This window comes from Tritonibacter multivorans (genome assembly GCF_001458415.1).
GTDB lineage: Bacteria > Pseudomonadota > Alphaproteobacteria > Rhodobacterales > Rhodobacteraceae > Epibacterium > Epibacterium multivorans.
This window is the reverse complement of sequence record NZ_CYSD01000020.1, coordinates 52,502-109,460: the sequence shown is the minus strand read 5'-3', so window position 1 is coordinate 109,460 and position 56,959 is coordinate 52,502. Positions and strand designations below refer to the sequence as shown.

The following is a 56,959-nucleotide window of genomic DNA, read 5'->3' as shown; positions in this document are numbered from 1 at the left end:
GCGCCAATGGCAATATAGCCAATCGCCAAGTAAAGCCATTGCGCCTGCAAAAGCGCGGCTGCCATCTCTGCTATCATCGGGGTGTCCTGTCCTGATGCCTGTCTTCGGTCGGGCCTTTGGCCGCTTCTGTTTCTTACCGCTCCGGCCTGCATCACGTCTTGGCCGGTGCGGCGCGCCCAGCGGCCCCAAAAGGCCACTTGGGGAGGAAAGCGATTATTCCGCGATCTTGGCTTTTACATCGGCATCAATTGCAGCGAGCGCCTCGTCCAGCGACACTTCGCCATTGATCGCCTTGGTCAGGTAATCGGGCACCACGCCATAGATGACAAAGTTCTTGGGATAGCCCTGGAAGGCAAAGGCCTGCGGGGTGGTGGTTGCCGCCTTCAGCGCATTGTCGGCAAAGACATTCAGCGCATCTGCCACACGGGCCGAAGCCCCCTGATACTCAATCCCTGTCTGTTGCAGACCCGCATGCGCCGGGATCGACTGGGTCTTGGCGTGGTATTCCGCGCCAATGTCTTCGCGCGCCATGAAGTCGATGAACTTGGCCACGGCTTCGGGGTGATCGGTGGATTTGAACCCCGCAACAGCCGGGCCGCCGACCATGGCACCACAGCCGCCTTCGCCACAGGGCACCGGCACGGCTTTCCAGTCAAAGTCGGTGATATTGCTGTCGTAGGAATTGATCAGCCAGGAGCCGCCAAAATGCATCGCCACCTGACCGTTCAGGAACAAGGGCGCTGCATTGCGGAAGCTGGTACCCGCCCCCGCAGGCCAGCCCTCGACCGGCATGAAGCCCGACTTGTGCCAGTCAATGAACAGTTCTGCAATGGTGCGGAAGCCGTCGTCCACAAGGATCGGCTCGCCCGTGTCATCCATGAACTTAGCGCCAAAGGAAAACGCCGGCCCCGCCCAGCGATGCGCGGTGCGGTCCAATGCAAAGGCCGCGTCCAGCCCCAGCGTGTCCTTCACCTCGGTCAGGGCTGTGACCCAGTCATCCCATGTCGCGCCTGCTTCGGGCACATCCACGCCTGCATCTTCAAACATGGTCAGGTTCACAAAGGGCCCCGTGGCCCCCATGCCCGGCCAGCCATAGATACCGGCCGTGTCGCCTGCGGGGCGCATCCACGGCAGGGTGGCAGCAAAATTCGCCTCGTAATAAGCGCTGTCCACATAGGGTGCGATATCAAGGAAATAGGGTGCCATGCCGCCAAGGTCGGTCACACGCGCCAGATCTGGCACCGTATCACCGGCCTGCAGTTGCTTCAGCAGCTGATCCCGGATGACCTCGTAGCTCACGATATTGGTGTTCACCACATGGCCGGTCTCCTCCGTGAACCGCGCGCTCAGTTCCGCGATCACATCGCATTCGGTGCCGTCCTGGTAGCACAGGAAATCGATCTCATCGGCGGTGGCGGTCTGCGCCAGTGCCGACAGGGTCAGAGCCACCGCCGGGGTGGTCAGTGTCTTCATCTGCATGTTTTTCCTCCCTTGCGACCCGATCTCCACGTCAGGCCGTCGCCGGGCCAAGCCCGGCATGAAGTTGAAGCCTAGATGCAGCTTTGTGGTTCCTGAACTGCTAAAAATTGCGCAAAGCTATGCCAGATGGTTATATGCACCCATGACCCAAGAGAGCTATCCAAATCTGACCACCCTGCGCCAGTTCGTAGAGATCCACAACGCGGGCGGCATGGCACGGGCGGCGCGGCATCTGGGGCTGACGCAGCCTGCCCTGTCGCGCAATATCAAAAAGCTAGAGGCGATCATCGGCGCACCGTTGCTGGACCGGCACAGCCGGGGCACCGATCTGACGGCAGCAGGCCAGAGCTTTCTGAAACATGCTTCGCGAATTTTGCTGGAGCTGGAGCACGGCCTGGAAGACGCACGCAAAACAGCGGGCATCGCGCGAAACGAACTGCGGATTGGCGCTGGTGCGGTCTTTGCGCACGCCGTGCTGCCGCGCATTCTGCCTGCCTTTGATGCAGCCATGCCGGGCTATCAGGTGACCGTGAAAACGGTGCCGTTTGAAACCATCGAAGAGGTGCTGTCCAACCGCAGCGTGGATCTGTGCATTCACGGCATCCCGGCAAATGCGTCCGGCGCGTTGATCACCCAGCCGATCCACCGGGCCCGCCGTTCGATCCTATGTGCGCCGGATCATCCACTGATGGGGTTGGAAACACCTGCCTCTGCATCGGATCTGGCAGCGCATCCGTTTGTGTCCTTTGCCCCGGACCGCCATCAGATGCGGGATTTGGACCGGCTGTTTCGCCTTGCTATGCTGAACCCACCGCAGATCGCACTAGAGGTGGATCTGCTCTCACCTGCACTTGACGTGCTGCAGCAGGGGCGACATTTGATGTACGGCAGTTCGTTGCTGGCAGAATTCGCGCGGGATGCGGGTATCTGCGTGCTGGACACCGAATTTGAGTTGGGCCAATACCAGATTGGCTTCAGCCACAGTGCCAGCACGCAGCTGGAATCTGGCGCAAAACGCCTGTTGTCGATTGCCCGGACCACCTTGCAGCAGGCCTGAGCAAATCACGGGGTCAGTTCAGGAACATCTGCACTTCGCCGGACTGGCTTTCCAGCCGTTTGCGCATTTTGACAAAAGCGCCTGCCTCCAGCTGGCGCACACGTTCCTTGGACAGGCCCAGCTCATTGCCAAGGCTTTCCAGAGTCCGCGGCTCTGGGCGCAGTTTCCGTTCCCGGACAATAAAACGCTCGCGTTCATTCAACCCTTTCAGCGCGGCCAGCAGCCATTCGCGCAGCTGCTGACGGTCCAGATCATCTGCCACAAGCTCGGCCGCCTGCTGGCCTTCGTCTTCCAGCGCATCAATCCATTCGCGGCCGTCTTCATCTGCGGATTGCACCGCATTCAACGAAAAGTCAGATCCCGCAAGCCGCCCCTCCATCATCTCCACATCGCGCAGCGGCACGCCGGCCTCTTTGGCGATTTTCGCCTGAAGCTCGGGGCGGCTCATCTCGACCCCATCACTTTGGGCTTCGCGTTCCAGCTGGGCTTGGATCCGGCGCATATTGAAAAACAGCGACTTCTGGGAAGAGGTCGACCCGGTGCGCACCATCGACCAGTTGCGCATGACGTAATCCTGGATCGAGGCCTTGATCCACCACACCGCATAGGTCGAAAAGCGCACACCGCGGTCGGGGTCAAACTTGTCCGCTGCTTTCATCAGGCCGAGGCCTGCTTCCTGGATCAGATCGCTCATCGGCGCGCCATAGCGGCGAAACTTCGAGGCCATGGAAATCGCCAGCCGCATATAAGCCGTCACCAGACGATGCAGCGCAGCTTCGTCCCGTTCATCGCGCCAGGCATAAGCCAGCGCGAGTTCAGTCTCTGCATCCAGCAGTTCGGCCTGCATGGCGCGTTTTGGCAGTGGATTCTTGGTGGTTTCATCCAGTGGCATTGGATAGTCCCTCCTCGGTCAGATACACCCCGATTACGGTGGCGGCGAGAGGATGGATCACAATAACCTACACGTGTCTTCCCTCCGGCCCGTACATCCATTGGAACGTCTGACCACTGGGTCTGGCAAGTCAAAAACGGGTGAGAGGGCCTGATCCATTTGGCGTACTCCCCCTGTTCAAGTGGGCAAGCAGCCTGTAATCAACACCTTAGGCCACATGCGGAGGACATTGAGATGGAGCCGAAGATAACCCTGGTTCTGGGCGGCGCGGCCTCTGGCAAGTCGGCTTTTGCAGAGAATCTGGTGTTTCAAAGCGGAAAACCCCGCCACTATTGGGCCACGTCGCAGGTTTTTGACGCCGAAATGGCTGAAAAAGTCCGGCTGCATCTGGCGCAACGCGGGGCGGACTGGACCACCGTGGAGGAACCGCAGGACGCCGCAGCCGCCCTTGTTGGTATTGACGCGGGGGACATCCTGCTGATGGACTGTGCGACCATGTGGCTGACGAACCATCTTCTGGCGGAAAACGATCTGACGGCGGCCACGGATCAGCTGATGGCGGCTTTTGCAGCCTGCTCGGCAGAGATCATCGTGGTGTCCAATGAAACCGGCATGGGCATTGTACCTGAAAACGCGCTCGCCCGTCGGTTCCGCGAGGCACAGGGGCGTTTGAACATCACCTTGGCCGCCCGCGCAGATCGCGTGGTGCAGGTGGTTGCAGGCCTGCCGAATGTGCTGAAAGGTTCCCTATGATCACCCGGTTTCACCTGATCCGCCACGGACCTACCCACGCCAAATCCATGGTGGGCTGGTCAGACCTGCCAGCCGACCTCAGCGACATCGCCGCCATCGCACGGCTCGAGGCCGCCCTGCCCCGCGAGGCGGTGGTGATTTCGTCCGACCTGATCCGGGCTGTGGCCACCGCCGACGCCATTCAGGGCGACCGCCCCCGCCTGCCGCATACGCAGGCCCTGCGCGAAATGCACTTTGGCGATTGGGAATTGCGCCGCTGGAAAGACATTGATGCCGAAGATCCCGACCGCATTCGGGCGTTTTGGGAAGAGCCCGGCGACAATGCAGCGCCCGGTGGGGAGAGCTGGAACATGCTCTCCGCGCGCGTCAATGCGCAGATGGACCATCTGGCGCAAGCTCATGCAGGTCGCGACGTGATTGTTGTAGGGCATTTTGGTCAGATCCTATGCCAGATCGAACGCGCCGGCGGCATGACAACAACAGAGGCCTTTGGCCAAAAGATCGACAACCTGTCACTCAGCCGCATTCACCATGGCCCTGAAGGATGGGGGCTGACCGAAATCAATCACAATCCGTGATGAGTTCGTTCAAAAATATTCTCTTTAGTGATTAAAGCTTCCCCGCTAGGCTCTGTGTATGGCTTACACATTGTATATCGGCGATCGCCTCTATTCCAGCTGGTCCCTGCGCGGATGGCTGATGTTAGAGAAATTCAAAATCCCTCATAAAGTCAAGCTTGTGGGGCTCTATTCCGGCACGATGGCGCAAGATCTGGCGCATTTGGCGCCAGCGCGTCTGGTGCCAACTTTGGTCACACCTGCTGGCACCGTCATAGGCGAAAGCCTTGCGATGGCGGAAACGCTGGCCGAAGAAAACCCCGGTGCAGGGCTCTGGCCTGCGGCCGCCGCCCAGCGCGCAACGGCCCGTTGGCTGGTGTCGGAAATGGCTTGCGGCTTTGGCGCGCTGCGCGGCGACTGCCCCATGCAGCTGAGCCATATCTGGCAGGGGTTTGACCCTTCCGAGGCCGTGCGCAAAGACCTTGCACGGATCGAGACCCTGTTTGCTCATGCCCGCCAGATGAGCGGCGCAAAAGATGGCTATCTTTTTGGCGACTACAGCCTTGCGGATGTGTTCTACACCCCGGTTGCGGCCCGCATCTGGGGCTATGACCTGCCGGTGAGTTCCGAGACACGCGCCTATTGCCGCCTTCTTCTGTCCGACCCGGCTGTGCTTGCCTGGCAGGAAGAAGCCCGCAAAGTGACCTATGCGCCAGAGCCTTACGCCCTGCCACTGGACCGGCGCGACTGGCAGCTTTGAGGCGAATTCGCGCAGAACTTACGGGCGCATTAACCCCCCGCTAACCATGAGTGCCGGAGCCTTGTCTGAAACAGGGCACCGGCATCATGGCGGGCAACGGGGGCGCAATGTGGCCATAGCCAAAGTACAAACAGTCGCCTTTCTTGGGATCGAAGCCAAACCGGTCGAGGTACAATGCGCTCTCGCCCCCGGCCTGCCTGCGTTTTCCATCGTGGGCCTGCCCGACAAAGCAGTGAGCGAAGCGCGTGACCGCGTGCGCGCGTCGCTTGCGGAAATGTCCATCGCCCTGCCCGCCAAACGCATCACCATCAACCTCTCGCCTGCCGACCTGCCCAAAGAGGGCAGCCATTTTGACCTCGCGCTTGCCTTTGCCCTGCTCAGCGCGCTGGAAATCCTGCCCCCCGAGGCTGCACAGGAAACCCTGGTCCTTGGGGAATTGTCCCTTGATGGGCGTTTGATGCCCGTGGCCGGGGCCCTGCCTGCCGCCCTGACCGCCGCAGAACAGAACCGGGCGCTGCTGTGCCCGCAGGCCTCCAGTGCCGAAGCGGCCTGGGTCGATGGCACGCGCGTGATTGGCGCAAACACCCTGACCGAGGTCATCCGCCACTTTATCGGACAAACCGTGATCGAAGCCGCCCGCCCCGGTGAGGTGCAATCAGACCTTGGCCTGCAGGATCTGGCAGACGTCAAAGGACAAGAAATTCCCAAACGCGCGCTCGAAATCGCCGCTGCCGGGCGGCATCATTTGCTGATGACCGGGCCGCCGGGATCCGGAAAATCCATGCTGGCGGCGCGCATGCCGTCGATCCTGCCACCGCTCGACCCGCGCGAAGCGCTGGAAACCGCGATGATCCAATCGATCCATGGCATGATAGAAGATGGCGGAATTGACCGGATCCGCCCCTATCGGTCGCCGCATCACACGGCCTCAATGGCGGCGGTTGTGGGCGGCGGACGCCGCGCGCATCCCGGCGAAATCAGCCTGGCCCACAACGGCGTGTTGTTTCTGGATGAACTGCCAGAATTTGCCCGCCCCGTGTTGGAAACCCTGCGTCAGCCGGTCGAAACCGGCGAAGTCATGGTGGCCCGCGCCAATGCCCATGTGACCTACCCCTGCCGCTTTATGCTGGTGGCGGCAGCTAACCCCTGCAAATGCGGCTACATGGGCGACGCCCAGCGCGCCTGCGCGCGCGCGCCACAGTGCGGGGCGGATTATATGGGGCGTATTTCAGGCCCATTGATGGATCGTTTCGATCTGCGGGTCCATGTGCCCGCCCTGTCTTTGCGCGAGTTGGACGACCTGACCCCCGGCGAAAGCTCGGCTGTGGTGGCCGCCCGCGTTGCGGCGGCCCGCAGCATCCAAGCAGAGCGATACCTGGACCACCCCACCGCACGGCTCAATTCAGATGCTGAAGGGCAACTGCTGGAACACGTCGCTCGCCCCAATGACGCCGGCCGAGAGACCCTTTTGAAGGCCGCCGACAAATTCAACCTCACCGCGCGCGGCTATCACCGCGTGTTGCGGGTTTCTCGGACGATTGCCGATCTGGATGGGGACGAACATGTCAATCGCGACCATATTCTGGAGGCCCTGCATTTCCGCCTGCAGCTCTAGGCCAATCCCGCGGTGCAGGCATCGCACGCGCTCCCGCCCGTCGCCGCTGCCAAAGGCAGCGCCTCCCGTTGGGCCACGCAGCGCACCTGCGGTGCGCTGCGGTTGCGTCCGAGGGAAACGTTCCGGAAAAGGCAGCGCCGACCTTTTCTGTATCGCGGCACAAAGACGTCTGGATGCAACCGCAGCCCGCCCTTTGGCGGGCTGCCATGCCCAAAAGCCGCCAGTGGGTCTTGCCGCAGGCAAGGCATGCGCGGCTGCGGGAGCCCCTCCGTCGCCTGCGCAAGCAGGCGAAACACCGGCACCTAGAGCTTGGCTTCGATCGCTTCCCAGACTTTCTCTGCGATATTCACCTGATCAAAGCGCTCCAGTTCCTGAATCCCGGTGGGAGACGTCACATTAATTTCCGTCAGGTAGTCGCCAATCACGTCGATGCCGACAAAGATCTGGCCCTTTTCGCGCAGCAGCGGCCCAATGGCAGCGCAGATCTCAAGATCGCGGTCGGTGAGGCCGATTTTCTCGGGGCGACCACCCACATGCATGTTCGAGCGGGTCTCGCCCGCCGCAGGGACACGGTTGATCGCGCCAACCGGCTCGCCATCGACAAGGATCACGCGCTTGTCGCCATTGCTGACGTCCGGCAGGAACTTCTGCACAATCAGCGGCTCGCGGCTGAAGCCGGTGAACAGCTCGTGCAGCGAGGTCAGATTGCGATCATTGGCGTCCAGTTTGAAGACACCCGCACCGCCATTGCCGTACAGCGGCTTCAGGATCACATCGCCATGCTTTTCCTTGAACGCTTTGATCACGTCCAGATCCCGTGCAATCGCGGTCGGCGGCGTCAGCTCGGGGAAATCAAGCACCAGCAGCTTTTCCGGGTAGTTGCGCACCCAGAACGGGTCATTCACCACCAGAACATCATCCTTCAGACGGTCCAGCAGGTGGGTCGAAGTGATATAATGCATGTCAAACGGCGGGTCCTGCCGCAGCCAGATCACGTCGAACTCGGCCAGATCCACCGACCGCAGCGCGCCCAGAACCGCAGGCTCGCCCGCCACGCGCTGCACAGTCATATCATGACCGCGCGCGGTAATCCGCCCCTCCTCGTAGGCCAGCTGGTCGGGGCTGTAGTAAAACAGCGAATGACCGCGTTTCTGCGCCTCTTCCGCAAGGCGGAAAGAGCTGTCGGCGTTGATATCAACGCCCATGATCGGGTCCATCTGGAAGGCGATTTTCATGGCAAGTTCCCTCTTGTTCGCTGACCTACATGGCGAAAGCTGCCCCTTGGTTCAATGGGGTCCGCACCGATCAGAAGGCTGCAAAAGCATTTTCCACGATCTCGACCGCGCCTTCGCCGTTCACAAGCGCGAGATCAAGGCGGGTCTCGGTCAGCTGCCCTTTGGGTTCGCCGTCCAGAAACAGGGCGGCGGCGGTAAGGATCCGCTCTGCTTGGCGTGCGGACAAGGACGTTGCTGCCCGGCCATGGCTGCGGGCCTGCTTGACCTCCACAAAGACCACCATTTCACCCTTGCGCAGGATCAGATCAATCTCGCCCGCAGGGCTGCGCCAGCGGCTGGCGGCGCGGCTGTAGCCCTGCGCCTCATACGCACGCAACACGGCGTCTTCCGCCGCTTGGCCCGCCAGATGCGCACGCAGTCCCGTCACTTTGCGCGCATCCGCCATGGATCAGTCCTCTTTCGCGATCTGCAGGGCCATCTGATAGACCTTGCGGCGCGGCATCCCGTGGCTTTCTGACACAATCGCGGCGGCGTCTTTGATGGAATTGTCCTTGAGCGCGGCGCGCAGATCGCTTTCCAGATCGGCCTCGGTCACTTTGACCTCGCGCTGGCGATCCACCAGCACCACGATCTCGCCTTTGACGCCTGCCTCTTCCAGTTGCGTGGCCAATTCAGACAGGGGTGCGCGTCGGACCTCTTCGAATTTTTTGGTCAACTCGCGGCACATGGCGGCGGGACGATCGCCCAGCACGGCGGCCATATCCGCAAGCGAGGCGGCAATGCGTTTGGGGCTTTCGTAGAAAATCAGCGTCCCCGGCACCGCGGCCAGATCCTCCAGCCGTTTGCGGCGCGCACCAGATGCATTGGGTAAGAATCCGGCAAAAAAGAACGCATCCGTGGCCAACCCGCCCAGCGTGAGGGCCGTCAATACCGCCGACGGCCCCGGCGCGCAGGTCACCTGATGGCCCGCTTCCGCCGCCGCGCGCGACAGCTCATAGCCCGGATCGGCAATAAGCGGCATACCGGCCTCGGAGGCATAGGCCACGGATTTCCCATCCGCGAGCGCCTGCAAAAGCCGCCCTTGCGTGCCTTCGCCAGAGTGATCGTGATAGGCAATCACAGACCGCTCGCCCAGCGGAACGCCGTGTATTTCCAATAACTTACGCATAGAGCGCGTGTCTTCAGCTGCGATCACATCGGCAGAGGCCAACACGTCCAGCGCGCGCAGGGTAATGTCGCGTGCGGTGCCAATGGGTGTGGCAACAAAGTAGAGCCCCGGCGTTAGGCTTAGGAGTTTGTGATTCAAGCTGGATTCATCCCTTTGGTCGTCTATGATCGCGCTGAACCGAAACGGGTCAGAACGGCCAGGCTGCGCATCAACGCATCTTTCAGGACCGTCTGTTACACCAGCCCGGAACTAGGGAGTTTATGCGCTTTATGTTTGCCGTTTTCAATCAGGCCCGGAAACTGGGTCACAAATTCGCATTGTCCGCCTCTGCTGTCGCGGCGGCTGTGGTCCTCGCCGCCTGTGATCCCGTCACCCTTGGCACCAACAGCGGCCCGTCGATCAACACCAGCAAACCGGTGCCTGTGGCGCTGCTGGTGCCGCGTGGATCGGCGCAGCATGGCGATGCCGTTCTGGCGCAAAGCCTTGAAAACGCAGCCCGCCTTGCGATCGCGGATCTGGATGGCGTGCAAATCGACCTGCGGGTTTATGACACCGCAGGCGACCCGGCCCGCGCGACCTCTGCTGCTGCGCAGGCAATCACCGAAGGCGCGCGCATTATTCTTGGTCCGGTTTATGCCGAAGCTGCCAATGCCGCAGGTCTTGAGGCGTCAAAGCGCAATGTGAATGTTCTGGCCTTCTCCAACAACAGCTCTATTGCCGGTGGCAATGTGTTTGTTCTGGGCCCGACGTTCTCGAACACAGCGAACCGCATTGTGACCTATGCCAAACGACAGGGCAAAGATGACCTTGTTGTGGTGTCCGACAACAATGCAGCCGGCGCGGTTGGCCGCGATGCCATTCAACAGGCCGCTGTAGGTGCAGGTTCCAATATCGCGGGCAGCATCAGCTATGACCTGTCGCAGCAGGGTGTGATCAATGCGATCCCGTCGATTTCGGATGCGGTGCGCCGCTCTGGTGCAGAGGGCGTGGTCCTGACCGCCAATTCCGCTGGCGCCCTGCCGCTGCTGACGCAGCTGCTGCCCGAAGCAGGCGTGCGCCCGGCAGATGTGCAGTACATGGGCCTGACCCGTTGGGACATCCCCGCCCAGACCCTTGCGCTTCCGGGGGTTCAGGGCGGCTGGTTTGCCTTGCCGGATCCGGGCACCACCGCACAGTTCCGCAGCCGCTATCAGGCCACATATGGCACCGCGCCGCACGCGATTGGCGGTCTGGCCTATGACGGGATTGCCGCCATTGGCGCGCTGGTCGCAGCCGGGCAATCCGACGCGCTGACCTCTGCCGCCCTGACCCAGTCCGCAGGGTTCCGTGGCGCAAGCGGCGTCTTCCGCCTGCGCCCTGATGGGACCAATGAACGCGGGCTCGCTATTGCAACGATCCAAGAACAGAAGGTCATCGTCCTTGACCCAGCACCCCAATCCTTCGGTGGCGCCGGTTTCTGAACCGGCCCCCGCCTCTCAACCGTCACGCCCGACCGATCTGGGAACTTTGATCTGTCCGCCAGATCAGATTTTTGACCGTGATGGCCTGCTTGCCCAGATTCGCGCCTTTGGCGCGGAAAACGCAGGCCCGGACTTTCGCAGCAAGGTGGTTGCCTTGCTGCGCGACGCCAATAAGGCGGGCCGTGCGGCCATCGCAGACAGCTTTGCGACCTCGCCCTTTGCAGCGCGGCGGCTGACGCGATCCTATACTTATCTGACCGATTGCCTGGTGGAATGCGCCGTCATGGCCGCATCCGAGATCCTGCATCCGCTGGCCACGCCGACCAAGAGCGAACGCATTGCGGTGATTGCCGTTGGCGGCTATGGCCGGGGCGAAATGGCACCGTTTTCCGATGTCGACCTGCTGTTTCTGACACCCTACAAGATCACCGCCTGGGCAGAGAGCGTGATTGAAAGCACGCTCTATATCCTCTGGGATCTGCGTCTGAAGGTCGGCCATTCCAGCCGCACCATCAAGGACTGTGTGCGACTGGGCGCCGAAGACTACACCATCCGAACCGCCATGCTGGAGCACCGGTTTCTGGTCGGCCACGCCCCCCTTGCCGAACAGCTGGCGGACCGGCTGCAGGCCGATCTGTTCTCGAAGGATGCAAAGGAATTTGTCGACGCCAAACTGGCAGAACGGGATTCGCGGCACCTGAAACAAGGCGAACGCTATGTGGTGGAGCCGAACGTCAAAGAAGGCAAAGGCGGTCTGCGCGATCTGCAATCGTTGTTCTGGATCGCGAAATACATCTATCAGGTCCGCGATGTCGCAGAGCTGGTGCCGCTGGGGGTGTTCAAACCCGAAGAATTTGATTTCTTTGCCAAGGCCGAAAACTTCCTCTGGGCCACCCGCGCGCATCTGCATCTGGCCGCCAATCGCGCCACGGAACAGCTGACCTTTGACATGCAGGTCCAGGTGGCCGAACGCATGGGCTATGAGGACAAGGCCGGGCGCCGCGCCGTCGAAGTCTTTATGCAGGATTATTTCATCCACGCCACCGAAGTTGGCGATGTGACCCGCATCCTGCTGACCAAACTGGAAGACGAACAGCGCAAAAACGAACCGCTGCTGGAGCGCATCTTTCGCCGCCGCCCTCGGGTGAAGGCCGGCTATGAGGTCACCCACAACCGCCTTGGGGTTCTCGACCCGCAGGCCTTTGTGGCCGACCCGCTGAACCTGCTGCGTCTGTTTGAAGAAGCCCTGCGCACCGGCATGCTGATCCACCCGGACGCCATGCGGCTGGTGCGGGCAAACCTGCATCTGATCAATGATGAGGTACGCAAAGACCGCGAAGCGCGACGCATTTTCCTGGACCTGCTGCTGAAACACGGCAACCCGGAACGCGCCCTGCGCCGGATGAACGAACTTGGCCTGCTTGCGGCCTTTATCCCAGAGTTTGAGACCATTGTGGCGATGATGCAGTTCAATATGTATCACTCCTACACAGTGGACGAGCACACGATTCAGGTGATCTCCAACTTCTCGGCGATTGAGAAAGGGGAGCTGGAGGACGAGCTGCCGCTGTCGTCCTCGCTGATCAAGAAGGGCGTCAACCGCAATGTCCTGATGATCGCCATGCTGCTGCATGACATCGGCAAAGGCCGTCCGCAGGATCATTCGATCCTTGGCGCGCAGATCGCCCGCAAGGTGGCGCCGCGCCTTGGCTTTAAGAAGCAAGAGGTTGAAACCATCGAATGGCTGGTGCGCTACCACCTGCTGATGTCCGATACCGCACAGAAACGCGATATTGCTGACCCGCGAACCGTGCGCGACTTTGCCAAGGCTGTGGGCACGGTGGAACGGCTGGACCTGCTGTTGTTGCTGACCGTCTGTGACATTCGCGGCGTTGGCCCGACCACATGGAACAACTGGAAAGCAGCGCTGCTGCGGGCGCTCCATTCGCAGACCCGCGAAGCGTTGGAAAACGGCATGGAAAGCCTGACCCGCGCCCACCGCGGCACGCAGGCCAAAGCCAACCTGGCCCAGGCCCTGCCCGACTGGCCCAAGGCCGATCTCAAGCGGGAAAAGGCGCGTCACTACCCGCCTTACTGGCAGGGTCTGCATGTGACCGCGCATGTGGAATTTGCGCAGATGCTGCGTGATCTTGATAAGGCGAAAGACCCCTCCGAGGTGCAGCTGAATCTGCACCCCGACGAGGTGCGCGATGCCACCCGCATCTGCTTTGCCACCACCGACCACCCCGGTATCTTTGCCCGGATCGTCGGTGCACTGGCGCTGGTGGGGGCGAATGTGGTCGATGCGCGATCCTACACCACCAAAGACGGCTATGTGACGGATACGTTCTGGATTCAGGACGCCGAGGGCCACCCATTCGAGGCCGCCCGTCTGCCGCGCCTGCGCGACATGATCCTGAAAACGCTGCAGGGCAAGGTCATTGCCCGCGAGGCGTTTAAATCCAAGGACAAGATCAAGAAACGCGAACGCGCCTTCCGCGTGCCGACCCATATCACCTTTGATAACGAAGGATCCGATATCTACACCATTATCGAGGTCGACACCCGCGACCGTCCCGGCCTGTTGCATGATCTGGCGCGCACCTTTGCGGCCAATAATGTCTATGTGGCAAATGCGGTGATTGCGACCTATGGCGAACAGGTGGTTGATGCCTTCTATGTCAAAGACATGTTTGGACTAAAGTATCACTCTGAATCCAAACAGAAATCTCTCGAGACGAAGTTGCGCAAGGCAATCAAAGACGGCGCGGAGCGCGCGGACACATGAAGCCGATCAAATTGTTGTCGGGCTTCATGACGGTGGGGTTCTGGACGCTGGCAAGCCGGATCCTTGGCTTTGCCCGCGAGATCCTGATTGCCGCGCTGATCGGCCCCGGCCCGGTGCTGGATGCCTTTGTTGCGGCCTTCCGTCTGCCCAATCTGTTTCGCCGGTTCTTTGCCGAAGGGGCATTTAACGCGGCCTTTGTGCCGATGTTTTCCAAACGGCTCGAAGGGGATGACAACCCGCAGGGCTTTGCCCAGGACGCGCTGAACCTGCTGGCCACTGCGGTGCTGGGCCTGACTGCGCTGGGGATGATCTTTATGCCCGCGCTGGTCTGGGCCACGGCGGGTGGTTTTGTCGGGGATGCGCGGTTTGACGTGACTGTCGACTTTGGCCGCGTGATGTTTCCCTACATCCTGTGCATGTCATTGGCGGCGCTGTTTTCCGGCATTCTGAACGCCACAGGACGGTTTGCCGCCGCCGCCGCCGCGCCGGTGCTGCTGAATATCTTTGCCTGCCTCACCATGGGCCTTGCCGCCATATTGGGCGGTGAGGTCGTGCAATGGCTGGTCTGGGTGATACCGGTGGCCGGCGTCGCGCAACTGGCGCTTGTCTGGGTCGCTGCCGCCAAGGCAGGTATCCGCCTGCGCCTTGGCCTCCCCCGCTGGACCCCAGAGATGCGGCACATGCTGGCCGTGGCCCTGCCCGCCGGGCTTGCCATGGGGGTGACACAGGTGAACCTGGTGGTCGGCCAGCTGGCGGCCTCGGGATACGAAAACGCGGTCAGCTGGCTGTTCATTGCAGATCGCCTGTATCAGCTGCCCTTGGGCGTTGTGGGCATTGCCGTTGGGATCGTGCTGCTGCCGGATCTGTCCCGCCGCCTGCGGGCGGGGGATGACAGTGGCGCGCAAGCAGCTCTGTCGCGCGCGGGAGAGTTCTCCCTGCTGCTCACCGTTCCTTCGGCCATTGCTTTCCTTGCCATCCCCGTGCCGTTGGTATCGGTTATGTACGAACGCGGCGCGACCGGCCCTGAGGACACAGCCGCCATCGCGCTTGCTGTGGCCATTTATGGCGCAGGGCTGCCCGCCTTTGTGCTGCAGAAGGTTCTGCAACCGCTGTACTTCGCCCGCGAAGACACCCGCAGCCCCTTCCGTTTTGCCCTTGTCGCCATGGTGGTAAACGCGAGCCTTGCCATTGGATTGCTGCCGGTCTTTGGCTGGATTTCCCCGGCCATTGCCGCCAGTGCTGCGGGCTGGGTGATGGTGGGCTGCCTCTGGTGGGGCACCCGCAGCATGGGCCCGGCCGCACAGTTCGACGCCCGGTTCCACACGCGCGCCTTGCGCATATCAGCCGCAAGCCTTGTGATGGGCGCAGCCCTGCTGGTGGTCTGGCAGCTTGCGGCTCCGGCCTTTGGCCTGCCCTACTGGCGCTACCTCGCGCTGCTGGCGCTGATCCTGTTTGGGGCAGCTGTCTATTTCGCCGCTGGCCGTCTGCTGGGGGCCTTCCGCCTGGCAGAGTTCAAATCCGCCCTGCGCCGCGGCGCCTAAGCACTTACTCGTGGCGCATCCGATCGCGGATGCGCCGCCAGCCCCCCGGCGCCACAAAAAACGACAACAGGAACCCGGTGGCAAAGCCCGCCAGATCCGCGATCCAATCGTAATTTCCGCCAAACAACAGCCCAAACAGCAGCTGGAACCCCATCAGGAAGGCGATCATCGAAAACGCCCGCGACTGCTGCGCGCCGACCTGCCCCAGCTTGCGCCACAGGATATGGGTGAACCCGCCGATCAGCCCATAAACCGCCGGAAAGCCCCCAATCAGCGGGGTCTCACCACTGACCACAAAGCCATAGACCAGCGCCCCCCCAATGGCCGAGGCCACAAAGATCAACAGCATTGCGACCTCGCCCATGGCCTCACACACCATCTTGCCCATCGCCAGAAGGAACACGCAGACAAAGATGGCTTGGGTGAAATTCCCCTGCACAAAGGCATAGGTCAAAGGGCGTTTCGCCAGATCAAAGGGAAACTGCCATGTCTCGATCATCCACCACAGCTGCTGCGGGGCAAAGGCAAACTGCTGCAACGCGCTCAGCCGCCAGCCAACGCCCTGTGCGCCCCCCAGAATACCCCGCGCGCCAAGGTTAAAGGCAATCTCGATTCCCATAATCAGCAGGCACATCGCCACCACGACGGGCGGCAGCGTATTGAAAGGCATCTGCGGTTGACTGCTTTCGGGGCTGCTCATGGGGGTTCCCTCGCTCTAGACTGCTACCATTGTGCGCGCATCTGTTGACGATGCTTTGGCTCATGGGTAAGCGACATGGGTGATTAATTCCAGACGGGAGTTTCCGACCATGAGCGAAACCAGCTTCACCCCGCGTGTCTTCTCGGGCATCCAGCCGACGGGCAACCTGCACCTCGGCAACTATCTTGGTGCACTGAAGCGCTTTGTGGACTGGCAAGCCCGCGACGCCGAGACGATCTATTGCATGGTCGACCTGCACGCGATCACCGTCTGGCAGGACCCCGCAGACCTGCAGAAATCCACGCGCGAACTCTGCGCGGGCTTTATCGCCGCCGGTCTCGACCCTGAAAACTCGATCCTGATCAATCAGAGCCAGGTGCCCGAACACGCGCAGCTGGCCTGGGTGTTTAACTGTGTCGCCCGTATGGGCTGGATGCAGCGCATGACCCAGTTCAAGGACAAGGCAGGCAAGAACGCCCAGAACGCGTCGCTTGGTCTCTTTGCCTATCCGGCGCTGATGGCGGCAGACATTCTGGTTTACCACGCCACCCATGTGCCTGTGGGCGAAGATCAGAAACAGCACCTCGAGCTGACCCGCGACATTGCCACCAAGTTCAACCACGACTATGGCGTCGATTTCTTCCCCATCACCGAACCGGTGATCGAAGGGGCTGGCACCCGCGTGATGAGCTTGCGTGATGGCTCCAAGAAAATGTCCAAATCAGACGTCTCTGATGCCTCGCGCATTAATCTGACCGATGATGCTGACACCATTGCCAAGAAGATCCGCAAGGCCAAAACCGACCCCGACGCGCTGCCGTCCGAGGTCGCAGGTCTGTCCGACCGCGCCGAGGCCAAAAACCTAGTGAACATCTTTGCCGCGCTGAACAACCAGTCCGTCGAAGAGGTTCTGGCTGACGTGGGCGGCAAGCAGTTCTCGGAATTCAAACCGATGCTGGCAGAGTTGGCAGTCGCCAAAATGTCGCCGATCACCACGGAAATGGCCCGGCTGATGGAACATCAGGACGAGATCGACAAGATCCTCGCCCGTGGTGCCGAACGCGCGCGTGCGATCACCGCACCGATCCTGCGCCAGACCTATGACATCATCGGCATGGTGCCCCCGGTTCAAATCTAAGGCTCAGCCCTCGGAGCCACCAGAAACGAGCAAAGCCGCCCCTTGGGGCGGCTTTTCCTTTTCCCAACCACCAAAAGCGCGTCCCGACGCCCGCTTACCCCATGATTTTAAACGAATAATGGCGATCCAAGAAAAAAATCAACCAAAAGGCAGAAATATCAAATTTCCCGCTTGACCCCCCCGGCCACATTCCTTAGAACGCCCCTCACACAGCGAGCGGCGGAGTAGCTCAGTTGGTTAGAGCAGCGGAATCATAATCCGCGTGTCGGGGGTTCAAGTCCCTCCTCCGCTACCACCAAACCCCGACATCTTCGGAGCGGTTTGAAAAACGCTGTGTAAGCACACCCAGAACAAGCACACTGAGACGGGCTTTGACCTCAACAGGCACGCCGTCATCTTGGGCTGGGGACATAATGATTTCCTGATACAGCGCCGCCATACATGCTGCTCCTGAAGCCGGGTGGAACTTCTGGTGTTCCGCGTGTGGTTCCAACACTTTGCGCTCTGATTTGGCTGCTTTCTTGAGCCCACACTCCAGATTGTCACGGTCTGGACCTGCACCGTTGCGTGCCTCCCCGAGGGGTCGCCGATGCCCCTTTCCTTTTCAAAAACGACAGGTCTTTTCCAACCCAGTGCAGCATGGCAACGGCGCGGATTATGGAAACCGTGACCAAAGGAACATGACCCCGAGCGTCAGCCGAACTGATCCAGCACCCGCCCCAAGGCGAGGCGGGCCTCGCTGCGTTCCTGTGGTGTCATGGCGTTCAGATCCGCATCCAGCGCAAGATGGGCCAGTTGCAGCGACAGCTTCCCATCACCCCGTGCGGCCGCGTCGCGTGGGCTAAGCGCGAGATAGGTTTCAACCGGATAGGCCAGCCCACGCGGGCGGATCGGGCCGCGATGTTCGCAGGGGATTTCGTCGCGCACCAGGGCAAAGGTGTCATGCGATATCAGCACGCCCCCCGGCGGGGCGTCTTTTTCCAGCCGCGAGGCAAGGTTCACATTGCCGCCGACAATGGTGTAATCCATCCGCTCTGCGCTGCCGAAATTGCCCACCGTACAATAGCCGGTGTGGATGCCAATCCGGCAGGTCAGCGGCTGGTCGATCCCCTGATTGCGCCAGACCTCAGAGAGTTTCGACAGCCGTTCCTGCATCGCCAGCGCCATGCGCACGCAGGCACAGGCGTCCTCTTGCAGGCCGCGGCTTTCGGGGTCGCCAAAGAACGCCATAACCGCATCGCCCATGTATTTGTCGATCGTCGCCCCATGTTCCAGCGCGACCTCGGCCATCTCGGTCAGGTAGTGGTTGATCAGCTCGGTCAGGTCCTCGGATTCCATCTGATCGGTGATCTGCGTGAACCCGTGAATGTCCGAGAAGAACACCGTGAGCTTCTTGCGTTGGCTGGCCAACTCCACCCGCTGCTTGCCCGAGAAAATCGAGGCATAGACCTGCGGGGACAGATATTTCGACAGCTTTGCAGAAATGGACTCAAGTTCCTGATTTTTCTGCCGCAGCTCCGCGCTGCTGCGGTGGGCGCGGTCATTGGCAGCGGCCATTTCCCGTTCATTGCGGTCCGACAGACGCATGAACCGCCAGGTGATTTTCAACAGCTTCTCATAATCCGCCAGCAGCTGAGCAAACTGCGCCTGTGCCTCCTCGGAGGCAAAGGGTTCGGCCAGCCGGTTGCGGGCAGCGGTGATAACGGCCTCTTCACGGGCAAACAGTTCCTTACTCTGCATCGCGCACCATGGCCTCCAGGTGAAAACGCGCGTGCTCCAGATCTTCGCCGAATTCTTCCCCAAGCTCCTGCATGGTGTCGTCTTCGGGGTCATAGTACCAAAACAGGTCCACAGCTGCGCCTTTGGCGGCAGCCGCATCCAGCATTTCCATCAGGAACATGATCACCTTGGCCGAGGCGCTGTTGAAATAGATCAGCGACAGTTCGAACCGGCAGTCTCCTGTGCCCAGCGCGCCAAAATACTTGTCCAAGGCGTCTAGGACGGGGCGGTAAAAACTGGTCACATCCTCCGGGTAGGATTCCCCGCGCATCCGCAGGCGGCCTGCGTCGAAATCGAAATCCACATGTGGGGACCGATCCGTGGCGGCGATCTGAAATGCGGGCAGGTTTAAAGGGTTCGTACTCATATCCGCGCCTCGATTGCAAAAAACACATGATCTTCATCCACCGCCGTGAACCCATATCCCAACGGGGCAGAGGCGCGGCGCGCGATTTCAATGAGCCCGACACTGGCGCCTTTGCTGTCCGGTTCGGGCCCGGCCTTCAGCTGGGTTTTGTACGCGCTTTTCAACGCATCGCGGTCCATCGCCACCAGAGCCGCCAGCCGGGTTTCCAGCCGTGGCTGATCGGCGCGATGGATGACATTGCCTGCGTGCACCGCGTAACGCTCGCCGGTCTGCGCCACCGTCAGCACGCCATAGCGCAGCTCGCGCGCGTTGCCTGCGTCCTTGTGCTCTGTCTCGGCCGAATAGCGGATGATGTTCTGCATCTGCTCCACAAATATGGCGAACACACTGCGCACCGTCTTTGTGTCCGTGGCCTCTAGGGCCAGTTTCTGGCGCAGCGCTTCGCCAACACCGCTGAGCACGGTTTCCGTCACATAGCCGCTATAGGCAAACAGGATGCCCCGGTCCCGCAGATAGCTGCGCAGCTGGTAAAGCTCTTTTGCGTCTATTCCCATATTGTCTGTCACATCGCTGCTCCCGCTGTCGAAAACCCCAGTACCGTCACGTCATCGCGGCGGATCTGGCCGCCCTGATAGTCTTTGAAAATCTGCTGCAGATGCGCGCCCTGAGCGGCCATGTCGCGGTTGTGCTGCGCGGCCAGCGCACGCCGGAACCGCTTGCGCCCGAACGACAGCGACCGCGCGCCGCCGACCTGATCAATGATCCCATCCGTGGCAAGGTAAAACGCCTGCGCCCGGTCCAGAGACAGCTCGTGTTCGGTAAAGCGGGCCTCCATCGGTGAGCGGCGGTAGCCAAGCCCCAGTTTATCGCCTTTGATCTCGTCAATTTCGCCGTCACAGGACCGCCAGAGCGACAGGCGTGCCCCCGCATAGCGCATCCGCCCCGCGGCCCGGTCCACCATGCAAACGGCGGCGTCCATGCCATCATCGGTCATATCCGTGGCCAGCGGCGTGGAGGTGGGTTCTTCCTGACTGAGGATGCGCTTCAACCCAGAGTTCAGGGTTCCAAGAACCTCTGCCGGGCCGCTGTCCGGTTGCGCGGTGAACATCCGGTCCAGAAGCGTGCCCGCGATCAGCGTCATAAAGGCTCCCGGCACGCCGTGCCCGGTGCAATCCCCCACAATGATCACATCCTGCGTCGTGCCATTGTGGAACCAGACAAAATCCCCACCGACCAGATCGCGGGGTTCCCACATCAGAAAATAGCTGTCGACGGCCCGGCCCAACACCTCGGGACTGGGCAAGACCGCGTCTTGAATGCGGCTGGCATAGCGGATGCTGTCCACAATCATGCGATTGGCGTCCTGCAGTTCTGAATTGGCCTGCGTCAGCTCTTCGGTGCGCGCCTCGACACGGGCCTCCAATGTGCGATTGGCTTCGGCCAGATCATCATTGGCATGGCGCAGGTCATTCAGAACCGTCTTGAGAGACCGGCGCATGCGTTCCAGACTGCCGGACAACGCGCCCAGTTCGTCATCGCGATAGGCCGCGACCGGACGGTCAAGTTTGCCCTCGGCGATCCGCGCCGCAAGCGCCTGCAACCGCCGCAGGGGTTTTGCCACGAAATGCCCCGCCACCATGAAGGACACCACCGCGATGGCCATCAGGATCAACACGGTGACGGTGGCAATCTGCCAGATCTGCGCCCAGGCGCTCTCGCGGATACCTGCCCGGCTCAGCACGATGGTAAAGCGGCCAATGGTTTCGCCCTCGTGCACCAGATCCAGACCGCCGCTCAGCAGGCTGGTATCTGCCAAGACCGCGTCCAGCGGCCGCGCCAACAAGGCGTCTTGCCCCCCTTGTGCCAGCACGCTGCCTTCGGATGACACCCTGGCCAGCACCACCTCTTCGTCGAGCAACAGGGCCGCGACAAAGCCCTGCACGGTGCGGGTGTCAAAATTCCAGACCGAAGAGGCCAGCGCCGATCCGGCCAGCGCCTGGTAAGAGGCCAGCGAGGCCTGCAAGCGCCGCTCTGCCTTGCCCACCGCCAGAATCCCCGCAACCACTGCAAAGCCGATCAGCAGCGTGGCGATCACCGCCATCAGCGCGAGGCTGAAGTCGGTGCTGATGCTCTTGCGGTATCCCTTGGGGATCGGTCTGACCATAATGCCCCCCTTCCCTTGGTTGTTATTTCAGATGCTTGGACATGACCTCGTCGATGGCACCACTGGCCTTCAGGGCCTCCAACGCCGCGTTGAACCCGGCCAACAGTCGCTCGGTTTCGGGATGGGCCCGGCTGAACAGAACATGCTGGACAGAGGTGCGCACGGGCTCTTCGATCATACGAAAGGCGCTGCGCTCCAGACCAAGATTGTCCACTGTGGTCCAGCCGATCCGGTCATTGACCCGCACCACATCGGCACGGTTTGCAGCAATCATCTGAAAGCAATTTGACAGCGTCTGCGGCCGCACAAGGGTTATCACCCCGGCCTCCACCAATTGCTCAAGCCCAGAGGTGTTATAGCTCAGCGCCAGACACAGCCGCGCGCCCTGCAGGTCGGCTTCGGTTATCCCCCGGAACGGCGCCTCAGCGCGGGTAAAGAAATACTGGCTGAAGGTATAAAGCGGCTCGGAGTAGGCCAGCGTCTTTTCCCGCTCTGCGTTGTAGCTCCAGGGAAAGGTTGCCAGATATTTGCCAGCCTGCGTTTCCACCATTCCGCGTTCCCACGGGCGAAACAGGATTTCCACTGGCTCTGACATCTGAAGAAACGCGCGGCGCACCACTTCGGTGGCCAGCCCCCCTTCGGGCAATGTTTCATCTGCAAACGGCGGATAGTCGTTCCCCGTCAACACCGTAACCCCTTCGGCTGCCGCCCAAAACGGGATCACAAAAGGCGCGACACTGAGTGCAATCACCAAACGGATCTTGCGCATTGTCTTTCCCTCCTCTCGCCTCTGCGTGACCTAGGCCCGCGAGGTCTTATTGGAATTCGCGTTGGATATAGGCGTCGATCATCGCTCCTTTCTGGTCGAGTGAGGCCAAGCCGCGATCAAAACGATCGCGCAATTCCCGTCCCTTGGCATCGTCTTTGAAGCAGACGTGCAGGGGTTGCTCGGCCAAGGGTTTTGCGTTGAAACCAATCCGGATTTTCTGGGCCCACAGGCTGGGTTCCGTGCGCACCAAATACCGCATCACCCGCTGGTCAATCACGACGGCATCCACGCGCCCGGCCAGCAGGCGGCGCAGATTGGTGACATCATCCTTCGCAGACAGCACCTGCAGCGCTCCCTGCGCCACCATGTCGTCGAAGGCTTTTGTATTGCGATAACCAAGGACAGTGCCGAATTTGAGCGGTAACCCGCTAAGATCTTCCAGCACACGCCAGTTCAAAGGGTGTGGTCTGGGTTCGGCAAAGCCAAGGACACTGGCCCCAAACGGGGCAGAAGATACAAACCCCTCTTCATGGGTGCAGTCGTAGCCGGGGAAATAGGCGTGAACCGCCTCTGAATCCCGCGCCAAAGCCACCGCACGGTTCCAGGGAAGAAACCGGATTTCCACCTCCGCCTCGGGGGTCTCTGCTGCAATCGCCGCCCGCAAGACTTCGCTCGCGGCACCCTCACCGGGCAGGTGCGATCCGGTATAGGGGGGCCATTCCAAAGTGGACACAACAAGGTCCACCGGCGCCTCTTCAGCCGGTGCAACACTAGGCAGAACGGCCAGCACGGCCGCTGTAATTTGGATACGCGAAACAAACAACTCGAAACACTCCTGCCGGACAGAGTAGCAATCTGACCGTAAAATGGCAAAGCAAACGGTTAAATCATCGCCCGCAGACCAAGTCCTGTCGAAAGGTCAGCATGGGGAAAACACCCCCGCCGCCAGGTCGTCCACTGCGCCCAACACGGCCTGAACAGACCGATGTCATGGTTTTCTGCCGGATCGGTTCTGCAGGCCAGTGTCAGGCGACATCGTTGGTCCTTGCGCCTGCATCCGACGAATTCGAAGCCGTTGGGCAGGCGTTTTAAGGGCTTCGAAACCCGGAGCGACTAGGCTGAAACCTGTGTGTTAAATTGTGAAGGTTGCCCATGGATGTGCTTCGGCCCCTCCTCCTTTGGGGTGCATCCGCCCCCTCGGTCCCGCCCGACAGATCTGCATCCTGCGATGCGAGACTGGGGGCGTAATGCCAATCCGGACGTTTCGTGGATCATTGCTTTGGCGTTTGATCGTGCCCTGCATGCTGGGCCTGATTGCCGTTGCCGCAGCAAACACAGGCAGCTGGCTGGCCCGCTTCCAAACTGAAATCGAAAGCAGTTTTTATTTGCGCGGTGAAGAAACCACTGTTGTGATCGCCGACGCGGTGGCCAAGGCTGTCTGGACCTTTGACAGCGAACAGGCCCGCGAAATCATGACGGGTTTCGCCCATATCGAGGGGTTCACATTTGGCCTGATCCTTGCCGACGATATGCCTTTTGCCGAAACCCCGGCCCTCGCCACCGACGCGGATCTGTCCCGTATTGCCAACACCTTCGCCGCGTCCGGCGAAAGCCCGGTTCTGGAACTTGGCGGCAGCGTGCTGTTCAAACAGACCATTGTCTATAACGACACCAATCAGATCGGCGTTTTGGTCACGGGCTTCTCTATTGCGCCGACCCAGGCCCTGTTGCAGACCACCCGCCGCGAGACCGTTTTGCTGCAGGTGATCAGCTTCAGCCTGCTGGGGCTGATGATTGCCTTTGTGCTGCGCAGCGTGATCCGCCCCTTGCACGACATCACGCAGGTGATCGATGACGTCACCGGCGGGGATCTGGACCGTGACGTGCCGTTTCTATCCCGCGAAGACGAGGTCGGGCGACTGGCCACAGCGGTCGCCTTCCTGAAAAAGAACGCCAGGACTTTGATCTCTGTTGAGGCCGAGGCAGAGGCCAGCCGACGCATTGCCAAACAGGCGGTCCTTGATGAGCTGACAGGCCTGCCGAACCGCCGGGCCTTGATGAACCTATTTGAGGAACTGGATCGGGAAAACAGGCTCGATACGCCACGCCGGGTGGCCCTGCTGCATATGGATCTTGATGGGTTCAAACAGATCAATGACACCTTGGGCCACAAAGCAGGCGATCATGTGCTTTGGGTTGTGGCCACGCGACTGCGCGCGGTGGGCGGGGCCTGCCGGGGCATTGCACGCATCGGTGGGGATGAATTTGTCGCCGTTCTTGTCGCAGACACCGATGTTGCGGCCTCGGCCAAACAGCTGGCGGACGCGCTGATTCCGGCCCTGCGCGCGCCCAGCGAATTCGAAGGGCAAACCGTCCGCGTCGGCTGTTCCATCGGGATTGCCTATCACGACAGGAACAATCGCGATCTTTTGGAGACCCTCGTTCAGGCGGATATTGCGCTTTATAAGGCGAAGGGAAACGGCAAAAACCAGTGGATCGAATTTGACGAAGCCCAGCGCCGCGCCGTCATCGAACGCAAGGACTTGACCGACCAAATTCAACAGGGTTTGGAACGCGCAGAGTTTGTTCCCTTTTTCCAACCGATCGTCGATGCGCAAACCGGCAAGATCCGCGGGATCGAGGTCCTGTCGCGCTGGCAGCATCCCGTCCGCGGCCTTGTCGGCCCCGATCATTTCCTCGCGCTGGCAAAAGAACTCAAGCTGATGCGTTTTATCGACCGGACCATTCTGACCCAAGCAATAGAGGTCATTTTGGAGGTCGCAGACCTGCCTGAGTTGCCGCATCTTGCGGTCAATGTCTCTGTCGAACGGCTGATGGAAACCGATCTGATGGAGGTGGTGAAATCGATGCAGGACAGCCCCGTTCGCCTGGTGGTGGAACTTCTGGAATCGGCTTACCTGGATGATCTTGGCGAACGTGTCATATGGCGCATCGACGAATTGCGCGAACTGGGCGTTGGCATTCACATTGACGATTTCGGCACCGGACATTCTTCGCTTGCAGGTTTGCTGCGGGTGTCGCCGGATGTGATGAAAATCGACCGGCGGTTCGTCGCCGCCGCCCCCCATTCCCGCAAAGAGCGCGCCTTGATTGAATCCATGCTTGGCATTGCCAAAACCTTCGGAATCGAAACCGTGTGCGAAGGGGTTGAAACCGATGAACAGGCCGAACTGGTGCGCAGCCTTGGGTGCACCATGCTGCAGGGCTTTCGCTATTTCCGCCCTATGGACGCCGAATCCCTGAAATCCGTCTTGCGCCGCGGCGAGGTTGCTGACGTGCATGGCACCGCACGTCAGTCCTCTGCCGGCTAGGCGGAGTGCGCGGGTTTGTCCCAAGCGGCATCCGGAAACCTGTAGACCAGCAGGTCCGCCAGGGGCATGGGCCGCGCAAAAATATAGCCCTGCACCATGTCCACCGCCGTATGGTGGCGCAGGAAATCCAGGTCCTCCGGATCTTCAACGCCCTCCGCAACGGTTTTCTCTCCTGCATTCCTCGCAATCGCGCAGATCATCGACACGATCTGCTGTTTGGCCGGATCACGGTGGATCCCAGCGATCAAAGCACGATCGATTTTCAGCTCATAGGCCTCCAGGGCGGCCAGCTGCGCCAGATTGGAGTATCCGGTTCCAAAATCATCAATGGAGACCAAAATCTCGTTCCGTGCCAGTTCGGGTTGAATATGGGTGCGAAACAGCTCCACATCCAAAGCTTCGTCTTCGGTGATTTCAAGAACCAAGCGCCCGCGCAGTTCTGCCGATGACAGCAACGCCAAAAGCCGTTTCATAAACTCGCGGTCCTTCAATTGCGTCGGGGTCACATTGATCGACAGCTTGACCTTTCGGCCGAAACGGCCGGTCAGCAACGGCAGGTCATCCACCAATTTGCGCACCGCCTGAAACATGATCCTGTCCAGCAATCCCTGTTCCTCGGCTGTTGAGAGGAACGCGCCGGGGGCCGTATATTCGGCCTCCCCGGTGCGCCAGCGCAGCAGCACTTCAAACCCATGCAGCGCCCCATTTCGAATGTCGATCTTGGGCTGGAAAAAGGGGACGAAATCTTCGCGCTCAATCGCGTCGTGCAGCCGCGTCTCCAGCTCCATTTTTGCCGTCAGCTCATGGGCCATACCAGCGTCAAAAATCACCGGCAAAGCGCCACCAGATGCTTTGGAGCGATACATTGCCATATCCGCCGCCCGGCGCAGCTGCACTTGATCGGTGCCATCTTCGGGAAACCTGCTGACGCCGATTGCCGAAGAGGCGTCGATCAAAAACCCCCTGAGGCTGTGAGTGTTGCTCAGAACCTCGGCCAGATGGTCGATGAAAAACCCCAGTTCAGCGCGATCCGGAACCGAGCGGATCAGCAGCAGAAACTCATCCCCGCTGATCCGGGCTGCGACATCGCCCTCGCCCAAATGCGTATTGAGCCGCTCGGCCACCGACAGCAACAATGCATCGCCGATTTCGTGCCCGTAGTAGTCATTGACCCGTTTGAACTTGTTCACATCCAAAAACGCCAGGGCAAACCGGTCGTCGGCCCCACCATTGGCAATCGCGTCCTCCAAGATCATGTCGATCTTGATCCGGTTGGGCAGCCCGGTCAGCGTGTCGAAATGCGCCTGTTTTTCCAGTTCCCGTGACTGGACACGCAACATGCGGTTGGTTTCCTCGGTGCGCGCACGATCGCGCATAGAGAGGGCCTGATTGGTCAGGGGCGCAAACCGGCGCCCCAAGGCAATGTCCTGACGACCAAACCCATCTTTGTCTGCATTGCGCCACAGCACGACGATCCCGCGCGTTTCCCCAAAATTGATGGGCAGGTACAGCGCGGCCCGATCTTCGCCCGTCACAATCGGACTGGCCGCCCCCGCCAAACCCGACGCAACGCGCCCCGCAAGCACCTTTTTCAAGATTTTGTCGGGCTGAACCCGACGCCCCAGAGCCGACTTTTGGGTGGCCGACACACACAGAAGATCGTCACCGGACTTGCCTCTTGCCTCGGTCCGCCGCTCGGCCACCAGGGCCAGGGCATCGTCATGTTGCAAAATGCAACCAAGCGACTGGAAGGCAATGGCAAAAGGGTCTGACCCCGCCTCGGTCGACAAGAGGCTCTCAATACCGGACAACAGCAGCTCCGACTGGGCCGCCTGCTCGCGCCGGCTTTTCAGTTCTTCCTGCAATTGCGAAAGGATGTCGCGAAGTTCCTCGACGGACTGCATCCAGCGCGCTCCCTAGATTAGCCGCCGAAGACAACGGCCGAGATCATGAGGTTGGCATGCAGGTTCCGATTCACCAACATTCCCTGTTCGCCAAAGGTAAACGTGCCAAGGAACGCGGTTTGTGACGGCAGCGCTTCTGCGACGGCATCATGCACATCCGAAACGGCCTCTCCCACGGCAAGACGACAGCCACCACAATAGACGATCAGAGCCGCCGTCGGCCTGTCGCAAGTCAGGTTCGCGGCCGCCTGCGCCACCACGCGCCCGGCCCGCGTGGTTAGCTTGTCTCTTTCGCCCGTCATGCAATGCACCTCGGTGCCGTTTTCCAGATTGGCAAAAAGGGTCAGCGCACCGCCGTCTGTGACCGTTTCAGGATGCACCAGCTTGTATTGCTGCACCCCATTGACCAGTCCCATTTCGACCCCGAGCGGATACATCGTGGTCTCGGCAAGGACGCTGCCGCCCGTGGCCAGCGGGGCCGCAATCGCCCCGTCTGTCCAGTCATTATAGAGCCGCGCCGCAGATTGCCCGTCAATCTGTGCAATCAAACGCGCCGGGTCAGATCCATTGCCCGCTCCGGTTTCAATGACGCCCTTCTGACCCGTCGGCTCATAACCGCCTTGGAACGAAAACCCGATTTCCCCTGACGGGAAGAAAACACCAACCGCAACACCATTGGTCAGCACCTGCCCCGCGGCGATCTGGCTCCAGGCGCCGGACACATCATTATCGGCCGCGCTGCCGCCAAAGATCGGGCAGTCAGCCCCCACCCGTTCGACCAGGGCGTCAATCACCGCCTCTTCCGCGCCGGGTGACTGATAGACCCAGATCAAATCCGGCAACAACCCCTCGCAATCGGCATCGATAAGCGCCTGATCCAGCGCAGACAGCGCCGCCACTGCAGGGTCGCCGCCCTTGTCCGCTGCACCGGTGCCAAAATCCCCGTCCGGGTCAAAAAACAGCATCACACCAATCGAATGAACGCCGCCCATTGCCTGTGCGCCCATCATGCCGCCAGACGAAGAGCCCCCCATCACCGGCACCTCCGGCAGGTGCCTTTGAAACCAGCTGTTCAGCAGATCTGCATCGTGATCACAGCCGTAGAACACAAAAGCCATGTCCGGCTGTCCCGGCACAGTGCGAAGCTGCGCTTCCAGATCCGCCAGCGCCTGATCTGTTTCCGATTGATCGGTTTGAATGGTGACTGCCTTCATCTTTTAACCCTGTACCCAGAAACAAACACAAAACGCCGACGCCCGAACAATGGCGCATCAAAAGCATACTTACGACCAACAGGTCCTTTGGCGCGTCTCGATACTAAACACGGCCCGTTAACAGCGGATTTAGCCCCGCAGACGGCTGCAATATAGCACCGCAAAAATAGGGGCTTTCGCCTGGGTCAGAATCTTTGAAATGCGCTGCCTTATTAACCCTCCTTTCAGCGCCTCGCTCTAGCTTGGCGGGTGCGGCGCCTTTCACCAACGCATTGGCAACACATGCGTAAAGCGCCGCGGCACGCCTTTGTGTCATTCATCAAGAAATGAGGAAATCAGGTGCTCCATTTTCGTTCCATTGAACAAGCTCTGGATCAATTTCAATCGGTCCAAGAGGCGGAAACGCTTGTCAATATGGCCAAGGCCCAACCGCTGTCCGACGGCGGGCTGCGCACGTCTCAACTGCTGGACGAGGCCCTGCGTCACGACCCCCATCAGCACGACGCACAACTGCTGCGCAATAAGCTGCATCAGATGTTTGTACCGCGCTGGCATTTCCCGATGCTGGCCGACACCGCGCGCAACCGCGCCTATGCCGAAGCCATTGCCGCCAAGGTCAAACCGGGCGACATCGTTCTGGACATTGGCTGCGGTGCCGGGCTGACCGCCATGCTGGCCGCGCGCGCCGGGGCCAAACATGTCTATGCCTGCGAACAGCAACCGCTGATCGCCGAAGCCGCCGAACGCGTGATCGCCGAAAATGGCCTTAGCGACCGGATCACCGTGCTGCGCAAATGGTCCCATACCATTGAGATCGGCGTGGATATGCCAGAGCCTGCCGATGTGGTGATTTCCGAAATCGTCGACACCGTTCTTCTGGGCGAAGGCGCGCTGGCAACGCTGACCCATGCGATGGGTGCCTTGGCCAAACCCGGCGCGCGCGCGGTGCCGGAACATGGCATCCTGAAGGCGCAACTGGTTGAAAGTGATAAACTTTTGAACCTCTGGCGGCCCGCCCAGGCCGAAGGGTTTGACCTCAGCGCCTTCCACAAATTCGCACAGGTCGCACAGATCACCCCCAATGATTTTGCCACCTGCGGCCTGCGCACGCTGGGCCCCAAGGCGGATCTGTTCACCTTTGACTTTACCCGCCCCAACACCAGACCCGCGCGCACCACGGCCGAGCTGGTCTGTGACGAACCGGGCAGTGTGCATGCGGTGTTCGTGAGCTTTGAAATGCAGCTCGCACCCGGCATTGTCCTGACCAATGATGTCACCTCGGATGGCCACTGGGGGCGCACGGCCTATCTGATGGACCAGCCGCTGGATGGGGTTCCGGGCGGGGCGCTGACCGTCACCGCGCAGCACGACAGCGCGCAGCTCAGCCTGTCCGTGAACACCCCTCACATGCACTAAACAGGCACCCCTCCCGAAGGTTCAGATCTTCGGGGGGGCCTCACCCGAGGCAGCCATGGCCGACACCCGGTTCGCCAGCATAGAGATCAGCCGGTGCAGCACCACCGTCATGATCGCCAGCACAAAGACGCTGGCAAACATCAGGTCCGTCTTTGCCCGGCCATTGGCCAGCAGCATTAGATAGCCAAGCCCGTTTGACGACCCCACCCATTCGCCAATCACCGCGCCAATCGGTGCATAAACGGCGGCGAGCTTCAGACCCGAAGCCAGCGACGGCAGCGCATGGGGGATCTTGATGCGCCACATGACTTGGCTCGGTCTTGCCCCCATGGTGCGGGCCAGATCCAGCAGCCCCGACGGCGTCCGCGACAGCCCGTCATAAAAGGCCGACGTCACAGGGAAATAGATGATCAGCACCGCCATAATGATCTTGGAGCCCATGCCATAGCCGAACCACAGCGTCAGGATCGGGGCGAGCGCGAAGACCGGCACTGCCTGGGTAAAGACCAGCAACGGCAGCGACAACCGCGCCAAACGCGGCGAGGTCGCCAGATTGATCGCCGTCGCCACCCCCAGCAGGATGCCAATCACCAGCCCCAGACCGATCTCGGTCGCGGTGACCAGCGCATGGCCGCTGATGCTCTCCCAGTTTTTATAGCCTGCCTGCGCCACGCGCAGCGGGCCGGGCAGAATGAAATGCGGCGCATTGGTCAGCCAGACAACCGCCTGCCACAGGCTGAGGCCGATCAGCGGCGCCAGGATGGGGTATTGCAGGCGTTTCAACAGGTTCATCATGCCGCAGCCCCCCGCAGATGGGCCAGCAGCGCCGCCTGCCCCTGCAACACTTGCGGGTCATCGGCGCGACGAATGGGGGCGCTGTCTGGTACAGGCCAGTTTTGCGTGCCCTCGGCCGTCAGCAGGATGATCCGGTGGCCCAGGCGGCAGGCCTCTGCCGGGTCATGGGTCACCAAGAGCACCGTGCGCCCGGCCAGCACCTCGGCGGCGAGGTCCTGCATATCCGCGCGCGTGCCTGCATCCAGCGCCGAGAAGGGTTCGTCCAGCAAGACCACCGGGCGGTCCTCCATCAAGCAGCGCGCAAGGGCCGCGCGTTGACGCATGCCGCCAGAGAGCGCCGCCGGTTTTGCGTCGCGGTAGTCGCGCAGACCCACCCGGTCGATCAGCTGATCGGCACGGCCCAGGTCAGCAGTGTCACCCCGCAGTCGCGCGCCCAGCACCACATTTTCGCGTAATGTCAGCCACGGCAGCAGCAGATCGGTCTGCGCCATGTAACTTGCGCGCCCGTCAATCGGCGCACCGTCACCAGCGGTGATGTCTCCGGTGAACGCCCCTGCCACCTCCAGCCCAAGGATCAGCCGCAGGATGGTGGATTTCCCCATCCCCGACTTCCCCAGAAGGCAGGTCCATTCCCCCGCCTGCAGATGGAGGTTCACATCGGAAAACAGCGGGATCTGATCCAGCCTATAGCTGCCGGACAGTGTGATTGCGGGGGCATTTGTCATGTTTACTTACTCAAGCAGGCCGCAGGCCCATGTCCCAGAAACCGACCTCAAGCCGGGTTGCGGTGGTGAACCGGTCCTGCAACGCAGCCCAACGCGGACTGTTCAGAAAATCGGGACCCAGACGGCGCTCAATCGCGGCGTCAAACATGGTGCCCACCGCCTGCATCGCTTCTTGGTAGTCCGCCCCTGAATAGGTGGCAATCCAATCCGCATATTGCGTGCCCTCGGCTGCTTCGTCCGCCAGACGCAGGCCGATTTCACCATAGCCAAAACAGCAGGGCGCAAGCGCCGCGATCAGGTCCAGAAAATCGCCCTGAAGACCGGCATCCAGCACAAAGCGGGTATAGGCGAGGTTCTCGATCTCTTCGCGGGTGGCGAACAGGGCTTCTTCGTCAATGCCAGCCTCAGCGCAGGTCTGCACATGCAGCGCCATCTCGTGGTTGACCAGCGCATCCACCGTGCCTGCGCAGACCTTCATCTCGTCCAGCGTTTCCGACTTCACCACCCCCAGCGACCACGCGCGGGAGAAATGAACAAGGAACACATAGTCCTGCTTCAAATAATGCAGAAACGCCTCGCGGGGCAGATCACCACTGCGCAGCCCTTCGACAAAGGCGTGGCGCGTGTAGGCCGCCCAATCGCTTGGGCAGCCTTCCTGCAGCGCCGCAAAGGCGCGGCCATAGTGTGCGCCGCTCATTCGGCGGTCACGTCGATGGTGATCGCGGACACCGGATTGATGCTGTCGATCAGGCCTGCCTCGTGCAGGAAGCTTTCAAAACGTGCGTAGCGGCCTTCGTCCATCGCGGTCGGACGCAGGGCAAAGCGCGGCAGGGTATCGACCCAGGCGCGGGCGTTCAGCTCGTCGTTCAGCTCGGACGAATAGCCCGCAAAGATTTCCCAGCTTTCTTCCGAATGGTTGACCATGAACTGGGTCGCCTGCTCGGTCGCGGCGAGGAAGCGGGTGATCATGTCACGGTCCATCGAATTGGTGTTGGCGACATAGATCAGCTCATCGTACGGCGGCAGACCTTCTTCTTCGACATAGAAACAACGCCCCGCGACACCTTCGATGTCCATCTGGTTCAGTTCAAAGTTACGGAAAGCACCAATCACGGCGTCGACCTGACCGGACATCAGCGACGGCGACAGGGACCAGTTCACATTGACCAGTTCCACCTCGTCCAGCGCGACGCCGTGGGTTTTCAGAACCGAGGTCAGAACCGCCTCTTCCACACCGCCGACAGAGAAGCCGATCTTCTTGCCTTTCAGGTCCGCAGGGGTCTTGATCGGGCCGTCTTCCAGCGCCAGCAGGCAATTCAGCGGGGTTGCAACCAGCGTGCCCACGCGCTGCAGCGGCAGGCCTTCGTGGATCTGCAGGTGCAGTTGCGGTTGGTAGGAGATCGCCAGATCGGCCTGACCGGCAGCCACCATTTTCGGCGGGTCCGACGGATCCGCCGGGGCGATGATCTCAACTTCCAGATCCTGCGCGGCAAAGTAGCCTTTTTCCTGCGCGATGATGATGGGGCCATGGTCGGGGTTCACGAACCAATCCAGCATCAGGGTCACTTTGTCCGCCGCCATCAGCGGCGCGGCGATCAGCGACAGGGCCGAGGCCAAGGCAGTGTTGCGGATAAACTGTTTCATCAGAGCGTTTCCTTAGGAGTAAAACTTGCAAAAGTGGTGGGTCGGACCGTGGCCAGAGCCGACGGTCAGCTGATCGGCCTGGGCAATGGCCTGGGCGACATAGGATTTCGCGGCCTGCACGGCCTCGGGCAGCGGCTGGCCTTGGGCGATCTGCGCCGCCAGCGCCGACGACAGCGTGCAGCCGGTGCCATGGGTGTTTTTGGTCTGGGTACGCGCGGCCTCGAACCAATGCACGTCATCCGCCGTCACCAGCGCATCGGGGCTGTCGTCTTGTTCCAGATGCCCACCCTTCATCAGCACCGCACGCGGGCCAAGCGCGCACAGCGCACGGCCCTGCGACACCATCTCGTCACGGGTGGTGGCAGGTTCCAGACCCAGCAGATGGGCGGCTTCGGGCAGGTTCGGGGTCAGCACATGCGCCAGCGGCAGCAGCGCGCTGCGCAGGGTCTCAATCGCGTCATCGGCCAGCAGCGGCGCGCCGCCTTTGGCGATCATCACGGGGTCCAACACGATCGGCACATTCTTGTGGGGCTGCAGCGCGTTTGCCACGGCCTGTGCAATTTCAGCAGTGGCGATCATGCCGATTTTCACACCATCGACGCGCACATCGTCAAACACGGTCTTGATCTGGTTTTCCACGAAATCGCCCGGCACCAGCTGAATGCCGGTCACCCCTTGGGTGTTCTGCGCCGTCAGCGCCGTGATTGCCGCCATGGCAAAGGCGCCATTGGCCGAAATCGACTTCAGATCCGCCTGAATACCCGCCCCGCCCGACGGGTCAGAGCCTGCAATGGAAAGGACATTGGCGATCATTTTACCGCTCCCGTTTGGTACTGGAAAACCAACACGGAAGGGATCGCGGCGCGCACAAAGACAAGCGGCTGATCTGGCTTCACGGTCTCGGTCTCCGACCGGCGGTAAAAAGGCAGATTGCGACCTTGCGCTGATACCTTCCCTCCGCCAGCATTATCTGGTTCAGGTTCAAAGGGTACGTCTCAGCCCATCTGGGCGCCCCCGGTTCTGACCGTCATAGGGGCGCAAAGACGTTCGGTCAACGTTTGAGAAACCAGATCCCCACCAGATCCCCAAACGCAAACAGAGGGGCCAGGGCCCCTCTGCGTGTCGTTTTTTGGCATTTGCGGGCTAAGCCCTTAGAAATCCCAATCTTCGTCTTCAGTCGCGACGGCCTTGCCGATCACATAAGAAGACCCAGAGCCAGAGAAGAAGTCGTGGTTTTCGCTGTCAGGGCTGAGGGCTGCAAGGATCGCCGGGTTCACCTCAGAGACTTCTGCCGGGAACAGCGCCTCGAACCCAAGGTTCTGCAGCGCCTTGTTCGCGTTGTAGTGCAGGAAAACTTTGACGTCTTCAGTCAGGCCGATGCCGTCATACAGTTCCTCGGTGTACTGGTTTTCGATCTCGTAGAGTTCGAACAGCAACGAGAAGGCATAGTCCTTCAGCTCCTGCTGGCGGTCTTCGCTCAGCTGCTCATAGGCGCGCTGGAACTTGTAGCCGATGTAATAGCCGTGCACCGCCTCGTCGCGGATGATGAGACGGATCAGGTCGGCAGTGTTGGTCAGCTTGGCGCGGCTGGACCAGTACATCGGCAGGTAGAAGCCCGAATAGAACAGGAAGCTTTCCAGGAACACGCTGGCAATCTTGCGCTTCAGCGGGTCATTGCCCGGCGCATAGGTGTCCAGAATCGCCTTGGCTTTGGCCTGCAGATGCGGGTTTTCTTCCGACCAGCGGAAGGCCTCGTCGATTTCCTTGGTCGAACACAGCGTCGAGAAGATCGAGGAATAGCTGCGCGCGTGCACCGCTTCCATAAACGCAATATTGGTCAGAACCGCCTCTTCATGCGGGGTCACCGCATCGGGCATCAGCGCCGGGGCACCAACGGTGTTCTGGATGGTGTCCAAAAGCGTCAGACCGGTGAAAACCCGGATCGTCAGCTCTTTTTCGTCATCCTTCAGGGTGGCCCAGCTTTGGATGTCGTTAGACAGCGGCACCTTTTCCGGCAGCCAGAAGTTCACCGTCAGGCGGTTCCAGACCTCGAGGTCTTTTTCGTCCTGCAGGCGGTTCCAGTTGATCGCGCGCGGGATCTTTGTCTCAGTCACGTCTTTCATGATCTCTTTCCTTCGAGCAATCAGGCCTTAGAGGGAGCAGGACACGCAGCCCTGAACCTCGGTGCCCTCAAGGGCCTCCTGGCGCAGACGCACATAGTAGATGGTCTTGATGCCCTTTTTCCAAGCATAGATCTGGGCGCGGTTGATGTCACGAGTCGTGGCCTCGGCCGGGAAGAACAGGGTCAGCGACAGGCCCTGATCCACGTGTTCGGTCGCCGCCGCATAGGTGTCGATCAGCGCCTCGGGGCCGATCTCGTAGGCATCGCGGTAATACTCCAGGTTCTCGTTCGACATAAAGGCAGCCGGGTAATACACGCGGCCGATTTTGCCTTCCTTGCGGATCTCGATCTTGGACACGATCGGGTGGATCGAGGAGGTGGAGTTGTTGATGTAGGAAATCGAACCGGTCGGCGGCACCGCCTGCAGGTTGCGGTTATAAAGACCGTGCTTCATCACATCGGCCTTCAGCGCCTCCCAATCGTCACGGGTCGGCAGGTCGTGGCCTTCAAACAGCTTTGCGACCACATCGCTTTCCGGCAGCCAGTCGCGGGTGGTGTATTTGTCGAAGAAAATGCCCGAGGCATAGTCGGACTTGTCGAAATCAACAAAGGTCTTGCCGTGTTCTTTGGCCAGCTCGCAGGACGTCTTGATCGCGTGATAAGCAATGGCTGCAAAGTAGACAGAGGTGAACTCCACCCCGTCTGCGCTGCCGTAATGGATGTGCTCACGCGCCAGGAACCCGTGCAGGTTCATCTGGCCCAGACCAATCGCGCGGCTTTCGTCGTTGCCCTTGCGCACGGAAGGAACCGAGTCGATGGCGGACATTTCAGACACAGCCGTCAGCGCCCGGATCGCGGCGCCTACGGTGCGGCTCAGGTCGTTGCCGTCCATGGTTTTGGCGATGTTCAGCGAACCCAGATTGCAGGAAATGTCGTTGCCCATTTCCGCATAACCCAGGTCTTCGTTGAACTTGGACGCAGTGTTCACCTGCAGGATTTCCGAACACAGGTTCGACATGTTGATGCGGCCGTCGATCGGGTTCATCCGGTTCACGGTGTCTTCAAACATCACATAAGGATAGCCAGATTCAAACTGGATCTCGGCGATGGTCTGGAAGAACTCACGCGCATTGACCTTGGACTTGCGGATGCGCTTGTCGTCGACCATTTCGTCGTATTTCTCGGTGACGGAAATCTCCGAGAACGGCACGCCATAGACCTTCTCCACATCATGCGGAGAGAACAGGTACATGTCGGCGTTTTTCTTTGCCAGCTCGAACGTGATGTCGGGAATGACAACGCCCAAGGACAGGGTCTTGATGCGGATCTTCTCGTCTGCGTTTTCACGCTTGGTGTCGAGGAACCGCATAATGTCGGGGTGGTGGGCGTTCAGATAAACCGCACCGGCGCCCTGACGCGCGCCCAGCTGGTTTGCATAAGAAAAGCTGTCTTCCAGCAGTTTCATCACGGGGATCACGCCCGAGGACTGGTTCTCAATGCCTTTGATCGGCGCGCCGTGCTCGCGGATGTTGGTCAGCAGAAGCGCCACACCACCGCCGCGCTTGGACAGCTGCAGGGCAGAGTTGATGCCGCGGCCGATGCTTTCCATGTTGTCTTCCAGACGCAAGAGGAAGCACGAGATCAGCTCGCCACGGGATTTCTTACCGGCGTTCAGGAAGGTCGGCGTTGCAGGCTGGAAACGACCCTCAAGGATCTCTTCCATAAAGGCCATCGCCTGTGTCTCGTCGCCGCGCGCCAGCGTCAGCGCGGTCATCACCACGCGGTCCTCGTAGCGTTCGAGGAAGCGTTTCCCGTCGCGGGTCTTCAGCGTGTAAGAGGTGTAGTATTTGAACGCGCCGAGGAAGGTCGGGAAGCGGAATTTCTTGGCATAGGCCGCGTCCCAGATGGCGCGCTGGAAGTTCATGGAATACTGATCCAGAACCTCTTCTTCGTAATAGCCTTCGCTCACCAGATAGCGCAGCTTTTCATCCAGCGAGTGAAAGAACACGGTGTTCTGATTCACGTGCTGCAGGAAATACTGCCGCGCCGCCATACGGTCGGCATCAAAGCGAATGTTCCCATCCGCATCATACAGGTTCAGCATCGCATTGAGCGCGTGATAGTCGAGACCGTTCAGATCGCTGTCGAGCATAGCTCTCTCTCCAGTTTTGCCAGCCCTTCCCGGGTGCGGGCAATGTCAGTGTCGGTTCCCGCCAGCTCGAAGGTATAGAGCAGCGGCACTTTGCATTTATCTGCAACGATGCGGCCGGCAAGGGCATAGGTCGCACCAAAATTTCGATTGCCGGTGGCGATGACACCCACAAGGGCCTCGCGGTTGGCTGGGACGTTCAGGAAACGGATCACCTGTTTGGGCACAGCACCCTTCCCTTCGCCATCTGCATATGTGGGGCAGATCAGAACAAAGGGCCCACCCTGCGGGGCGAGCTCTTCTTCCAGTTCGATGGGAATGCGGTGAGCGGTCCGGTCCAGACGTTCGACAAACCGATGGGTATTGCCCGAGCGCGAGGAGAAATAGACCAGCTCCAATGTGGTGGCCGCCGCCGTGCTATGTCCGCCCCCCAAGGCGTCCACAGCGCACATGGCTTAGGACGCCAGTCGCGCGATCATGTCAGGACGGAAGCCGGACCAGTGGTCTTCGCCTGCGATCACAACGGGGGCCTGACGGTAGCCCAGCTCGGTGACGCGTGTCATTGCGTTCGCGTCCTCGGTGAGGTCGACGACGTCATAAGCGATCCCCTTTGCATCCATGGCGCGGGTGGTTGCGGTGCACTGCACACATGCGGGTTTCGAATACACGATGACGCTCATTGGTCCTCTATCCTTTGTCTTGGGGTAAGGGCACCGTTCCGACAGAAGAGCAGCCTTCTTGCCGAACCCAGATCCCCGAACCCACCGTTCGTGGTTATTCCATGCTTGCGGCAGGTCTCCTGACTCGTGGCTTCACGCGCCGCCGACCTTCCCAGGACCCTTGTCCCAGTGGCTTTTCCGGCATTGCTCACCACTAACAGTTGCGGGGGCAGCGCCGGATTTTCACCGGCTTCCCTCTCAGCTCCCAGGGCATCCCGGAAGAACCGAAGCACCACTATATAGACGCATTGATGGCAAAATTGTCAACATATAGTTACCAACAGAAGCGCCGCTTACCTGTGGACAATTTCACCCTGGCGCAGATGCCGCGCCGCAAGACGTCCGGCAATACGCGGATGGCAGATTGGGTGCAAGCCCCGCCCTCAACCGCCATGTATCAGGGGTATTGCGGCCTTGTCTGCGCCGCATTCCTTACACCTTAAGATGGGGTCTTCGGCGCAATTCTGCAACCTGCTCCGCCCAAAGGTCCGTCGGCCGATGCACAAAAAAGAGCCGCACAATCGTTCAAAACGACGGTGCGACTCGAATCGTCCACGGCAGATTTCAGCACTCAGCTGGCCAGCGCGTGATCCTCCAGCACCAGCTCTGCCCCACGCGCCGCCAGCATCATGGTCGGCGCATTGGTATTGCCAGAGGTCACATTCGGGAAGGCCGAGGCATCAATCACCCGCAGCCCCCGCACCCCATGCACCCGCAGACGCGAATCCAGAACAGAATCGCGGGCCGTCTGGCCCATACGCGCGGTGCAGGACGCGTGGAAAACCGACCCGGACCGCGCGCGGAAGTTTTCCAGCAGCGCATCGTCATCCATTGGCACAATATCCGGGCTGCGCCGCTCGGTGGTCACGGCCTGCATCGACGGCGTCATGGCCATCTGCTGCAACAGGTGGCTCGATTTGATCGCAATGGCGCGGTCTTCCTCGGTGGCCAGCGAATTAGGCTGAATAACCGGCGCTTCCCGCGGATCGGCGGATTGGATCGAAATCTCGCCCCGGCTGGTCGGACGGCAAGGCTGCATGCACAAAAGGAACCCATTGCCCTTGTCGATATGCGGCTTGCCACCCGGTGTGGTGTAGTAGGATGCGGGATTGGCATAGACCTGCACATCCGGTTGCGCCGCGCCTTCGGTGCGGACAAAGCCACTGGTCTGGTTCACCGGAACGCTCAGCGGCCCACCACGCGTGAGCGCATAGCGCAGCGCCGCCAGCCCCTGCCCCCACAGCGATCCCAGCTTGGCGTTCAGGGTCTTCTCGTTGGCCCAGTAGAAATGACAGACCGCCAGATGGTCCTGCAGACCGCGCCCAACCTGGCTCAGGTCTTGGACCACCTCAATCCCCTTGGCTTTCAGCAGGTCCGACGGGCCAATGCCCGACAGTTGCAGCAGCTGCGGCGAATTGATCGCGCCTGCGGACAGGATCACCTCGCGGCCCGCGCGGGCCTCGACCTGCGCGCCCCGCTGGGTAAAGCGGACACCGGTCGCCGCACCGTTTTCGGTCAGCACCTTTTCGACCAGCGCGCCTTTGGCCACGGTCAGATTCTTGCGCTTCAGCGCCGGGCGCAGGAAAGCATCCGCCGACGACCAGCGCATCCCGTTTTTCACGGTCGATCGCACATAGCCCAGGCCTTCGCCCGGCACGAGGTTGCTGCCCTGCGGCGCGGCACCGTTCATATCTTCCAGCACACGCCAGCCCATATCTTCAGCCGCGCTCAGGAAATGTTCGCTAAAGGGGTTCATCTCGTGGGTCAGGTCGCTGACGTGGATTGGGCCCTTGCCCCGCAGGCGGCGGCTGCCGTCCTCTGCCGGTTCGTCCGTGGTTTCCAGCGCATCATAGGTGGCGCGCACATTGTCCCAGTTCCAGCCCGTCGCACCCGCAGCTTCCCAGTCATCAAAGTCATGCGGCAGACCGCGCACGTATGCCATCGCATTGATCGAGCTGGACCCGCCAATCACCTTGCCGCGCGGCCAATAGGCCTCGCGCCCTTTCAGGCCCGGATCCGAGGCGGCGTTATAGCGCCAGTTTACCTTGGGGTCGGAAAAGGTCATCCCATAGCCCAGCGGCACCTTGATCCAGGGGTGCAGATCGCTGCCGCCTGCCTCGATCAGCAGCACCTCAAACCGGCCATTTGCGGACAGTCGGTCGGCCAGAACGCAGCCGGCGGAACCGGCGCCAATGATGATGAAATCGTATGTCTGTGTCATGAGGGATGCTGCCTTTGGGAAACACCCCAGATTTCTGCTTTTTGCAGGGGTTGTTCAAACAATGCTTTTTGACCCTAAGACCTAAATCTGATTAGGTCTTACCTATGAAAGACCTGCCCCATGTCACCTGGCTGCGCGCCTTTGAGGCCGCCGCCCGCCATTCAAGCTTCGCCACAGCCGCAGATGAGCTGGGGCTGACCTCGGCCGCCGTCAGCCAACAGATCCGCCATCTGGAAAAACATCTGGACACGCAGCTTTTCCGCCGCCTGCCGCGCGGCGTGCAGCTGACCGAAAACGGCGTCGCCTACAGTCAGGTGGTGCGCAAATCCTTTGAAGATATGGCGATTGCCACCAGCGGTCTGTTCGGCAAAGGGCGGAAGCGGCTGGTGCGGGTGCGGGCCTCGATCTCCTTTGCGGCACTGGTGATTGCCCCCCGCCTGAGCGAATTTAAAGCGCAGCACCCCGACATTCAGGTGCAGATGACCACCTCGGTCTGGGCGGATCGCTTTGATGATGAGGCACTGGATGTGGACATTCGCTATGGTCAGGGCGATTGGGCAGACGGCCATGTGGTGCATCTCGGGCACGAGTTCGCAATCCCCGTCTGCCGTGCGGATTACGCCGCCCGATTTGGGACCGAGCCCACGCTTGAGGATCTGACCACCAGCGATGTGGTGCAGATCATTGGATCAGAAACCGACTGGAGCCGCCTTGCCGAACTGCACGAGCTGGATCTGGTGCCCGGCCCTGACTGGTTCAAAGTCGACAGCTCTATGATCGCGCTGCAGATCGTTGCCGCCGAACGCGGGCTGACCATGGTGCTGGAAAGCTTTGCCCGCCCGTTTCTGGACCAAGGGCGTGTGGTGGCCCCAACCACCCTGCGCCTGCCCAAACGCCGCGCGCATTATGTTGTGCTGAGCGAGCGCTCCAGTCAGACCGAAGAGGTCCGCCAGTTCTGCAATTGGGTCCAGACGCTGGTCTGACCTGACGCCCGTCCAGCCCCCAAAACACCAGCCCCAATAAAAAAGGCCGCGACGGTGTCCCTACGCGGCCTCTGTTCTTTATGTCGTTCGACTTAGAAATGCGCAGACTTCGTGGTCGACGGCGCCTGCAGCGGCGGCGCGAATTTGGTCAGGTTGATGCCTTCAACAGCGGCCTTGTACTCTTCCAGCGTCGGCGTGCGGCCCAGAATGGCGGCCAGCACCACAAGCGGGGTAGAGCCGAGCAGGCTTTCGCCTTTCTTCTCGGGCAGATCCCCCACAACGCGGCCCTGGAACAGGCGGGTCGAGGTGGCAAGAACCGTATCACCCTTGGCCGCTTTTTCCTGGTTGCCCATGCAGAGGCTGCAACCCGGACGCTCGAGATAGAGAATGTTCTCATACTCGGTACGGGCCTGAGTTTTCGGGAACATGTCATCAAAGGTGAAGCCAGAGTAGCGCTGCAGGATGTCCCAGTCGCCCTCTTCTTTCAGCTCATCAATGATGTTGTAGGTCGGCGCAGCCACAACCAGCGGTGCTTTGAACTCGACTTTGCCATTCAGCTTTTCGAGGTTCTTCAGCATCTGCGCGACGATCTTGATGTCACCCTTGTGCACCATGCAGGAGCCCACAAAGCCCAGATCAACCTTCTTCTCGGCCTTGTAGTAAGACACAGGGCGGATGGTGTCGTGGGTATAGCGCTTGGACACGTCTTCGTTGTTGACGTCCGGGTCAGCGATCATCGGCTCAACGATTTCGTCCAGATCAACAACCACTTCGGCAAAGTATTTGGCGTTGGCATCCGGCACCAGCGCTGTTTTCTCACCAGACTGGATTTCGGCAATGCGTGCATCTGCTTTGTCGATCAGACCCTGCAGCGTGCCAGCGGCGTTTTCCATGCCTTTGTCGATCATGATCTGAATACGGCTCTTGGCCAGTTCCAGAGACCCGATCAGCGTTTCATCGTTGGAAATACAGACAGAGGCTTTCGCCTTCATTTCTGCGGTCCAGTCGGTGAAGGTGAAGGCCTGATCCGCCAGCAGGGTGCCGATGTGAACTTCGATGACGCGGCCCTGGAAGACGTTGTCGCCGTGTTGCTTCAGCATCTGCGCTTGGGTGGCGTGCACCACATCGCGGAAATCCATGTGCTCTGCCATTTGGCCCTTGAAGGTCACTTTGACAGATTCCGGGATCGGCATCGCCGCTTCACCGGTTGCCAGTGCCAGTGCCACAGTGCCAGAGTCCGCACCAAAGGCCACGCCTTTGGACATGCGGGTGTGGCTGTCGCCGCCCACAATGATGTCCCAGTCATCCACGGTGATGTCGTTCAGCACCTTGTGGATCACGTCGGTCATGGAATGGTATTCGCCCTTCGGGTCACGCGCGGTGACGAGGCCGAAATCATTCATGAACTTCATCAGTTTCGGGATATTGGCCTGTGCCTTCTTGTCCCAAACAGACGCGGTGTGACAGCCGGACTGATAGCCCACGTCCACGGACGGGGAGATCACGGTCGCCGCCATCGCCTCGAGTTCCTGCGCGGTCATCGGGCCGGTGGTGTCTTGCGAGCCAACAACGTTCACTTTGACGCGCACATCAGAGCCCGCGTGCAGGGTCACGCCCGGGGTGGTGCCCAGCGCATTGCGGTTGAAGATCTTTTCAACGGCGGTCAGGCCTTGGCCTTCCACGGAGACTTCTTTGGACGGCGCGTAGGCGGATTTCAGGTCCTGACCCAATGCGGCGGCAGCAAATGTCTGCAGTTTCTTACCAAAGACCACAGCGTAAGAGCCGCCGGCCTTCATGAACTCGACCTTTTGCGGGGTGAAGGCAGCAGAGACGTCTTTCAACACGTTGCCGTCTGCATCCAGCAGGGTTTTGTCTTTGGTGTTGATGGTCAGCACGGTGCCGGTGGCAACAGAATAGGCCTCTTCCAGAACCGCTTCGCCGTCTTCATCCACAACCACATTGCCGTCCGCATCGGTCTTTTTGACCCAGTTGTCCAGATCGATACCGATGCCGCCGGTCACGCCAACGGTGGTCAGGAAGATCGGCGAAATGCCGTTTGTGCCCGCAACAACAGGCGCGATATTGACGAAGGGAACGTAAGGCGATGCTTTCTTACCGGTCCACAGTGCGACGTTGTTCACGCCGGACATACGGGACGAGCCCACACCCATGGTGCCTTTTTCCGCAATCAGCATGACGCGCGCATCAGGGTGCTGTTTCTGCAGCTCTTGGATGGCAACCTGATCTTCCGGAGAGCACATGCATTTGCCATGCAGTTCGCGGTCCGCGCGGGAGTGCGCTTCGGCACCCGGCGACAGCAGATCGGTTGAAATATCACCAATGCCAGCGATAAAGGTGACAACTTTGATTTCTTCTTCGACCTCGGGCAGCTTGGTGAAGAATTCTGCCTTGGCGTAGCTTTCCAGCAGCTCCTTGGCAATTGCGTTGCCGGCTTTGTAGGCCGCGTCCAGGCGGTCGGTGTCGGCCTCATAGAGGAAGACTTGGGTCTTCAGAACCTCGGCTGCGCTGGCAGCAGTTGCCGCATCATCGCCCAGCGCCAGATCCAAGAGAACCTCAACCGAGGGGCCGCCCTTCATGTGGGACAGCAGCTCGAACGCAAAGGTCGGGGTGATTTCCGCAACTTCTTCTGCGCCCAGAATGATCTCTTTCAGGAACTTCGCCTTTACACCCGCCGCGCTCGTGGTGCCGGGCAGCGTGTTGTAGATGAAGAAGTTCAAGGACGCTTCGCGCTCTGCGTTGCCGGTGTCCTTGATCTGGGCGATCAGCTCGCTGACCAGAGCAGCATCTTCAATCGGCTTTGCGTGAAGCCCCTGCTCTTTGCGTGTTTCGATTTCTGCTAGGTAGTCAGTATACAATGTCATGACGGCCTCGAAAGTTTAGCGTGAACACAGCTTGAACGCGGCGGGACAGAGGAGGTCTGGCGAGTCAGGGCCAAGCTATTTGTATGCCGTAGTATGCCAAACCGGAAGGAGAGGCAATATCTTCGCGCTCAAGATTATACGTTTAACCGCCTTGCTGAAACCCTACCGTTGGGACGGCGGTGTAATTTTGCGCGCGCTGGCGGAACCTTATCGGTAAAATCCGCCAAATCCGCCCCACAGAGCGACCAAAAGGTGGCGACACAGCTGGATCAAAGCGCATTCGAAACGTAGGAACAGTCATCAGCAAGCTTACGTTCTGCTGCGCTCGGGGCCATCTTCTGCGCGGCGCAGAGCGCCCCATCGGCTTTGTGAGACCGGGAAGGACACGACCACTCGAAGGATCCATGCTCTGCTTGCCCAGACAGCAAGGCAGCCTCTGCGCTGACACAGACTGACATAGAAAAGCAAACTGGACATTCATTCCACATATTGGAAATGTGCGTCGCTGGATGAGATTTGTAAGATGCGGCCCTTAGGCCTGTTCTGTCGTGCTTACCCCGGAGGGAGGACAGTGGCGGACCGAGGAGGATTCGAACCCCCGACCCCTTGATTCGTAGTCAAGTACTCTATCCAGCTGAGCTATCGGTCCACTGTGGAGCCGGTGTCTAAGGCTAGTCCGGAGGAGTCGCAACCCCCAAAACGCAGTTTTCTGTAGTTTCTCGAAGATAAATTCCAAATCCCCCGCAAACCCCTTATTTTTATGGCTCCGCGCATTTGTCTTTTCTTCAAGCCTCAGAGCGTGCCGTCGCCTTTGGGCAGGCAGACCTCAAACACCGTGCCCTCAGCCCCCGTACAGCCCAGCGCCAGCGACCCGCCGTGGCCGCGCGCCAGCTCTGCCGCGATGGCCAGCCCCAGACCAGAGCCCCCTTTGCGCGCGCCCCCCTGAAACGGGGTGAACAGATTATCCTGTGCTTTCTTCGGCAGGCCCGGCCCATTGTCGGTGACCAAAATCCACCAGGCGCTGTCGTCTTCGCGCAAGGACACCGCAATGCGCCCCTCTTTGCCCGTTGCCGCTATGGCTTGCCGGGCATTGCGCACAAGATTCATCACAATGCGGAAGATCTGTTCCTTGTCGCCGCGCAGGGTCGATCCGGCAGGCACCTGATTGAGGATCTCAACGGGCGCATCTTTGGCGGCCAGTGTTTCGCTTTCGGCGATGTCATCAATGACCTCATGCAAGGCCACCAAAGAGAAGGTCGGCGCGGGTTCTTCGGCGCGGCCAAAGGCCAGCGTGCCCTCGCACAGCGACACCGCGCGGGTGATGGAATTCACCAGCTTCGGCGCCAGCCGCCGCACCAGCGGGTCCTCGGACATTTCAATGCGGTCGGTGAACAGCTGGGCCGAGGTCAGGATATTGCGCAGGTCATGGCTGATCTTGGCCACGGCTCCGCCCAGCTGCGCCAGACGTTCTTTTTGTTTGAGCGCCTGAGTCAGTTCGGTCTGCAGGCTCAGCAGTGCCTCTTCGGCTTCGCGCAGCTCGCGCACGCCTGCATTGGGAGTGATGATCCCACGGGCGTCTTCGGGCGCGCGGGCATAGCGCTGCATATGGCCCACCACGCCTTTGATTGGTTTTACCAGCACCATTCGCACCGCCCCAAACAGCAACAGCGCCGTCAGGACCGAGATCACCGCCGAGAGGAACAGAATACGCAGACCATAATCGATCATCGCCGCCCTCAGCGGGCCGGTTTCCATTGTGACCTCGATCAACAGACCCGCCTCGCGTACCGGTGCGCCAATCACCCGGATCACCTGCTCTTCGGGCGTGACCAGCCGCATCATCGCATCGCGGATCAGCATCATGGCGCTGCCCATACGCAAGTCAAACGTGTCCCCAATGGGTTTCGGGATGGGCGAGGACAGCACCAGCTGGCGCATCTCATCGCGGCGCAAGACCACGTTAAAGACGCCCGCATTGGCCAGAAGCTCGGCTTCCAGCTCGGTCTCCAACATGTCATCCGCCAGCAGGGCCAGCGACGCAAGCTGCGCCCGTTCCAGCCGGTTGTTGAGGTAATCCAGCCGGAACCGCGACACCGAAGGCACAAAGATCAGGATCTCGGCCAACATCACGAAAACCGTGGTCAGAATCAGGAAACGGCCCGAAAGCGTGTTCAGCATGTGGCGTCGCCCCCTCTAGGGCAGCCACTTCTGAACAAAGCGTACCACCCGTTTGACCCGGTCACTCTCAAAGAGCCTAGGCGTGAAATACGCGCCCGCAACCCGTTTGTTAAGCTCTGCTATGGTCGGATATGGCGCAACCATGCCGGCAATTTGTCCCATCTTCAAGCGGTTGGCGATGGCAAGGGACCAGGTGGCGATCAATTCCCCCGCCTGATGGCCCACAATCGTTGCCCCCACGGGGCGTCCTTTGACCACCATCACCTTAATAAACCCGCGCGTCTGGCGTGTCGCAATGGCGCGGTCATTATGGGAATAATCAAAGCGCGCGATCTCCAGCGCATCGCCATGCGCATCGCGGGCTTCTGCCTCGGTCAGGCCAACCTGTGCCAGTTCCGGGTCGGTATAGGTGGCACGGGGGATATGGGCGGTCTTGGCCTTGGCGGGCAGGCCAAACAGGATCGACCGGATAATGACACCCGCATGATAGCCCGCCATATGGGTGAACTGCCCCTGCCCTGCCACATCGCCAATGGCATAGACGCGGGAATTGGAGGTGCGCAGGCTGGCATCGACCCGAATGCCCTGCGGCGTGGTCTCCACCCCCGCGCGGCTCAGGTCCAGCCCTTCGGTATTGGGGGCACGGCCCACGGCGACCAGCAGATGACTGCCCCGAAGGGCTTCGCCGTCGCGGGTCTGCACAATAATATCGTCGCCCTCCTGGCGCACCTCATCGGCAAAGGTCTTCTCGCGGATCGATATGCCTTCGCCGCGCAGCGCCTCGATGACAAGGCTTGCAGCTTCCGGGTCATCCCGGCCCAGCGCTTTGTCGGCCTCGATCACCGTGACCTCGGACCCCAAACGCCGATGCGCCTGCGCCATCTCCATGCCAATGGGGCCGCCACCAATGATCAGCAGGTGTTTGGGCTGTTCGCGCAGCTCCCACAGGGTTTCATTGGTGAGGTAATCCACCTCTGCCAGCCCTTTGATCGGCGGCACAAAGGCATGCGATCCGGTGGCAATAACAATGCGGCGCGCGGTGATGCGGTAATTCCCGGCCTCCACCTCGCGGTCCGAGACAAACTTGCCCATCTCGCGGATGACCCGCACACCAAAGCCTTCAAACCGTTCCTGACTGTCCACCGGCGCAATGGTGTCGATCACGTTCTGCACATGGTCCTTGGCCCCGGCGTAATCCACCTGCGGCGCGCCATCGGCCACACCATAGGCCGCAGAATGCCCCTGCGCATGGGCCATATGGCCGCTCGCCAGCAGCGCTTTGGAGGGCACACATCCATAGTTCAGGCAGTCGCCGCCCATTTTATGCCCTTCCAGCAGGACAACATCCGCCCCCATCTGGCTGGCCCCCGCCGCAAAGGACAACCCGCCCGAGCCCGCACCAATGACCAGCACATCACATTTGATCGCCTCCATGGCTTATGCCTCCTTCTGGCCGCGCAGGGCCTTGATAATGATCGGCAGCACCGCCAGCGCACAAAGGCCAAGGATCGGACCCATCACATGGGGCTCCCACAGAAGGCTTAGGTCAGGGCTTTCGCCGCGGGCAAAGACCTCGCCCAAGCCCACACCAATCCAGGTAAAGACAATCGCGCCGGGGATGATCCCCACAGCCGTGGTCCAGAGGAAATTCAGCGGCTTCACGCCCACCAGCGCAGGCAGCAGGTTGGCCACAAAGAACGGCACCGCCGGCACCAGACGCAAGAGCAGCAGAACTTCGATTTCATTGTTGCGCAACGCCTCGCGCAGGGACTGAATGCGCCCCTCGGCGGTCTCCATCCGGTTGGCTAGGGTCTGACCCAGCCCCAGACGCGCGGCGGTAAAGATGGCAAAGGCCCCGATCGTCGCCGCCGTCACATTAAAGAAGGTGCCCATGCCCAGACCAAACAGGAACCCGCCGGTCATTGACGCCACCGCCGCGCCGGGCAGGGAAAACGCCACCATCACCACATAGATCGCCACAAACACCGCCGCGATCCCGACATAGTTCTGATCGCGGAACGCAATCAGCCATTCGCGATTGTCGCGCAGGGTCTCAAAGGACAGAAGATCCCCCAATGTGAAGGCCCCCACCACGGCAACAGCGGCAATCGCCACCAGCGGCAGATGCCGCATCAGGGATTTTGGCGGGGTCTGGCTTTCGGGCAGATCGCTCATATCATATGTCCTTATCAACGGGGCCTCAGCGCGGGAGAGGGGCGTTTCTGTGTGCTACCTTGAAAATGGGACCGGGGCGAGCGCTTGCCCCCTGCCCTCACGCGGCCTTGAAGCAGGCGCCGGTTTTCGTGAAGATCGCAGGCGATTCTGTCACATTCGGGCACATTCCCCCCGGTTTTGTTGCAAAACCCCTGTGCCGCGCGGGTCTGACACCGGTTTGGCCAAAGTTTTTTGACAGAAATATTGCAGGTTTGCCCGAAATCGCGGGTCAGGGGTTTGACAGTCCGGGGAATGGGTCTTATGCACCGGGCTTCGAGATAGACCCTCTGGGTAGCGATTCCGCACACCCAGATGACGTAACACAACCAAACTGGAGACCGGAGCGATGAAACGCACCTATCAGCCTTCGAACCTGGTTCGCAAACGCCGCCACGGCTTCCGTGCGCGCATGGCAACCAAAGCTGGCCGCAAAATCCTGAACGCACGCCGCGCACGTGGCCGTAAGTCCCTGAGCGCGTAATATACGCCTGCTCGGACTAACGTTCGGAACTTATCATGAAACCGCCGGAGGGTCCCATGGACGGCAAAGCCGCAACCGGGAGCACCCCTCCGGCGGTTTCTGATTCCACTTACGTGGAAAAACCCCGCGACGCCAAATATGTCGCCGCAAAACGTCTGCAACGCGCGCCTAAAGTGCGCGGCGGCGTTGAACTTCTGACCAAACGCTCCGAATTCCTAGCCTGTGCGCGCGCCCGCAAACAGGGGGTGAAGTCGATGATGGTGCAGGGCCGCGACCGCGGCGATGATGCGCCGTTGCGGGTTGGATTTACCTGCTCCAAAAAGGTTGGCAATGCAGTGGCCCGCGCCCGCGCCAAACGCCGGATGCGTGAAGTGGCGCGTCTGGTGCTGCCGACCCATGGCAAACCCGGCTGGGACTATGTGCTGATCGGCCGCGCTGAACAGACCGACACCCGCGACTTTGAAGCGCTGCAGCAGGATCTGATCTTTGCCCTGAGAAAGATCCATTCGGGCACCACATCAAGACCCCCCAAAAAACCGGGCCGCAAGTAGCACCCGGCACAGCGCAGGTGCTCCCGCCCGTCGTCTGATCCTCTGACGAGGATCGCCGCCCGTTGGGCCAAGCGCCGCTGGCGCGGCGCGGTTGCGTCTGTGGTCCACGCTTGCCCCAAGAGCCCCCGCGTCTTATGTGGAACAGCATGACACCGCTGGCCTATTTCTTTTCGCTCCCTGTGCGCGCCTATCGGCTGATCTTCAGCCCCTGGGTGGGGCACAACTGCCGCTTTCAACCCACATGCTCCGCCTATTCGCTGGAAGCGCTGGAGCGTCATGGGGCGATCAAAGGCGTCTGGCTGACCCTGCGCCGCCTCGGCCGTTGTCACCCGCTGGGCAGCTCTGGCTATGATCCCGTCCCCGGCGCCGACCCTGAACACGACCGCGCAAAACGGGCAGGGAAAACACGCCCAAACGGTGATGCCCCCCCGAAGGAAGGCCCGAAGACAGGCCCGCAGACAGGCCCGAAGAAACACAAAGGCTGCGGTTGCTGCTAGGCGCTGTTGCCTCGCCCGTGCTTTCCGTGCAGCCTGCGGCAAAGGAAAACCGGGGGCAGACATGCTGAAACATCTGAAAGTCGCAAGCGTATTGGCCTGTTTGGGGGGCTTTTCCTTAGGGACGCTGCCTGCCCTAGCGGAAGACCAAAGCGAGACCGACGCTTTTGTTGAGGCCAATATCCTCGGCATTTTTTACCACGAGCTGGGTCACGCCCTGATCGACATCGAAGGCCTGCCGATCTTTGGTCAGGAAGAAGACGCCGCCGATGTGGCCTCGATCTTTCTGATTGATGCCCTCTTCGAGGAAGAGGCCGCGCAGGAGATGGCCTGGCACGCCGCCCTTGGCTTCTGGGCCGAAGCCGAGACCCACGGCCACACCGACATTCCCTGGTGGGACGTCCACGGCCCCGACGCCCAGCGCTTTTACAATACCGTCTGCCTGTTCTACGGCGCCGATCCCGAGGCGCGCGCCGATTTTGCCCGCAACCTCGACCTGCCCGAAGACCGCGCAGACACCTGTCCGGAGGAATTTGATCAGGCCAATCACAGCTGGGGCGCGGTTCTGGACGACATTGGCGAACGCGGTGCGGGCAACAGCCTGACCTTCACCGGCGCCCGCGATGAGGACGCTTCGCTTGCGGAACAGCTGCTGGCCGAGGAGGTCGATTTCCTGAATGAAAACCTGACCCTGCAGGATAGCCTCACCGTGACGGTCGAAAGCTGCGGCGAGGCCAATGCCTTTTATGACCCCAACACCACTGAGGTCATCTTCTGCACAGAGTTCGAAGACCACCTGTACAGCCTTGCACAAGACCTCTAGCCAGCGCGCGCAGGCTGGGGTAAGGGGCGGCCATGCTTGATGATGATCTGGACGATATCCACCCGCTGTTTCAAGGCGCGCCGAGCTCTACCGAGTTCAAGAAGCTGCGCAAACGCATCGTACGCTACACGCGCGAGGCGGTGGAACAGTACGGCATGGTGGAAAAGACCGAAGACGGCAAGCCGCCCAAATGGCTGGTCTGCCTGTCGGGGGGCAAGGACAGCTATACCCTGCTGGCGGTTCTTTATGAACTGAAGTGGCGTGGCCTGCTGCCGGTGGATCTCGTGGCTTGCAATCTGGATCAGGGCCAGCCCGGATTCCCGGCGACGGTACTGCCGGAATTCCTTGAAAAGATGGGCGTTCCACATCGCATCGAATATCAGGACACCTATTCCATTGTGATGGACAAGGTCCCACAGGGGCGCACCTATTGCGCGCTCTGCTCGCGTCTGCGCCGTGGCAATCTGTATCGGATTGCGCGCGAAGAGGGCTGCTCGGCTGTGGTGCTGGGCCATCACCGCGACGACATTCTGGAAACCTTCTTCATGAACCTGTTTCACGGCGGCCGTCTGGCCACCATGCCGCCGAAACTTGTTAACGAAGAGGGCGATCTGTTCGTTTTGCGCCCGCTTGCGCATGTTGCAGAGGCAGATTGCGAAAAATTCGCCAAATCTATGAATTACCCGATCATTCCCTGTGACCTGTGCGGCAGTCAGGATGGGCTGCAACGCCAGCAGGTAAAGCAAATTCTGGATGGATGGGAATCAAACAGCCCCGGTCGACGCCAGGTGATGTTCCGCGCGCTTATGAATGCGCGCCCCTCGCATCTTCTGGACCCGAAACTGTTCGACTTCGCAAATCTGGCGCGAAAAAACAGCGACGACCCCACAGAATCCGAAGAAATCCCCCTAATCCGTTAACTCTCCGGTCAGACCCAGCCCCTAGGGTAACCCTCAAGCCAAATTCGGCGAAGGGAAAGGTCCGACATGAAATACCCGAGCACTCGTTTTCTGCAGCGCATCAAAACTTTGATGTCGCAGGCCGTGTTCGGCCCAGCTGCCTTGGCTTTCCTGCCGGCGCTGACATTGGGGACTTTCTGGCTCGGGGGCGAGGTCGCGCTGATCGCTGCCGCCCTTGGCCTGCCTATTCTGGTGGTCGTCCTTCCGCATCTGCTGCACAATGGCGGCAGCGGTGGGCCCAAACAGCTGACCGATCTGCCCGGCTTGGACCGGTTTAAGGGGGCGTCTGCCGACACCTTCGAACAGACTCGCGACAATACGATGAAGTCCGCGATGCTGATGCTGGAAATCGATGAGTTTGACGATTTCCTTGATCTGCACGGCGCTGCCGCTGCGGATGCGGTTCTGCAACGCTGCGGTGACCGGATTGTCTCCACCCTGCGCCAACGCGACGTTGTGGCCCGTGTTGACAAAAACCGCTTTGCGGTCTGCCTGCACCCGGTGCTGCAGTTGGATCTGGAACTGGCCATTCAGATGGCGGGCCGCCTTCAGGCCGCGCTGGAAGAGCCGATCTCGATTGATGGCACCTCTGTCTTTATCACCACGTCAACCGGCATCTGCCTGCGCCACCGTGCGCCGGGCGACACGGTGGAGGACTGGCAGAACGCAACCGAAGCCGCCCTGCAGGAGGCCAAGGCCGTGGGCCCGGCGGGTGTGCGTGTCTTCAGCGGGGCCGCCACCCCGCAATCCACCGGCAAGGACCTGCGCGCAGAGGTGGCTCAGGCGCTCGACAGCGGCATGATCCAGGCCTGGTTCCAGCCGCAGGTCTGCACCGACACAGGCCGTGTTTCAGGGTTCGAGGCGCTGGCCCGCTGGGCCCACCCGGTCAAAGGTCTGGTGCCGCCATCGACGTTCCTGCCCGCACTGGAAGAATCTGGCCTGATGCAGAAGCTCAGCTGCCATATGGTGACCCAGTCGCTGACCGCGCTGAAGTCCTGGGATGCTGCCGGTCTGGATGTGCCCTGCGTTGGCGTCAACTTTGCCACCGACGAACTGCGCGATCCGGGGCTTGTGGACCGCATCCGCAATGAACTCGACCGGTTTGACCTGACCCCCGACCGCCTGTCGGTGGAGATTCTGGAAACCGTGATGACCGATCAGCCCGACGATATGATCACCCGCAATATCACCGCACTTGGTGAACTGGGCTGCCGCATTGATCTCGATGATTTTGGCACCGGCCATGCCTCCATTGCCTCGGTCCGTCGCTTCCGCGTCAGCCGCATCAAGATCGACCGTTCTTTTGTGGCCAAGGCCGACCATGACCCCGACCAGCAAAAACTGATCGCCGCAATCCTGACCATGGCCGAACGTCTGGATCTGGACACCCTGGCCGAAGGCGTTGAAACCGTGGGCGAACATGCGCTTCTCGCGCAGCTGGGCTGCGGCCATGTGCAGGGCTTTGGCATTGGCCGCCCCATGCCCTTTGACCAGACCATCGACTGGACTGTCGCCCATGAGGCCAAGCTTCAGGATGCCCCGGCCATTGGCTCGCGCAGCTCCTGATCGCGCCCTTTTCCGCACAGTCCCGACCCAGTCCCTACCTTGGCCCTGCCCGCGCGGCCGTTCAAAATAAACGGAAACCGCCCCCCTTCAGACCAGATCCGCCCCCTTTTCCCTTGACCTTTGGGGCTGAGGTCTGTTGAACCACCCTGTCATTGCATGCACGAGGTGGCTGTCCAGATGGACGATCAGAATAGAAATCTTCTTCTCGCAACAGTGCTGAGCGGCGTAGTGCTGCTGGGCTGGTCTTATTTCTTCCCGGCTCCCGAGCCGGTCGAGGCGCCCGAAGCCGTTGCAACCGAAACCGCGCTGAACGCGCCCGCAACCGCGCCGCAAGCGCTGGCTGCCGGTGACGCAACCGCGCCCCAATCGGAAACATCCGAGGCCCCGCGTCTGGCGATCGAGACCCCGCGTGTTGAGGGCTCCATTTCCCTCAAAGGCGGTCGCATCGACGACCTGCGCCTGAAAGACTACCGCGAGACGCTGGACGAGGAATCCCCCATCGTCACCATGCTGCGCCCCGCAGGCGAAGCTGACGCCTATTACACGCTTTATGGCTGGGCCCCCGGCGCCGGTCTGGGTCTCGATGATGTGCCGAGCGCAAACACCATCTGGTCCGCACCCGCAGAGGCGACCCTGACCCCCGACAGCCCTGTCACCCTTAGCTGGGACAATGGCAAAGGCCTGACCTTTACCCGCACGGTGTCCATCGACGACAACTACATGTTCAACGTCACCCAGAGCGTCCAGAACGGCTCTGGCGCGACGGTGGCGCTGGCGCCTTACGGCACCATTGCCCGTCATGGTGAGCCCAGCGATCTGATGAACTTCTTCGTCCTGCACGAAGGCGTTGTGGGCATGGCGGATGGCGAACTGGCCGAGATGGATTATGGCGACATGACCGATTTCGACCCGGATCCGCGCGACGGCTCCCAGTCTGAAATCACCGCTGTCACCGAACATGGCTGGATCGGCTTCACCGACCACTATTGGATGTCGACGCTGATCCCCGCCGAAGGCCAGCCCTTCCGCGCCATTGCCAAATATGACGCGCGCCGCGACATCTATCAGACCGACACCGTGCTGCCGACCATGACGCTGGCCGCTGGTGAGACCGCTGAGGTCACCACCCAGCTGTTCGCCGGTGCCAAGGAATGGGCGACCATCCGCAACTATGAACGCGGTGGGATCTATGGCTTCCTCGACTCCATCGACTGGGGCTGGTTCTTCTTCCTGACCAAACCGATCTTTGCGGCGCTGCACTACATCAACGCCTATATCGGCAATATGGGTCTGGCGATCATTGGTCTGACCATCCTGATCAAGCTGCTTGTCTTCCCGCTGGCCTATAAATCTTATGCCTCCATGGCGAAGATGAAAGAACTCCAGCCAGAGATGGAAAAACTGCGTGAACGTGCAGGCGATGACCGCCAGCAGATGCAGAAAGAGATGATGGAGCTGTACAAGCGCGAGAAGGTCAACCCGGCCGCGGGCTGTCTGCCGATCCTGATCCAGATCCCGATCTTTTTCTCGCTCTACAAGGTGATCTTTGTCACGCTGGAGCTGCGCCATGCGCCGTTCTTCGGCCCGTTCCAGGATCTCTCGGCCCCGGACCCGACCTCGCTGTTCAACCTGTTCGGCCTGCTGCCGTGGGGCGCGCCCGCACCGGAAAGCATCCTTGCGCTGGCCTTCATTGGCATTATGCCGATCCTTCTCGGGATCTCCATGTGGCTGCAGCAAAAGCTGAACCCGGCGCCCACCGATGAAACACAGGCGATGATCTTTGCCTGGATGCCGTGGGTCTTCATGTTCATGCTGGGCAGCTTTGCCTCTGGCCTCGTGGTCTACTGGATCTGCAACAACGTGATCACCTTTGCCCAGCAATATCTGATCATGCGCAGCCATGGCTACACGCCGGATATCTTCGGCAACATCAAGGCAAGCTTCCAGAAGAAGCCCAAAACCGAAGAAAAGTAAGTCTCCCTGCCGTGATGACACAACAAACGCCGGGCCACGTGCCCGGCGTTTTCCTTTTTGATTGTTTGCCGCGACCGCGCGGTGTTATGACCCGTTAAAACGAGAGTACGTGATGCAGATTCAATTCCCCCTCGCAGAAGAGCCCGATGACCTGTCCAAAGAGGCAGGCCGCAAGCTGTTTGCCCGCGAATCGGAGTTCGTCAAAGGTGTGGTCGCCATGTCCGGCCTGCCCGACGCCGACCGGATCGAGGTCTGCTTTGCCGGCCGCTCGAACGTTGGCAAATCCTCCCTGATCAATGCGCTGACCGGCACCAAAGGTCTGGCGCGCGCGTCGAACACGCCGGGCCGCACGCAGGAAATCAACTATTTCACCCAAGGCCCCGACCTCTATCTGGTTGACCTTCCGGGCTATGGCTATGCCAATGCGCCGCTGGCGGTGGTGGAGAAATGGCAGCGCCTGCTGAAACAGTATCTGTCCGGCCGCCAGACCCTGCGCCGTGCTTTCGTGCTGATCGACAGCCGCCACGGGGTGAAAAAGGTCGATGAGGAGATCATGAAGCTCCTCGACAGCTCGGCTGTGACGTTTCAGTGCGTGATGACCAAGGCGGACAAGGTCAAAGCCGCCGAACGCCAGAAGGTCATCGACCAGGTGCGCGCCGCCCTGTCGAAGCACCCCGCAGCCTATCCCGAGATCGTCCTGACCTCCTCAGAAAAAGGCGACGGCGTTGCCACCCTGCGCGCCATTATCAACGGTTTGCGCGAGGAATAATTTGAAGCGTCTTGCCGCATACTGCCTGCTTCTGGCGACACTGGCCGCGGGGATGATCCCCGCAGGCTGGATGCCAGCCCAGACAGACGGCAAGATGCTTTTGGTTCTCTGTACCACAGACGGGGTGCAGGAAACCTGGGTCGACATTGACGCCAGCGACGAACACGCCCCCATGGGCGAGCAGATGGAGGACCGTAGCTGTCCTTTTGCCGCACCGGTCCATGTCGCCCTTCTGCCCAGCGCAGAAATCCCCCTGCCCCGTATGCCCGCCCTTGCGGCCCAATGGGCACAGATGGGGTTCACCCATCACACGGCAGGCTTTCACTGGCGCTATGACGCGCGCGGCCCGCCCGCCTTCTCCTGATCTGAAACAACACACCCTGATTTGACCGGCCCAAAGGGACCGGACCCTGTTTCTATGGAGACTTCCATTATGGCACTCAGCCACTCTTCTGAGGCTGCGCCCGCAACGCGCGCGCAGGCCCCTTCTCAACAGACCACAGACCTCAATACCCGCACCGCCGCACAGAAGTTCTATTTCGCCGCCTGGCGCTGGCATTTCTATGCAGGGCTCTATGTCATCCCCTTCATGATCATGCTTGCGGTGACCGGCATGATGATG

51 protein-coding genes, 2 tRNA genes, 1 pseudogene and 2 riboswitches (2 of these 56 cut by a window edge) are annotated in these 56,959 nt (G+C 60.6%); of the genes and pseudogenes, 23 read left to right on the top strand and 31 right to left on the bottom strand.

The annotated features are described in order from the left end of the window. Together TRM7557_RS07295 and TRM7557_RS07290 are read right to left on the bottom strand one after the other, a co-directional pair. Positions 1 to 77, bottom strand: the 5' portion of a protein-coding gene (locus TRM7557_RS07295; protein ID WP_207382637.1) for a carbohydrate ABC transporter permease. The gene continues 982 nt to the left of window position 1, outside the view; only the first 77 of its 1,059 coding nucleotides appear in the window; its start codon is at positions 75 to 77; its stop codon lies off the left edge, out of view. Positions 78 to 213: 136 nt separating this feature from the next. After that, positions 214 to 1,479 carry an ABC transporter substrate-binding protein gene (locus TRM7557_RS07290; RefSeq protein WP_207382636.1) on the bottom strand — a complete coding sequence of 422 codons (1,266 nt, stop codon included), beginning with the start codon at positions 1,477 to 1,479 and terminating at the stop codon, positions 214 to 216. Between the two features lie 142 nt (positions 1,480 to 1,621). Between TRM7557_RS07290 and TRM7557_RS07285 the strand changes: the two genes are divergently transcribed. Continuing rightward, entirely contained in the window at positions 1,622 to 2,536 is a 915-nt protein-coding gene (locus tag TRM7557_RS07285; RefSeq protein ID WP_058289552.1) for a LysR family transcriptional regulator, read from the top strand. A gap of 13 nt (positions 2,537 to 2,549) precedes the next feature. On the opposite strand, the gene TRM7557_RS07280 is transcribed toward TRM7557_RS07285, so the two are convergent. Beyond that, on the bottom strand, positions 2,550 to 3,428 hold the full coding sequence (locus tag TRM7557_RS07280; protein ID WP_058289551.1) for an RNA polymerase factor sigma-32: 879 nt from the start codon (positions 3,426 to 3,428) through the stop codon (positions 2,550 to 2,552). A gap of 234 nt (positions 3,429 to 3,662) precedes the next feature. Between TRM7557_RS07280 and cobU the strand changes: the two genes are divergently transcribed. The 4 genes from cobU to TRM7557_RS07260 all read left to right on the top strand — a co-directional run bounded on the left by cobU (position 3,663) and on the right by TRM7557_RS07260 (position 7,113). Beyond that, positions 3,663 to 4,181 (top strand): bifunctional adenosylcobinamide kinase/adenosylcobinamide-phosphate guanylyltransferase, encoded by a 519-nt coding sequence (gene cobU, locus TRM7557_RS07275; RefSeq protein ID WP_058289550.1) that lies wholly within the window; start codon positions 3,663 to 3,665, stop codon positions 4,179 to 4,181. Then, on the top strand, positions 4,178 to 4,759 hold the full coding sequence (locus TRM7557_RS07270; RefSeq protein WP_058289549.1) for a histidine phosphatase family protein: 582 nt from the start codon (positions 4,178 to 4,180) through the stop codon (positions 4,757 to 4,759). Before cobU ends, TRM7557_RS07270 begins: the two co-directional genes overlap by 4 nt. A 58-nt stretch (positions 4,760 to 4,817) precedes the next feature. Beyond that, a complete protein-coding gene (locus TRM7557_RS07265) occupies positions 4,818 to 5,498 on the top strand; it encodes a glutathione S-transferase (protein ID WP_058289548.1) in 681 nt (226 codons plus the stop codon). A 109-nt stretch (positions 5,499 to 5,607) separates the two neighbouring features. Continuing rightward, positions 5,608 to 7,113 carry a YifB family Mg chelatase-like AAA ATPase gene (locus TRM7557_RS07260; RefSeq protein WP_235811424.1) on the top strand — a complete coding sequence of 502 codons (1,506 nt, stop codon included), beginning with the start codon at positions 5,608 to 5,610 and terminating at the stop codon, positions 7,111 to 7,113. A 302-nt stretch (positions 7,114 to 7,415) separates the two neighbouring features. On the opposite strand, the gene gshB is transcribed toward TRM7557_RS07260, so the two are convergent. The 3 genes from gshB to rsmI form a co-directional block, all read right to left on the bottom strand. Beyond that, positions 7,416 to 8,348 (bottom strand): glutathione synthase, encoded by a 933-nt coding sequence (gene gshB / locus TRM7557_RS07250; RefSeq protein ID WP_058289546.1) that lies wholly within the window; start codon positions 8,346 to 8,348, stop codon positions 7,416 to 7,418. Positions 8,349 to 8,418: 70 nt separating this feature from the next. After that, entirely contained in the window at positions 8,419 to 8,793 is a 375-nt protein-coding gene (locus tag TRM7557_RS07245) for a YraN family protein (RefSeq protein ID WP_207382635.1), read from the bottom strand. Positions 8,794 to 8,796: 3 nt separating this feature from the next. Continuing rightward, positions 8,797 to 9,654 (bottom strand): 16S rRNA (cytidine(1402)-2'-O)-methyltransferase, encoded by an 858-nt coding sequence (rsmI, locus tag TRM7557_RS07240; protein ID WP_058289545.1) that lies wholly within the window; start codon positions 9,652 to 9,654, stop codon positions 8,797 to 8,799. A gap of 131 nt (positions 9,655 to 9,785) precedes the next feature. Between rsmI and TRM7557_RS07235 the strand changes: the two genes are divergently transcribed. From TRM7557_RS07235 to murJ, 3 genes are read left to right on the top strand one after another with little or no spacing between them, the layout of a single operon-like run. After that, entirely contained in the window at positions 9,786 to 10,976 is a 1,191-nt protein-coding gene (locus TRM7557_RS07235) for a penicillin-binding protein activator (RefSeq protein WP_058289576.1), read from the top strand. Beyond that, a complete protein-coding gene (locus TRM7557_RS07230; protein WP_207382634.1) occupies positions 10,936 to 13,764 on the top strand; it encodes a [protein-PII] uridylyltransferase in 2,829 nt (942 codons plus the stop codon). The genes TRM7557_RS07235 and TRM7557_RS07230 overlap by 41 nt, the downstream gene beginning before the upstream one ends. After that, the gene (gene murJ, locus TRM7557_RS07225) at positions 13,761 to 15,305 is read left to right on the top strand and encodes a murein biosynthesis integral membrane protein MurJ (protein ID WP_058289544.1); all 1,545 of its coding nucleotides are present in this window, start codon (positions 13,761 to 13,763) and stop codon (positions 15,303 to 15,305) included. Before TRM7557_RS07230 ends, murJ begins: the two co-directional genes overlap by 4 nt. Positions 15,306 to 15,309: 4 nt before the next feature. On the opposite strand, the gene TRM7557_RS07220 is transcribed toward murJ, so the two are convergent. After that, entirely contained in the window at positions 15,310 to 16,005 is a 696-nt protein-coding gene (locus TRM7557_RS07220) for a rhomboid family intramembrane serine protease (RefSeq protein ID WP_058289543.1), read from the bottom strand. A 109-nt stretch (positions 16,006 to 16,114) separates the two neighbouring features. Between TRM7557_RS07220 and trpS the strand changes: the two genes are divergently transcribed. Both trpS and TRM7557_RS07210 read left to right on the top strand, forming a co-directional pair. Continuing rightward, the gene (gene trpS, locus TRM7557_RS07215; protein ID WP_058289542.1) at positions 16,115 to 17,143 is read left to right on the top strand and encodes a tryptophan--tRNA ligase; all 1,029 of its coding nucleotides are present in this window, start codon (positions 16,115 to 16,117) and stop codon (positions 17,141 to 17,143) included. A gap of 218 nt (positions 17,144 to 17,361) precedes the next feature. Next, a tRNA-Met gene (locus TRM7557_RS07210) sits at positions 17,362 to 17,438 on the top strand. Here the strand turns inward: TRM7557_RS07210 and TRM7557_RS20005 are convergent. The 7 genes from TRM7557_RS20005 to TRM7557_RS07180 form a co-directional block, all read right to left on the bottom strand. Beyond that, entirely contained in the window at positions 17,433 to 17,582 is a 150-nt protein-coding gene (locus tag TRM7557_RS20005; RefSeq protein WP_165592425.1) for a hypothetical protein, read from the bottom strand. The two genes, TRM7557_RS07210 and TRM7557_RS20005, sit on opposite strands and share 6 nt — an antisense overlap. A 254-nt stretch (positions 17,583 to 17,836) precedes the next feature. Continuing rightward, the gene (locus tag TRM7557_RS07205; RefSeq protein WP_058289541.1) at positions 17,837 to 18,883 is read right to left on the bottom strand and encodes an adenylate/guanylate cyclase domain-containing protein; all 1,047 of its coding nucleotides are present in this window, start codon (positions 18,881 to 18,883) and stop codon (positions 17,837 to 17,839) included. Next, positions 18,873 to 19,289 (bottom strand): DUF1987 domain-containing protein, encoded by a 417-nt coding sequence (locus TRM7557_RS07200; protein ID WP_058289540.1) that lies wholly within the window; start codon positions 19,287 to 19,289, stop codon positions 18,873 to 18,875. The genes TRM7557_RS07205 and TRM7557_RS07200 overlap by 11 nt, the downstream gene beginning before the upstream one ends. Beyond that, positions 19,286 to 19,855 (bottom strand): SiaB family protein kinase, encoded by a 570-nt coding sequence (locus TRM7557_RS07195; protein ID WP_207382633.1) that lies wholly within the window; start codon positions 19,853 to 19,855, stop codon positions 19,286 to 19,288. The genes TRM7557_RS07200 and TRM7557_RS07195 overlap by 4 nt, the downstream gene beginning before the upstream one ends. Further along, the gene (locus TRM7557_RS07190) at positions 19,852 to 21,453 is read right to left on the bottom strand and encodes a SpoIIE family protein phosphatase (protein ID WP_058289539.1); all 1,602 of its coding nucleotides are present in this window, start codon (positions 21,451 to 21,453) and stop codon (positions 19,852 to 19,854) included. Before TRM7557_RS07190 ends, TRM7557_RS07195 begins: the two co-directional genes overlap by 4 nt. A 22-nt stretch (positions 21,454 to 21,475) precedes the next feature. Beyond that, a complete protein-coding gene (locus TRM7557_RS07185; protein WP_058289538.1) occupies positions 21,476 to 22,222 on the bottom strand; it encodes a substrate-binding periplasmic protein in 747 nt (248 codons plus the stop codon). Between the two features lie 46 nt (positions 22,223 to 22,268). Beyond that, positions 22,269 to 23,045, bottom strand: coding sequence for a substrate-binding periplasmic protein (locus TRM7557_RS07180; RefSeq protein WP_058289537.1), 777 nt, complete (start codon positions 23,043 to 23,045; stop codon positions 22,269 to 22,271). Between the two features lie 478 nt (positions 23,046 to 23,523). Here TRM7557_RS07180 and TRM7557_RS07175 point away from each other — a divergent pair, with 478 nt between their 5' ends. After that, positions 23,524 to 25,554 (top strand): putative bifunctional diguanylate cyclase/phosphodiesterase, encoded by a 2,031-nt coding sequence (locus TRM7557_RS07175; RefSeq protein WP_074942061.1) that lies wholly within the window; start codon positions 23,524 to 23,526, stop codon positions 25,552 to 25,554. Here the strand turns inward: TRM7557_RS07175 and TRM7557_RS07170 are convergent. Further along, a complete protein-coding gene (locus TRM7557_RS07170; protein WP_058289535.1) occupies positions 25,551 to 27,458 on the bottom strand; it encodes a putative bifunctional diguanylate cyclase/phosphodiesterase in 1,908 nt (635 codons plus the stop codon). The two genes, TRM7557_RS07175 and TRM7557_RS07170, sit on opposite strands and share 4 nt — an antisense overlap. Before the next feature lie 17 nt (positions 27,459 to 27,475). After that, complete coding sequence (locus TRM7557_RS07165) at positions 27,476 to 28,672, bottom strand: FIST signal transduction protein (protein WP_058289534.1); 1,197 nt, start codon at positions 28,670 to 28,672, stop codon at positions 27,476 to 27,478. A gap of 339 nt (positions 28,673 to 29,011) precedes the next feature. Between TRM7557_RS07165 and TRM7557_RS07160 the strand changes: the two genes are divergently transcribed. Beyond that, positions 29,012 to 30,088, top strand: coding sequence for a 50S ribosomal protein L11 methyltransferase (locus TRM7557_RS07160; RefSeq protein WP_235811423.1), 1,077 nt, complete (start codon positions 29,012 to 29,014; stop codon positions 30,086 to 30,088). A 21-nt stretch (positions 30,089 to 30,109) separates the two neighbouring features. On the opposite strand, the gene TRM7557_RS07155 is transcribed toward TRM7557_RS07160, so the two are convergent. The 10 genes from TRM7557_RS07155 to TRM7557_RS07110 all read right to left on the bottom strand — a co-directional run bounded on the left by TRM7557_RS07155 (position 30,110) and on the right by TRM7557_RS07110 (position 40,463). Next, on the bottom strand, positions 30,110 to 30,883 hold the full coding sequence (locus TRM7557_RS07155) for an ABC transporter permease (RefSeq protein ID WP_235811422.1): 774 nt from the start codon (positions 30,881 to 30,883) through the stop codon (positions 30,110 to 30,112). Next, on the bottom strand, positions 30,880 to 31,608 hold the full coding sequence (locus TRM7557_RS07150; RefSeq protein ID WP_058289533.1) for an ABC transporter ATP-binding protein: 729 nt from the start codon (positions 31,606 to 31,608) through the stop codon (positions 30,880 to 30,882). The genes TRM7557_RS07155 and TRM7557_RS07150 overlap by 4 nt, the downstream gene beginning before the upstream one ends. A gap of 10 nt (positions 31,609 to 31,618) precedes the next feature. Next, positions 31,619 to 32,305, bottom strand: coding sequence for a thiaminase II (tenA, locus tag TRM7557_RS07145; RefSeq protein ID WP_058289532.1), 687 nt, complete (start codon positions 32,303 to 32,305; stop codon positions 31,619 to 31,621). After that, positions 32,302 to 33,252, bottom strand: coding sequence for an ABC transporter substrate-binding protein (locus TRM7557_RS07140; protein WP_058289531.1), 951 nt, complete (start codon positions 33,250 to 33,252; stop codon positions 32,302 to 32,304). The genes tenA and TRM7557_RS07140 overlap by 4 nt, the downstream gene beginning before the upstream one ends. Positions 33,253 to 33,264: 12 nt before the next feature. Continuing rightward, on the bottom strand, positions 33,265 to 34,065 hold the full coding sequence (thiD, locus tag TRM7557_RS07135) for a bifunctional hydroxymethylpyrimidine kinase/phosphomethylpyrimidine kinase (RefSeq protein ID WP_058289530.1): 801 nt from the start codon (positions 34,063 to 34,065) through the stop codon (positions 33,265 to 33,267). A gap of 121 nt (positions 34,066 to 34,186) precedes the next feature. Next, a riboswitch (TPP riboswitch) is annotated at positions 34,187 to 34,278 on the bottom strand. A 125-nt stretch (positions 34,279 to 34,403) separates the two neighbouring features. Next, complete coding sequence (nrdF, locus tag TRM7557_RS07130) at positions 34,404 to 35,375, bottom strand: class 1b ribonucleoside-diphosphate reductase subunit beta (protein WP_058289529.1); 972 nt, start codon at positions 35,373 to 35,375, stop codon at positions 34,404 to 34,406. A gap of 27 nt (positions 35,376 to 35,402) precedes the next feature. Next, complete coding sequence (gene nrdE, locus TRM7557_RS07125; RefSeq protein WP_058289528.1) at positions 35,403 to 37,526, bottom strand: class 1b ribonucleoside-diphosphate reductase subunit alpha; 2,124 nt, start codon at positions 37,524 to 37,526, stop codon at positions 35,403 to 35,405. Next, positions 37,508 to 37,975 carry a class Ib ribonucleoside-diphosphate reductase assembly flavoprotein NrdI gene (gene nrdI, locus TRM7557_RS07120; RefSeq protein WP_058289527.1) on the bottom strand — a complete coding sequence of 156 codons (468 nt, stop codon included), beginning with the start codon at positions 37,973 to 37,975 and terminating at the stop codon, positions 37,508 to 37,510. Before nrdI ends, nrdE begins: the two co-directional genes overlap by 19 nt. A gap of 3 nt (positions 37,976 to 37,978) precedes the next feature. Then, complete coding sequence (gene nrdH / locus TRM7557_RS07115; protein ID WP_058289526.1) at positions 37,979 to 38,203, bottom strand: glutaredoxin-like protein NrdH; 225 nt, start codon at positions 38,201 to 38,203, stop codon at positions 37,979 to 37,981. Positions 38,204 to 38,295: 92 nt separating this feature from the next. Beyond that, positions 38,296 to 38,486, bottom strand: a riboswitch (cobalamin riboswitch). 327 nt (positions 38,487 to 38,813) lie between these two features. After that, positions 38,814 to 40,463: a GMC family oxidoreductase gene (locus TRM7557_RS07110; RefSeq protein WP_058289525.1), complete on the bottom strand. Its 1,650-nt coding sequence runs from the start codon at positions 40,461 to 40,463 to the stop codon at positions 38,814 to 38,816. A 104-nt stretch (positions 40,464 to 40,567) separates the two neighbouring features. Here TRM7557_RS07110 and TRM7557_RS07105 point away from each other — a divergent pair, with 104 nt between their 5' ends. Next, a complete protein-coding gene (locus TRM7557_RS07105) occupies positions 40,568 to 41,446 on the top strand; it encodes a LysR substrate-binding domain-containing protein (RefSeq protein ID WP_058289524.1) in 879 nt (292 codons plus the stop codon). Between the two features lie 92 nt (positions 41,447 to 41,538). Here TRM7557_RS07105 and TRM7557_RS07100 read toward each other — a convergent pair whose 3' ends face one another. From TRM7557_RS07100 to TRM7557_RS07080, 5 genes are all read right to left on the bottom strand, one after another. Beyond that, the gene (locus TRM7557_RS07100) at positions 41,539 to 44,328 is read right to left on the bottom strand and encodes a bifunctional aconitate hydratase 2/2-methylisocitrate dehydratase (RefSeq protein ID WP_058289523.1); all 2,790 of its coding nucleotides are present in this window, start codon (positions 44,326 to 44,328) and stop codon (positions 41,539 to 41,541) included. Between the two features lie 572 nt (positions 44,329 to 44,900). Then, positions 44,901 to 44,977 (bottom strand) — tRNA-Arg (locus TRM7557_RS07095). A gap of 143 nt (positions 44,978 to 45,120) precedes the next feature. After that, positions 45,121 to 46,506 carry a sensor histidine kinase gene (locus tag TRM7557_RS07090; RefSeq protein WP_058289522.1) on the bottom strand — a complete coding sequence of 462 codons (1,386 nt, stop codon included), beginning with the start codon at positions 46,504 to 46,506 and terminating at the stop codon, positions 45,121 to 45,123. 15 nt (positions 46,507 to 46,521) lie between these two features. Beyond that, the gene (locus tag TRM7557_RS07085) at positions 46,522 to 47,940 is read right to left on the bottom strand and encodes a dihydrolipoyl dehydrogenase family protein (RefSeq protein WP_058289521.1); all 1,419 of its coding nucleotides are present in this window, start codon (positions 47,938 to 47,940) and stop codon (positions 46,522 to 46,524) included. A 3-nt stretch (positions 47,941 to 47,943) separates the two neighbouring features. Next, positions 47,944 to 48,681, bottom strand: a complete 738-nt coding sequence (locus TRM7557_RS07080; protein WP_058289520.1) for a TVP38/TMEM64 family protein — start codon at positions 48,679 to 48,681, stop codon at positions 47,944 to 47,946. 385 nt (positions 48,682 to 49,066) lie between these two features. Here TRM7557_RS07080 and rpmH point away from each other — a divergent pair, with 385 nt between their 5' ends. The 10 genes and pseudogenes from rpmH to TRM7557_RS07030 all read left to right on the top strand — a co-directional run. Then, the gene (gene rpmH, locus TRM7557_RS07075; protein ID WP_005980833.1) at positions 49,067 to 49,201 is read left to right on the top strand and encodes a 50S ribosomal protein L34; all 135 of its coding nucleotides are present in this window, start codon (positions 49,067 to 49,069) and stop codon (positions 49,199 to 49,201) included. Between the two features lie 35 nt (positions 49,202 to 49,236). Continuing rightward, complete coding sequence (gene rnpA / locus TRM7557_RS07070) at positions 49,237 to 49,752, top strand: ribonuclease P protein component (RefSeq protein WP_058289519.1); 516 nt, start codon at positions 49,237 to 49,239, stop codon at positions 49,750 to 49,752. 146 nt (positions 49,753 to 49,898) lie between these two features. Continuing rightward, a pseudogene (yidD, locus tag TRM7557_RS07065) lies at positions 49,899 to 50,147 on the top strand (membrane protein insertion efficiency factor YidD); the annotation flags it as partial. 163 nt (positions 50,148 to 50,310) lie between these two features. Beyond that, positions 50,311 to 51,069, top strand: coding sequence for a DUF4344 domain-containing metallopeptidase (locus TRM7557_RS07060; RefSeq protein WP_058289518.1), 759 nt, complete (start codon positions 50,311 to 50,313; stop codon positions 51,067 to 51,069). A 32-nt stretch (positions 51,070 to 51,101) separates the two neighbouring features. Beyond that, positions 51,102 to 51,989 (top strand): tRNA 2-thiocytidine(32) synthetase TtcA, encoded by an 888-nt coding sequence (gene ttcA / locus TRM7557_RS07055; RefSeq protein ID WP_058289517.1) that lies wholly within the window; start codon positions 51,102 to 51,104, stop codon positions 51,987 to 51,989. 66 nt (positions 51,990 to 52,055) lie between these two features. Then, positions 52,056 to 53,594, top strand: coding sequence for a putative bifunctional diguanylate cyclase/phosphodiesterase (locus TRM7557_RS07050; protein WP_058289516.1), 1,539 nt, complete (start codon positions 52,056 to 52,058; stop codon positions 53,592 to 53,594). Positions 53,595 to 53,771: 177 nt separating this feature from the next. Next, positions 53,772 to 55,568: a membrane protein insertase YidC gene (gene yidC / locus TRM7557_RS07045; RefSeq protein ID WP_058289572.1), complete on the top strand. Its 1,797-nt coding sequence runs from the start codon at positions 53,772 to 53,774 to the stop codon at positions 55,566 to 55,568. A gap of 112 nt (positions 55,569 to 55,680) precedes the next feature. After that, positions 55,681 to 56,337 carry a ribosome biogenesis GTP-binding protein YihA/YsxC gene (gene yihA / locus TRM7557_RS07040; RefSeq protein WP_058289515.1) on the top strand — a complete coding sequence of 219 codons (657 nt, stop codon included), beginning with the start codon at positions 55,681 to 55,683 and terminating at the stop codon, positions 56,335 to 56,337. 1 nt (position 56,338) lies between these two features. After that, complete coding sequence (locus TRM7557_RS07035; protein WP_235811421.1) at positions 56,339 to 56,701, top strand: DUF2946 family protein; 363 nt, start codon at positions 56,339 to 56,341, stop codon at positions 56,699 to 56,701. A gap of 69 nt (positions 56,702 to 56,770) precedes the next feature. Then, positions 56,771 to 56,959: the 5' end (the start) of a PepSY-associated TM helix domain-containing protein gene (locus TRM7557_RS07030; protein ID WP_058289570.1), read on the top strand. The gene runs 1,260 nt beyond the window's last position; 189 of the gene's 1,449 nt are visible here — the first part of the coding sequence; the start codon lies at positions 56,771 to 56,773; its stop codon lies off the right edge, out of view.

Coding starts and splice junctions, on each gene's coding strand:
- TRM7557_RS07290 (WP_207382636.1), bottom strand. CDS start 1,479: ATGCAGATGAAGACACTGACCACCCCGGCGGTGGCTCTGACCCTGTCG.
- TRM7557_RS07285 (WP_058289552.1), top strand. CDS start 1,622: ATGACCCAAGAGAGCTATCCAAATCTGACCACCCTGCGCCAGTTCGTA.
- TRM7557_RS07280 (WP_058289551.1), bottom strand. CDS start 3,428: ATGCCACTGGATGAAACCACCAAGAATCCACTGCCAAAACGCGCCATG.
- cobU (WP_058289550.1), top strand. CDS start 3,663: ATGGAGCCGAAGATAACCCTGGTTCTGGGCGGCGCGGCCTCTGGCAAG.
- TRM7557_RS07270 (WP_058289549.1), top strand. CDS start 4,178: ATGATCACCCGGTTTCACCTGATCCGCCACGGACCTACCCACGCCAAA.
- TRM7557_RS07265 (WP_058289548.1), top strand. CDS start 4,818: ATGGCTTACACATTGTATATCGGCGATCGCCTCTATTCCAGCTGGTCC.
- gshB (WP_058289546.1), bottom strand. CDS start 8,348: ATGAAAATCGCCTTCCAGATGGACCCGATCATGGGCGTTGATATCAAC.
- TRM7557_RS07245 (WP_207382635.1), bottom strand. CDS start 8,793: ATGGCGGATGCGCGCAAAGTGACGGGACTGCGTGCGCATCTGGCGGGC.
- TRM7557_RS07235 (WP_058289576.1), top strand. CDS start 9,786: ATGTTTGCCGTTTTCAATCAGGCCCGGAAACTGGGTCACAAATTCGCA.
- murJ (WP_058289544.1), top strand. CDS start 13,761: ATGAAGCCGATCAAATTGTTGTCGGGCTTCATGACGGTGGGGTTCTGG.
- TRM7557_RS07220 (WP_058289543.1), bottom strand. CDS start 16,005: ATGAGCAGCCCCGAAAGCAGTCAACCGCAGATGCCTTTCAATACGCTG.
- trpS (WP_058289542.1), top strand. CDS start 16,115: ATGAGCGAAACCAGCTTCACCCCGCGTGTCTTCTCGGGCATCCAGCCG.
- TRM7557_RS20005 (WP_165592425.1), bottom strand. CDS start 17,582: ATGGCGGCGCTGTATCAGGAAATCATTATGTCCCCAGCCCAAGATGAC.
- TRM7557_RS07205 (WP_058289541.1), bottom strand. CDS start 18,883: ATGCAGAGTAAGGAACTGTTTGCCCGTGAAGAGGCCGTTATCACCGCT.
- TRM7557_RS07200 (WP_058289540.1), bottom strand. CDS start 19,289: ATGAGTACGAACCCTTTAAACCTGCCCGCATTTCAGATCGCCGCCACG.
- TRM7557_RS07190 (WP_058289539.1), bottom strand. CDS start 21,453: ATGGTCAGACCGATCCCCAAGGGATACCGCAAGAGCATCAGCACCGAC.
- TRM7557_RS07185 (WP_058289538.1), bottom strand. CDS start 22,222: ATGCGCAAGATCCGTTTGGTGATTGCACTCAGTGTCGCGCCTTTTGTG.
- TRM7557_RS07175 (WP_074942061.1), top strand. CDS start 23,524: ATGCTGGGCCTGATTGCCGTTGCCGCAGCAAACACAGGCAGCTGGCTG.
- TRM7557_RS07170 (WP_058289535.1), bottom strand. CDS start 27,458: ATGCAGTCCGTCGAGGAACTTCGCGACATCCTTTCGCAATTGCAGGAA.
- TRM7557_RS07165 (WP_058289534.1), bottom strand. CDS start 28,672: ATGAAGGCAGTCACCATTCAAACCGATCAATCGGAAACAGATCAGGCG.
- TRM7557_RS07155 (WP_235811422.1), bottom strand. CDS start 30,883: ATGATGAACCTGTTGAAACGCCTGCAATACCCCATCCTGGCGCCGCTG.
- TRM7557_RS07150 (WP_058289533.1), bottom strand. CDS start 31,608: ATGACAAATGCCCCCGCAATCACACTGTCCGGCAGCTATAGGCTGGAT.
- tenA (WP_058289532.1), bottom strand. CDS start 32,305: ATGAGCGGCGCACACTATGGCCGCGCCTTTGCGGCGCTGCAGGAAGGC.
- TRM7557_RS07140 (WP_058289531.1), bottom strand. CDS start 33,252: ATGAAACAGTTTATCCGCAACACTGCCTTGGCCTCGGCCCTGTCGCTG.
- thiD (WP_058289530.1), bottom strand. CDS start 34,065: ATGATCGCCAATGTCCTTTCCATTGCAGGCTCTGACCCGTCGGGCGGG.
- nrdF (WP_058289529.1), bottom strand. CDS start 35,375: ATGAAAGACGTGACTGAGACAAAGATCCCGCGCGCGATCAACTGGAAC.
- nrdE (WP_058289528.1), bottom strand. CDS start 37,526: ATGCTCGACAGCGATCTGAACGGTCTCGACTATCACGCGCTCAATGCG.
- nrdI (WP_058289527.1), bottom strand. CDS start 37,975: ATGTGCGCTGTGGACGCCTTGGGGGGCGGACATAGCACGGCGGCGGCC.
- nrdH (WP_058289526.1), bottom strand. CDS start 38,203: ATGAGCGTCATCGTGTATTCGAAACCCGCATGTGTGCAGTGCACCGCA.
- TRM7557_RS07110 (WP_058289525.1), bottom strand. CDS start 40,463: ATGACACAGACATACGATTTCATCATCATTGGCGCCGGTTCCGCCGGC.
- TRM7557_RS07105 (WP_058289524.1), top strand. CDS start 40,568: ATGAAAGACCTGCCCCATGTCACCTGGCTGCGCGCCTTTGAGGCCGCC.
- TRM7557_RS07100 (WP_058289523.1), bottom strand. CDS start 44,328: ATGACATTGTATACTGACTACCTAGCAGAAATCGAAACACGCAAAGAG.
- TRM7557_RS07090 (WP_058289522.1), bottom strand. CDS start 46,506: ATGCTGAACACGCTTTCGGGCCGTTTCCTGATTCTGACCACGGTTTTC.
- TRM7557_RS07085 (WP_058289521.1), bottom strand. CDS start 47,940: ATGGAGGCGATCAAATGTGATGTGCTGGTCATTGGTGCGGGCTCGGGC.
- TRM7557_RS07080 (WP_058289520.1), bottom strand. CDS start 48,681: ATGAGCGATCTGCCCGAAAGCCAGACCCCGCCAAAATCCCTGATGCGG.
- rpmH (WP_005980833.1), top strand. CDS start 49,067: ATGAAACGCACCTATCAGCCTTCGAACCTGGTTCGCAAACGCCGCCAC.
- rnpA (WP_058289519.1), top strand. CDS start 49,237: ATGAAACCGCCGGAGGGTCCCATGGACGGCAAAGCCGCAACCGGGAGC.
- TRM7557_RS07060 (WP_058289518.1), top strand. CDS start 50,311: ATGCTGAAACATCTGAAAGTCGCAAGCGTATTGGCCTGTTTGGGGGGC.
- ttcA (WP_058289517.1), top strand. CDS start 51,102: ATGCTTGATGATGATCTGGACGATATCCACCCGCTGTTTCAAGGCGCG.
- TRM7557_RS07050 (WP_058289516.1), top strand. CDS start 52,056: ATGAAATACCCGAGCACTCGTTTTCTGCAGCGCATCAAAACTTTGATG.
- yidC (WP_058289572.1), top strand. CDS start 53,772: ATGGACGATCAGAATAGAAATCTTCTTCTCGCAACAGTGCTGAGCGGC.
- yihA (WP_058289515.1), top strand. CDS start 55,681: ATGCAGATTCAATTCCCCCTCGCAGAAGAGCCCGATGACCTGTCCAAA.